The sequence below is a fragment of the Bordetella genomosp. 7 genome, from assembly GCF_002261415.1.
Lineage (GTDB): Bacteria > Pseudomonadota > Gammaproteobacteria > Burkholderiales > Burkholderiaceae_B > Bordetella_A.
Genome location: NZ_NEVI01000017.1, coordinates 500,517 through 552,734, shown reverse-complemented (window position 1 = coordinate 552,734; position 52,218 = coordinate 500,517). Strand labels below are relative to the sequence as shown.

49 protein-coding genes and 1 pseudogene (1 of these 50 cut by a window edge) are annotated in these 52,218 nt (G+C 66.2%); 24 read left to right on the top strand and 26 right to left on the bottom strand.

Translation table 11 applies throughout. From position 1 onward, the window contains the following. Positions 1–139: pseudogene (locus CAL18_RS14375) on the bottom strand (electron transfer flavoprotein subunit beta/FixA family protein); the annotation flags it as partial. 70 nt (positions 140–209) lie between these two features. Beyond that, entirely contained in the window at positions 210–1,361 is a 1,152-nt protein-coding gene (locus CAL18_RS14370; RefSeq protein WP_026638730.1) for an acyl-CoA dehydrogenase family protein, read from the bottom strand. Positions 1,362–1,597: 236 nt separating this feature from the next. Between CAL18_RS14370 and CAL18_RS14365 the strand changes: the two genes are divergently transcribed. The 5 genes from CAL18_RS14365 to CAL18_RS14345 all read left to right on the top strand — a co-directional run bounded on the left by CAL18_RS14365 (position 1,598) and on the right by CAL18_RS14345 (position 6,187). Further along, on the top strand, positions 1,598–2,479 hold the full coding sequence (locus tag CAL18_RS14365; RefSeq protein ID WP_094818106.1) for a MaoC family dehydratase: 882 nt from the start codon (positions 1,598–1,600) through the stop codon (positions 2,477–2,479). A 24-nt stretch (positions 2,480–2,503) separates the two neighbouring features. Further along, positions 2,504–3,253 carry an SDR family NAD(P)-dependent oxidoreductase gene (locus CAL18_RS14360; protein ID WP_026638728.1) on the top strand — a complete coding sequence of 250 codons (750 nt, stop codon included), beginning with the start codon at positions 2,504–2,506 and terminating at the stop codon, positions 3,251–3,253. Between the two features lie 69 nt (positions 3,254–3,322). Continuing rightward, positions 3,323–4,528, top strand: a complete 1,206-nt coding sequence (locus tag CAL18_RS14355; protein WP_026638727.1) for an acetyl-CoA C-acetyltransferase — start codon at positions 3,323–3,325, stop codon at positions 4,526–4,528. A 40-nt stretch (positions 4,529–4,568) separates the two neighbouring features. Then, on the top strand, positions 4,569–5,399 hold the full coding sequence (locus CAL18_RS14350; protein WP_051423669.1) for an IclR family transcriptional regulator: 831 nt from the start codon (positions 4,569–4,571) through the stop codon (positions 5,397–5,399). Then, the gene (locus CAL18_RS14345; RefSeq protein WP_026638726.1) at positions 5,396–6,187 is read left to right on the top strand and encodes an IclR family transcriptional regulator; all 792 of its coding nucleotides are present in this window, start codon (positions 5,396–5,398) and stop codon (positions 6,185–6,187) included. Before CAL18_RS14350 ends, CAL18_RS14345 begins: the two co-directional genes overlap by 4 nt. On the opposite strand, the gene CAL18_RS14340 is transcribed toward CAL18_RS14345, so the two are convergent. The 11 genes from CAL18_RS14340 to CAL18_RS14290 form a co-directional block, all read right to left on the bottom strand. Further along, a complete protein-coding gene (locus CAL18_RS14340; RefSeq protein WP_094797146.1) occupies positions 6,188–7,462 on the bottom strand; it encodes an acetyl-CoA hydrolase/transferase family protein in 1,275 nt (424 codons plus the stop codon). A 102-nt stretch (positions 7,463–7,564) separates the two neighbouring features. After that, positions 7,565–8,620, bottom strand: a complete 1,056-nt coding sequence (locus tag CAL18_RS14335; protein WP_094797145.1) for a cytochrome d ubiquinol oxidase subunit II — start codon at positions 8,618–8,620, stop codon at positions 7,565–7,567. Further along, entirely contained in the window at positions 8,613–9,977 is a 1,365-nt protein-coding gene (locus CAL18_RS14330) for a cytochrome ubiquinol oxidase subunit I (RefSeq protein WP_094797144.1), read from the bottom strand. The genes CAL18_RS14335 and CAL18_RS14330 overlap by 8 nt, the downstream gene beginning before the upstream one ends. A gap of 224 nt (positions 9,978–10,201) precedes the next feature. After that, on the bottom strand, positions 10,202–11,101 hold the full coding sequence (locus CAL18_RS14325; protein ID WP_026638722.1) for an SDR family NAD(P)-dependent oxidoreductase: 900 nt from the start codon (positions 11,099–11,101) through the stop codon (positions 10,202–10,204). Between the two features lie 28 nt (positions 11,102–11,129). Continuing rightward, complete coding sequence (locus CAL18_RS14320) at positions 11,130–12,071, bottom strand: 3-keto-5-aminohexanoate cleavage protein (protein ID WP_026638721.1); 942 nt, start codon at positions 12,069–12,071, stop codon at positions 11,130–11,132. A 43-nt stretch (positions 12,072–12,114) separates the two neighbouring features. Then, positions 12,115–12,834 carry an ABC transporter ATP-binding protein gene (locus tag CAL18_RS14315; protein ID WP_026638720.1) on the bottom strand — a complete coding sequence of 240 codons (720 nt, stop codon included), beginning with the start codon at positions 12,832–12,834 and terminating at the stop codon, positions 12,115–12,117. Next, the gene (locus CAL18_RS14310; RefSeq protein ID WP_094818105.1) at positions 12,831–13,586 is read right to left on the bottom strand and encodes an ABC transporter ATP-binding protein; all 756 of its coding nucleotides are present in this window, start codon (positions 13,584–13,586) and stop codon (positions 12,831–12,833) included. Before CAL18_RS14310 ends, CAL18_RS14315 begins: the two co-directional genes overlap by 4 nt. Then, on the bottom strand, positions 13,583–14,869 hold the full coding sequence (locus tag CAL18_RS14305) for a branched-chain amino acid ABC transporter permease (RefSeq protein WP_094818104.1): 1,287 nt from the start codon (positions 14,867–14,869) through the stop codon (positions 13,583–13,585). Before CAL18_RS14305 ends, CAL18_RS14310 begins: the two co-directional genes overlap by 4 nt. A gap of 34 nt (positions 14,870–14,903) precedes the next feature. Further along, complete coding sequence (locus CAL18_RS14300) at positions 14,904–15,845, bottom strand: branched-chain amino acid ABC transporter permease (RefSeq protein WP_026638717.1); 942 nt, start codon at positions 15,843–15,845, stop codon at positions 14,904–14,906. A gap of 10 nt (positions 15,846–15,855) precedes the next feature. Continuing rightward, entirely contained in the window at positions 15,856–17,097 is a 1,242-nt protein-coding gene (locus CAL18_RS14295; RefSeq protein ID WP_094818103.1) for a branched-chain amino acid ABC transporter substrate-binding protein, read from the bottom strand. A gap of 57 nt (positions 17,098–17,154) precedes the next feature. After that, a complete protein-coding gene (locus CAL18_RS14290) occupies positions 17,155–17,952 on the bottom strand; it encodes an SDR family oxidoreductase (RefSeq protein WP_432759142.1) in 798 nt (265 codons plus the stop codon). 148 nt (positions 17,953–18,100) lie between these two features. Here CAL18_RS14290 and CAL18_RS14285 point away from each other — a divergent pair, with 148 nt between their 5' ends. The 16 genes from CAL18_RS14285 to CAL18_RS14210 all read left to right on the top strand — a co-directional run bounded on the left by CAL18_RS14285 (position 18,101) and on the right by CAL18_RS14210 (position 37,592). After that, positions 18,101–20,134 (top strand): helix-turn-helix domain-containing protein, encoded by a 2,034-nt coding sequence (locus CAL18_RS14285; RefSeq protein ID WP_094818101.1) that lies wholly within the window; start codon positions 18,101–18,103, stop codon positions 20,132–20,134. Next, positions 20,131–21,141 carry a ligase-associated DNA damage response exonuclease gene (locus CAL18_RS14280; protein WP_094818100.1) on the top strand — a complete coding sequence of 337 codons (1,011 nt, stop codon included), beginning with the start codon at positions 20,131–20,133 and terminating at the stop codon, positions 21,139–21,141. The genes CAL18_RS14285 and CAL18_RS14280 overlap by 4 nt, the downstream gene beginning before the upstream one ends. Positions 21,142–21,162: 21 nt before the next feature. Further along, the gene (locus tag CAL18_RS14275; protein ID WP_094818099.1) at positions 21,163–22,767 is read left to right on the top strand and encodes an ATP-dependent DNA ligase; all 1,605 of its coding nucleotides are present in this window, start codon (positions 21,163–21,165) and stop codon (positions 22,765–22,767) included. Then, positions 22,764–25,226: a ligase-associated DNA damage response DEXH box helicase gene (locus CAL18_RS14270; protein ID WP_094818098.1), complete on the top strand. Its 2,463-nt coding sequence runs from the start codon at positions 22,764–22,766 to the stop codon at positions 25,224–25,226. The genes CAL18_RS14275 and CAL18_RS14270 overlap by 4 nt, the downstream gene beginning before the upstream one ends. Next, positions 25,207–25,899 (top strand): ligase-associated DNA damage response endonuclease PdeM, encoded by a 693-nt coding sequence (pdeM, locus tag CAL18_RS14265; protein ID WP_094818097.1) that lies wholly within the window; start codon positions 25,207–25,209, stop codon positions 25,897–25,899. Before CAL18_RS14270 ends, pdeM begins: the two co-directional genes overlap by 20 nt. Positions 25,900–26,006: 107 nt before the next feature. Then, positions 26,007–27,158, top strand: coding sequence for an NAD(P)/FAD-dependent oxidoreductase (locus tag CAL18_RS14260; RefSeq protein WP_094818096.1), 1,152 nt, complete (start codon positions 26,007–26,009; stop codon positions 27,156–27,158). Between the two features lie 30 nt (positions 27,159–27,188). Continuing rightward, positions 27,189–27,554, top strand: a complete 366-nt coding sequence (locus tag CAL18_RS14255; protein WP_026638710.1) for a RidA family protein — start codon at positions 27,189–27,191, stop codon at positions 27,552–27,554. An 18-nt stretch (positions 27,555–27,572) separates the two neighbouring features. Further along, positions 27,573–29,027 carry a M81 family metallopeptidase gene (locus tag CAL18_RS14250; protein ID WP_026638709.1) on the top strand — a complete coding sequence of 485 codons (1,455 nt, stop codon included), beginning with the start codon at positions 27,573–27,575 and terminating at the stop codon, positions 29,025–29,027. A gap of 39 nt (positions 29,028–29,066) precedes the next feature. Further along, positions 29,067–30,650: an ABC transporter substrate-binding protein gene (locus CAL18_RS14245; RefSeq protein WP_026638708.1), complete on the top strand. Its 1,584-nt coding sequence runs from the start codon at positions 29,067–29,069 to the stop codon at positions 30,648–30,650. A gap of 39 nt (positions 30,651–30,689) precedes the next feature. After that, the gene (locus tag CAL18_RS14240; protein ID WP_026638707.1) at positions 30,690–31,625 is read left to right on the top strand and encodes an ABC transporter permease; all 936 of its coding nucleotides are present in this window, start codon (positions 30,690–30,692) and stop codon (positions 31,623–31,625) included. A gap of 5 nt (positions 31,626–31,630) precedes the next feature. Continuing rightward, a complete protein-coding gene (locus tag CAL18_RS14235) occupies positions 31,631–32,497 on the top strand; it encodes an ABC transporter permease (protein WP_026638706.1) in 867 nt (288 codons plus the stop codon). A 12-nt stretch (positions 32,498–32,509) separates the two neighbouring features. After that, positions 32,510–33,487 carry an ABC transporter ATP-binding protein gene (locus tag CAL18_RS14230; protein WP_026638705.1) on the top strand — a complete coding sequence of 326 codons (978 nt, stop codon included), beginning with the start codon at positions 32,510–32,512 and terminating at the stop codon, positions 33,485–33,487. A gap of 32 nt (positions 33,488–33,519) precedes the next feature. Continuing rightward, positions 33,520–34,509 carry an ABC transporter ATP-binding protein gene (locus tag CAL18_RS14225; RefSeq protein ID WP_094797132.1) on the top strand — a complete coding sequence of 330 codons (990 nt, stop codon included), beginning with the start codon at positions 33,520–33,522 and terminating at the stop codon, positions 34,507–34,509. Between the two features lie 23 nt (positions 34,510–34,532). Further along, positions 34,533–35,984 carry an N-acyl-D-amino-acid deacylase family protein gene (locus tag CAL18_RS14220; protein WP_026638703.1) on the top strand — a complete coding sequence of 484 codons (1,452 nt, stop codon included), beginning with the start codon at positions 34,533–34,535 and terminating at the stop codon, positions 35,982–35,984. Between the two features lie 20 nt (positions 35,985–36,004). After that, complete coding sequence (locus CAL18_RS14215; RefSeq protein ID WP_094797130.1) at positions 36,005–36,925, top strand: N-carbamoyl-D-amino-acid hydrolase; 921 nt, start codon at positions 36,005–36,007, stop codon at positions 36,923–36,925. Positions 36,926–36,992: 67 nt separating this feature from the next. After that, on the top strand, positions 36,993–37,592 hold the full coding sequence (locus CAL18_RS14210) for a helix-turn-helix domain-containing protein (protein WP_026638701.1): 600 nt from the start codon (positions 36,993–36,995) through the stop codon (positions 37,590–37,592). A 1-nt stretch (position 37,593) separates the two neighbouring features. On the opposite strand, the gene CAL18_RS14205 is transcribed toward CAL18_RS14210, so the two are convergent. The 13 genes from CAL18_RS14205 to CAL18_RS14145 all read right to left on the bottom strand — a co-directional run bounded on the left by CAL18_RS14205 (position 37,594) and on the right by CAL18_RS14145 (position 49,338). Next, positions 37,594–38,373 (bottom strand): alpha/beta fold hydrolase, encoded by a 780-nt coding sequence (locus CAL18_RS14205; RefSeq protein ID WP_026638700.1) that lies wholly within the window; start codon positions 38,371–38,373, stop codon positions 37,594–37,596. 82 nt (positions 38,374–38,455) lie between these two features. After that, positions 38,456–38,899: an SRPBCC family protein gene (locus CAL18_RS14200; RefSeq protein WP_026638699.1), complete on the bottom strand. Its 444-nt coding sequence runs from the start codon at positions 38,897–38,899 to the stop codon at positions 38,456–38,458. A 157-nt stretch (positions 38,900–39,056) separates the two neighbouring features. Further along, positions 39,057–39,869 carry an ABC transporter permease gene (locus CAL18_RS14195; RefSeq protein ID WP_051423662.1) on the bottom strand — a complete coding sequence of 271 codons (813 nt, stop codon included), beginning with the start codon at positions 39,867–39,869 and terminating at the stop codon, positions 39,057–39,059. Next, positions 39,862–40,620, bottom strand: coding sequence for an ABC transporter ATP-binding protein (locus CAL18_RS14190; protein ID WP_026638697.1), 759 nt, complete (start codon positions 40,618–40,620; stop codon positions 39,862–39,864). The genes CAL18_RS14195 and CAL18_RS14190 overlap by 8 nt, the downstream gene beginning before the upstream one ends. Further along, positions 40,617–41,912: an acyl-CoA thioester hydrolase/BAAT C-terminal domain-containing protein gene (locus CAL18_RS14185; RefSeq protein WP_094797128.1), complete on the bottom strand. Its 1,296-nt coding sequence runs from the start codon at positions 41,910–41,912 to the stop codon at positions 40,617–40,619. Before CAL18_RS14185 ends, CAL18_RS14190 begins: the two co-directional genes overlap by 4 nt. Next, on the bottom strand, positions 41,909–42,988 hold the full coding sequence (locus CAL18_RS14180) for an ABC transporter substrate-binding protein (protein WP_038852042.1): 1,080 nt from the start codon (positions 42,986–42,988) through the stop codon (positions 41,909–41,911). The genes CAL18_RS14185 and CAL18_RS14180 overlap by 4 nt, the downstream gene beginning before the upstream one ends. Positions 42,989–43,015: 27 nt before the next feature. Next, on the bottom strand, positions 43,016–44,524 hold the full coding sequence (locus CAL18_RS14175) for a class I adenylate-forming enzyme family protein (RefSeq protein ID WP_038852040.1): 1,509 nt from the start codon (positions 44,522–44,524) through the stop codon (positions 43,016–43,018). A gap of 14 nt (positions 44,525–44,538) precedes the next feature. After that, positions 44,539–44,964 (bottom strand): PaaI family thioesterase, encoded by a 426-nt coding sequence (locus tag CAL18_RS14170; protein ID WP_026638693.1) that lies wholly within the window; start codon positions 44,962–44,964, stop codon positions 44,539–44,541. Positions 44,965–44,978: 14 nt separating this feature from the next. Then, on the bottom strand, positions 44,979–45,983 hold the full coding sequence (locus CAL18_RS14165; RefSeq protein ID WP_197022074.1) for a zinc-binding dehydrogenase: 1,005 nt from the start codon (positions 45,981–45,983) through the stop codon (positions 44,979–44,981). A gap of 46 nt (positions 45,984–46,029) precedes the next feature. Beyond that, positions 46,030–47,025 (bottom strand): ABC transporter substrate-binding protein, encoded by a 996-nt coding sequence (locus CAL18_RS14160; RefSeq protein ID WP_197022073.1) that lies wholly within the window; start codon positions 47,023–47,025, stop codon positions 46,030–46,032. Between the two features lie 17 nt (positions 47,026–47,042). Continuing rightward, a complete protein-coding gene (locus CAL18_RS14155; protein WP_026638690.1) occupies positions 47,043–47,858 on the bottom strand; it encodes an ABC transporter permease in 816 nt (271 codons plus the stop codon). Further along, positions 47,855–48,604, bottom strand: coding sequence for an ABC transporter ATP-binding protein (locus tag CAL18_RS14150; RefSeq protein WP_026638689.1), 750 nt, complete (start codon positions 48,602–48,604; stop codon positions 47,855–47,857). Before CAL18_RS14150 ends, CAL18_RS14155 begins: the two co-directional genes overlap by 4 nt. Beyond that, positions 48,601–49,338: a GntR family transcriptional regulator gene (locus tag CAL18_RS14145; protein ID WP_026638688.1), complete on the bottom strand. Its 738-nt coding sequence runs from the start codon at positions 49,336–49,338 to the stop codon at positions 48,601–48,603. The genes CAL18_RS14150 and CAL18_RS14145 overlap by 4 nt, the downstream gene beginning before the upstream one ends. A gap of 223 nt (positions 49,339–49,561) precedes the next feature. Here CAL18_RS14145 and CAL18_RS14140 point away from each other — a divergent pair, with 223 nt between their 5' ends. The 3 genes from CAL18_RS14140 to kdgD all read left to right on the top strand — a co-directional run. Next, positions 49,562–51,106, top strand: a complete 1,545-nt coding sequence (locus tag CAL18_RS14140) for an argininosuccinate lyase (protein ID WP_026638687.1) — start codon at positions 49,562–49,564, stop codon at positions 51,104–51,106. A 113-nt stretch (positions 51,107–51,219) separates the two neighbouring features. After that, a complete protein-coding gene (locus CAL18_RS14135; RefSeq protein ID WP_026638686.1) occupies positions 51,220–51,969 on the top strand; it encodes a FadR/GntR family transcriptional regulator in 750 nt (249 codons plus the stop codon). A 63-nt stretch (positions 51,970–52,032) separates the two neighbouring features. Further along, positions 52,033–52,218 carry the 5' portion of a 5-dehydro-4-deoxyglucarate dehydratase gene (gene kdgD, locus CAL18_RS14130; RefSeq protein ID WP_026638685.1) on the top strand. The gene runs 720 nt beyond the window's last position, so only the first 186 of its 906 coding nucleotides appear in the window; its start codon is at positions 52,033–52,035; its stop codon lies off the right edge, out of view.

The window sequence follows — 52,218 nt, the reverse complement described above, 5'->3', positions numbered from 1 at the left end:
CGGCCTCTTCGACGGCGATCTCGTCGAACGGGTTCATGGACATCTTCACGTTCGCGATATCCACGCCCGTTTGATCCGATTTGACGCGCACCTTGACGTTGTAATCAACGACGCGCTTGACTGGTACGAGTATCTTCATGGTTGGAGTTCCTCGCCGATAGGCGACTGTTACTGACGGACGGCGATGCAATGCAATTGCCCGCCGCGCCTTATTGCAATTCCTTGAGCATGTTGCGGGCAATGACCAGTTGCTGGATCTGGGTGGTGCCTTCGTAGATGCGGAACAGGCGTACGTCGCGATAGAAGCGTTCGATGCCGTATTCGCTCATGTAGCCCGCGCCGCCGAAAATCTGCACGGCCCGGTCGGCCACGCGGCCGCACATTTCGGACGCAAACAGCTTGGCGCACGAGGCTTCGGTGCTGACGGGCAGCCCGGCGTCGCGGCGGCGTGCGGCGTCGATGACCATGCTGCGCGCGGCGTAGATTTCGGCCTTGCTGTCGGCCAGCATGGCCTGCACCAGCTGGAATTCGCCGATGGCCTTGCCGAACTGCTGGCGTTCGGCCGCATAGCGCAACGCGTCGGCAAGCATGCGCTCGGCCACGGCCACGCAGATCGACGCAATGTGGATGCGGCCCTTGTCCAGCACCTTCATGGCAGTCTTGAAGCCCTGGCCCTCGACGCCGCCGATCAGGTTTGCGGCCGGCACGCGGCAGTTCTCGAAAATGACGTCGCAGGTATGCGCGCCTTTCTGGCCCATTTTTTTATCGCGCTTGCCCAGGGTGATGCCCGGGGTGTCGGCGTCGACGATGAAGGCCGAAATGCCCGCCGCGCCTTTCTTGCCCGGGTCGGTGCGGGCCATCAGCGTAAAGATGCCGGCCTGGGGCGCATTGGTGATGAAGCGCTTGGTGCCATTGACCACGTAATGGTCGCCATCGCGGATGGCCGTCGTGCGCAGCGACGCGGCGTCCGAGCCGGAACCGGGTTCGGTAAGGGCGAACGAGGCGATGATTTCGCCGGTGGCCAGGCGCGGCAGGTACTTTTGCTTCTGTTCGTCGGTGCCGTCGAACAGGATGCCTTGCGAACCGATGCCCACCGTGGTGCCCAGCAGCGACCGGAACGCGGGCGACGCGCGCCCGAGTTCCAGCATGGCCAGCACTTCTTCTTCCATGGTGAGCTGCAGCCCGCCGAATTCTTCGGGGATGGTCAGCCCGAAAAGCCCCATGGCTTTCATGTCCCGGACGATGTCGTCTGGGATTTCGTCGGTTTCGGCTACCAGTTCCTCGTTGGGAATGAGGCGTTCGCGTACGAAACGGGCGATGTTGTCTAGCAGGATGTTCAGGGTTTCCTGGTCTCGGATCATGGCGGGGTACTCAAAAAAGACGTCACATGCTGCGGCCAGGCGGGCCCGGGCGTCAAGCGGCCATTCGAGTTGTTCCGTACAATGGAAATTAATAAACCGGATATGGGGACAGCATAGCACTTGACCAGCAGCGAAGGGCAGAATTACGCATTTCCAAAGTACGGAACTATGCTTGCGATGCAATTGACCCGCAGCAAGTACATGGCGAATCATCCGTAAAACTCCTGCGGATCCCCATGACCACAAACCTGAACCCCGAACGATTGCTCGCGCGGCATTTCGCAGCCATCGAACACGCATACCAGGCGCGCGACACCCAGCTGTACGCGCTGGGCCTGGGCTTTGGCGCCGACCCGCTCGATGAGCGGCAACTGCGCTACGTCTATGAAGGCCTGGACGGCAACTCGCTGCGCTCTGTTCCCACCATGGCCAATGTTCTGGCGTATCCGGGGTTCTGGGCGCGCGAGCCCGACACCGGCATCGACTGGAAGCGCCTGGTTCATGCTGAGCAAGAGATCGCTCTGCATGCGGAGATTCCGGCCAGCGGATGCGTCGTCGCCCAGAACCGCGTCACCGCGTTGTGGGACAAGGGCCCGGGCAAGGGGGCGCTGTTGCAACAGCGCAGGGAAATCCGCGATGCCGCCTCGTCGACCTTGCTGGCGACCGTCACGCAGTTGAGCCTGCTGCGCGGCGATGGCGGTTTCGGCCCCGGCGGCAGCGACGGCGCGCCGCCGCCGCCCCACCCGATACCCGAGCGGGCGCCCGATGCGGTGTGCGACCTGCCGACGCTGCCGCAAGCCGCGCTGATCTACCGGCTCAGCGGCGACCTGAACCCCTTGCACGCCGATCCGCAGGTGGCGCGCACCGCAGGGTTCGAGCGGCCCATCCTGCATGGCATGGCCACCATGGGCATGGCCGCGCACGCGGTGATGCGCGCGGTGCTCGATTACGAAGGCGAGCGGATCGCCAGCATGCGCGTGCGGTTCACTGCCGTCGTGCTGCCGGGGGATACGCTGCGCACCGAAATATGGAAAGACGGCAACGTGTTGTCGTTGCGCACCACTGCGCTTGAGCGGCAAGCGGTGGTGTTGAACAACTGCCGTGTAGAAATCATTTAAGTCAATCGATAACGGAATACCGACATGGATCTGGGAATTAACGGAAAGGTGGCAATTGTGACCGGCTCGGCGCGAGGGCTGGGGGCGGCGACGGCGCGCAAGCTGGCGCACGAAGGCGCCAGCGTAGTCATTACCGACATCGTGGCGGACTCGGCGCAGGCCGTGGCGGCCTCGCTGCGCGACGAAGGCCTGAAGGCTCATTGCGTGGTGGGCGACATCACCAAGGCGGACGACGTGCAGCGCCTGGTGGACGAGACGGTCGCCACCTTCGGCGGCGTGCATATCCTGGTGAACAACGCAGGCTTTCCGCGCGACAAGTATCTGGTCAAGATGACGGAAGACGACTGGGACCAGGTGATGAACGTGATGCTCAAGGGCGCGTTCCTGGCCAGCCGCGCGGTGATGCCCAAGATGATCGAACAAGGGTGGGGCCGTATCGTCAATATCAGTTCGCGCGCCCACTTCGGCAACCCCACGCAGGCCAACTATTCGGCTGCCAAGGCCGGCCTGATCGGCATGGCCAAGGCGCTTGCCGTGGAAGAGGGGCGCTATGGCATTACGGTGAACTGCGTGGCCCCCGGTTTCATGGACACCGAGATGGTGCAGGCGCTGCCCACGTACGAAACTATCAAAGAGCGCGCCATCCAGAGCCAGCCCGTCAAGCGCGCCGGGCATCCGGATGACGTCGCCAATGCCGTTGCCTTCCTGGCCAGCGAGAGCGCGTCGTTCATCAGCGGCGAAGTCCTGCATGTGACCGGCGGCCGCTATGGTTGATCCGCGCACGCGCGCGGCGATGGGCCTTATACACCACACGGACGGCAATGGCCGTCAGGAGACGAAAGAATGAAACGAGCTGCCATTGTTGCTCCGATGCGGACGCCGGTAGGGAAATTCGGGGGCGCGCTCAAGAGCGTGCCAGTCGAAGAGCTGGGCGCCATTGCCACGCGCGCCGTGCTTGAACGTTCGGGCCTGGACCCGGCGCGCATCGACGACATCGTTTTTGCGCAGAGCTACATGAACGGCGAAACCCCGTGCACGGGCCGCTGGGTGGGCCTGCAGGCCGGCCTGCCCATCGAGGTGCCGGGCATGCAGCTGGACCGCCGCTGCGGCGGGGGCCTGCAAGCCATCGCCACCGCCGCCATGATGGTGCAGACGGGCGCGGCCGATGTCGTGGTGGCCGGCGGCGTCGAGAGCATGAGCAACGTCGAACACTACACGACCGGCGTGCGCTGGGGCACGCGCTCGGGCTCGCCCATGTTGCACGACCGCCTGGATCGCGGCCGCGAGCGCTCGCAGCCCGAGGCGCGTTTCGGGCGGATCAGCGGCATGATCGAAACGGCCGAGAACCTGGCGCGCGATTACGGGATCACCCGCGAACAATCCGACGCGTTTGCAGTGCGCAGCCATCAGCGCGCAGCGGCAGCGTGGGAAAAAGGTTTGTTCGAACGCGAAATCGTCCCGGTGCGAGTGCCGCAGCGCAAGGGCGATGCGCTGGTGGTCGATCGCGACGAAGGGGTGCGGGGCGATTCGACTATCGAAGGCTTCGCCGGTTTCAAGCCGATCATGCGCGACGGTGTCGTTACCGCGGCCAATGCCTGCCAGCAGAACGACGCGTCCGCGGCGTGCCTGGTCGTGGCCGAAGACAAGCTGCATGAGCTGGGCCTGGAACCCATGGCGTGGCTGGTGGGCTGGGCCGCAGCGGGATGCGAACCGTCGCGCATGGGTATCGGACCCGTGCCGGCCGTGCAGAAGCTGCTGGCCCGCACCGGCCTGCAGTTCGACCAGCTCGACCTCATCGAACTGAACGAAGCGTTCGCCTGCCAGGCGCTGGCCTGCGTGCAGGGTTGGGGCAGCTCGATGGACGAGCTGCAAGACCGCCTGAACGTCAACGGCTCGGGTATTTCGCTGGGCCATCCGGTGGGCGCCACCGGCGTGCGCATCATGACCACGCTGTTGCACGAAATGCAGCGGCGCAACGCCCGGTACGGGCTGGAGACCATGTGCATCGGCGGCGGGCAGGGCATTGCCGCGATCTTCGAGCGTGCATGACACCCATCCGCACACCGATCGTGCGATGTACAGCGCGCCCATGCCGTCGCTAGCGCGCGAGCCGGCATCGCCTGAAACGGCCGCGTCCCGGCGCAAGCGGGCTGCGGCGGGCTCGCCCGCCGTCGTGGAGCCGTTTGCCCGGGCGCTGGCCGTGCTGGCGGCCTTTTTGCCCGGCGAGCGTTGGCTGGGCACGCGCGAGCTCGCGCAGCGCTGCAGCCTGCCGGCCTCTACGGTTACCCGCATGGCCCAGACGCTTGTGGCGCTGGGCTACCTGTTCCACGACCCCAGCGCGCGCAAATACCGGCTTGCGCCGTCGGCATTGACCCTGGGCTACGGCGCCATGGTCAATTCCGACCTGCAGCGCGTGGCGTATGCAAGCATGCAGGGGTTCGCCGACCGCCACAAGGTGCATGTAAACCTGAGCTCGCGCGACCGGCTCGACATGATCGTGCTGGAAAGCTGCCGCAGCGCGCAATCTACGCTGGCGCTGGATCTGCATGCAGGCGTGCGCCTGGGCATCGCTTCTTCGCCGATGGGCTGGGCCCTGCTGGCGGCGTTGCCCGAACTTGAACGTTATTACTTGCTTGAGAACGTCGAGCGCCGTGCGTTGCGGCACTGGCCGCAGATGCGGCGCCGTACCAGCGAAGGCCTGGCCCAGGTTCATCGCGTGGGCTATTGCTCGTCGCTGGGCGAATGGGATAGCGAGATCGGCATCGTGGCCGCGCCGCTGCTCGTAGAAGGGCATGCGCCCATGGTGTTGGCGTGCGTTGGCGCCAGCCAGCAGATGACGCGGGCGCGTGTAGAGCGCGAAATCGGGCCCCAGCTGCTGGCCATGGTGGCCGGCATCCAGCAACAGGTGGTGCCCCAATGACTGCGCGTAGCGACGCGACGGCCGGCGCGGTACTGACCGTGCAGCGCGGCATGCAGGTGTTGCGCGCCTTCAGGTCCGAACGCACTCCGTTGTCCAACACGGAACTGGTGCGTCGCACGGGCCTGCCCAAGGCCACGGTGTCGCGCCTGACCACGACACTGCTGCACCTTGGGTTCCTGCGGCGCGTGCCCGGCGGGCGCGAGTTCGAGCTGGGCGCGGCCCCCGTGGGCATCGGCCATGCCTACCTGGCGGGCAGCGAGCTGTTGCACAGGGTCGGCCCGCTGATGCAAGAGCTTGCCGACCAGCTTCATGTGGCCGTGGCGCTGGGCATACGCGACCATCTCGACATGCTCTACGTGGGGTACCGGGCCAGCTATCGCATGGGCACGTTGCGCCAGGGTGTGGGGTCGGTGGTGCCCTTGGGCAGCACGGCCATCGGCCGGGCCTATCTGTACGGCCTGCCGCCGGACGAGCGCGCCAGCCTGCTGGAACAGTTGCGCGAACACGAGGACGAGCCTGCCGGCGGGCCCGCGCGCGGCATCCAGCATAGTTTCACTGAACTGCGCAAGACGGGCGTGTGCTCGGTGATGGCCGGCTACAAGCGCGATTCTTACGGTATTGCCACGCCATTGGTGGCGGGGCGCAAGCGCATCGTGATGAGCTTGAGCTGCAGCCGGGCGCAATTGCAGTCGGACCTGGCCACCGAAAGCAAACTGATCGCGCCGGCGTTGTGCCAGGCCGCCGACCGCCTGCAGGACCTGCTGGCGGACTTCGACGGCGAGTTGTGATCAGCGTTTTTTCCAGCCTTGCGCAGGCATGGCGCTGAAGGCGTTTTCCAGCGCGTCGCGTTGGCCGGGATGCGCGATGCCGATCATTTTGTCGACGCGCTGGCTGAGCGTCAGCCCCCGGAGATCGGCCACGCCGTGTTCGGTGACGATGACGCACGAGCAGCTGCGCGGCACCGTGGCCGGGCCCGACAATGCGGCGACAATGCGGCTTTGTTCGCGGGCCATGGAAGGCAGGGCGACGATGGGAGTGCCATCCTGGCTGGCCTGCGCGCCGCGCAGGAAATCGTTCACGCCGCCGATGGCGCCGATATAGCCGCCGCCGGCCATTTCCGTGTTGATCTGCCCGGTGAGATCGACTTCGATGGCGGAATTGATGGCGGTGAAGCGATTCAGGCCGGCCAGCAGGCGAGCATCGTGCGTGTATTCGGTGCCCCGCAATTCGAGCTGTGCATTGCGGTGCGCAAAGCGCCGCAGGCGCGGGCCGCCCATCAATACGCCGCCCACGGTCAGCCCGGCGTCGATGCCTTTGCGGGCGTTGGTCAGCGCGCCGGATTCGGCCAGCGTGACGATGCCTTCACCCAGGCTGCCGGAATGCAGGCCCAGGTCGCGGTGATTGCCCAGCGCCGCCAGCACGGCGTCCGGGATCGAGCCGATGCCAGTCTGCAGCGTGGCGCCGTCAGGCACGACCGACGCAACGTTGCGCCCGATAGCCGTTTCTATCGGCCCGGGCGCGGCGGCGTCCGCGCCGGGGTCATCGCTGTCGGTGTCGATAAGCAGGGCAAAGTCGCTTTCGAGCAGATACGGCCCGCCGTAGGTCCAGGGGGTAGAGGGGCTGACCTCGGCAATGATGGCGCGCGCTGCGCGCAGCGGAGCCAGAACATATTCACGCGCCATGCCCAGGCTGTAGCGTCCCTGTTCGTCGGGCGGCGACACGCGCAAGAACACCACGTCGGCGCGCAACGGGCCGGCGCCGAGCAGCTGCGGCAAAGATGAATAGCTTTCGGGAAGAATATCCAGCACGCCCGCCTTGGCCAGAGCGCGATTGGTGCCGCTGGCGCAGTACGAGACGTAGTCGAAGTCAGCGGCGTATTCCGGGCGCAGGATGTCTTGCAGGCCCTGGCCAATGCCCAGGAACAGCCGTGTCCTGCCGATCTGGCTGCGTTGCTCGGCCAGCAGGCGCAGCAAGGTGCGTGGCAGCGCGTCTGCCTGACCGAAGGTAATGGTATCGCCGGCCCGGATGTATTTCGCCAGATCGACTGCTGCAGCCTGAGTCATGCGTGGGGTTCCGTGTGATGAGATGTGCTAGATAGCGCGCGGGGGCCGATGCGTCAATGCCGCGCAGAAGGGCGTTCCGTACTTCGGCCCCGCGGCGCCCGCTCAGGGCGCAAGCGGGCCGTCGTAGCTGAGCGTCTTGTCTGTCTTGCCCCAGAACACCCGGTAGGCATACGCGTTGTACGCGATGATGACGGGCAGCACCACGCAGGCGCCGGCAAGTACCAGCTTCAGCGAGCCGGGCGCGGCAGCGCCTTGCCACAGAGTGATGCGTCCCATCAGCAGCCACGGAAACAAGCTGGCGGCCAGGCCGAGGAAAGCCAGCGTGAAGATCGCGGCGGTCAGGGCGAACGGCAGCCAGCAGAGCTTGTCGCGCGGTCGGGGCAGCGTGCGCAGCACGGCGGCCAGCGCAATCAGGCACACCGCCGTGGCAATGGGCAACGGGGCAAGGTACAGGCCTGTGACGCTGGTCCAGCGTTGCCAGATCTGCGGATCCATCTGCGGCGTGACAACCGATACGGCGACGATGCCGGCAGCCAGGCCCCACCAGGCCCGCCTTGCCCAGCGCACGGCCTGGCGCTGCAGCGCGCCTTCGGTTTTCATGATGAGCCATGCGGCCCCCAGCTGCGCGTAGCCCGCCACTACACATGCGCCCACGAACGCCGAGAACAACCGGTATTGCAGCCCGTGGTTATGGCCGGTGACCACCCCGCCCAGGATATACCCTTGCGCCCAGGCGGCCACGATGGAGCCGATCCAGAACAGGCGCGTCCAGAGGGTGCGGCGTGCAGGCGGCGTCTTGGCGCGGAAATCGAAGGCCACGCCGCGCAGGATCAGGCCGAACAGCATCAGCGTGACGGGGAAATACAGTTCGCGCAAAATGCCCCCGTACGCGAACGGGAAAGCCACCAGCAGGATGCCGATGCCCAGCACCAGCCAGGTTTCGTTGGCGTCCCAGAAGGTGCCTATGGACGCCAGCATGGTGGTGCGGGTGGAGTCATCGACGCCGCTGTTGAGCAAGATGCCCACGCCCAGATCGAAGCCGTCGAGCAAGACGTAGGCGAGTATCGCAAAACCCATCAGCCCCATGAACACCAGCGGCAGCCAGAATGCCGGATCGCCCGCGGCCAGGCCGCCCGAATACGTTGCCAGACTATCCATCGAGTTCTCCCATGGCCGCTGGCGCCGGGCGGGCCGGCTGCGAGGGCTCGATGCCCTTGTTGGCCTGATAGACCAGCGTGCCTATATAAGACACCAGCAAGAAGGTGTAGAGCAGCAGGAAGCCCGACAGCGACAGTGCGAAGGCCGCGGCGGGCTGGTCGGCCACGACTTCCGCGCTGCGGATGTGCCCATACACTACCCAGGGCTGCCGGCCGATTTCGGCGGTGTACCAGCCGGCCACCGTGGCCACCCAGCCAGAGAATGTCATCGCGGCCAGCCCCTGCAAGGCCCAGCGCGGCAGTGCGTCGGGGTTCCAGCGCCGCTTGCGCAACAGCCACAGACCGCCCCACGAAGACAGCACCATCAGCACGCCCACGCCGGCCATGATGCGAAAGCTGAAGAACACCGGCGCCACCGGTGGATGCGCGTCGGGAAAATCATTCAGCCCCTGGACTTCGCCATCGAGGCTATGGGTGATGAGCAGGCTCGCGCCGTACGGAATGGTGATCGCCCACTTGTTGCTGCGCGTGGCCTCGTCGGGCCAGCCGATCAGCACCGTGCCGGCGCCTTTCTGGGTTTCCCACAGCCCTTCGATGGCGGCGATCTTGGCGGGCTGCGTCTGCGCGGCCAGGCGTCCGGCCGTGTCGCCCACCAGCATCTGCACCGGGATGACGGCCGCCGCCAGCACCAGCCCCGTCATGAAGGCCTTGCGCTCGCCGGGGCGCAGTGGCCGGCGCAGCGCCTGCCAGGCCGACACGCCCAGCACCACGAAGGCGGCGGTGACCACCGAGGCCAGCAACATGTGAGAAAACCGCAGCGGCAAAGACGCGTTGAACAGGATCTGCAGCCAGTCGGTGGGATAGAACTTGCCGTCTATCATCTCGGCGCCCGCGGGCGTCTGCATCCAGGAGTTCGCCACCAGGATCCAGAAGGCCGACAGGGTAACGCCGAACGCCACGAGGCTCATCGCCAGGGTGTGCACCCATTCGGGCACGCGGCCGCGGCCGAACAGCATGATGCCCAGGAACCCGGCCTCGAGGAAGAACGCCGTCATGACCTCGTAGCCCATCAACGGCCCCACCACATTGCCGGCTCTTTCCATGAAACCGGGGAAGGTCGTGCCGAACTGGAAGCTCATGGTCAGGCCGGACACGACGCCCAGGCCGAACGACAGGGCGAAGACCCTGATCCAGAATCGGTAGGCGTCCAGCCAGGCGACATCGCCGGTAGACCGCCACCGCAGTTTGAAATACAGCAGTATCCACGCCAGCGCGATATTGATGGCGGGAAACAGGATGTGGAAAGTCAGGTTGGCGGCGAATTGGATACGGGCCAGCACAAGCGGCGATAGATCCATGCGTTTATTCCCTTGTTGTTCTTGCAGCCGCCCCGGGCGGTTGTGAAGCGCCCGCGGGCCCATGCGCAGGCACGCGGCGTGCGCGCCAGGCGGACAGGCGTGGGAGCCGGAAAGCAGGGGGTATTTAATGTTAATTGGCCGTCGGCTGTCCAGTAATGGCGCCCGGCCGGTGATCTTGCGAGCGGCCGTGGCAGGGCGCCACGGCGCGCGTCCCGCTGCGGCGCTCAGGGCAGCGCCATCTGGAAGCCGGCCTTGGCCAGTTCGAACTGGCATTGCTGGAAGCCCGTGGCGGGTACGACTTCGTCGCGCCGGTCCAGGATTTCGTCCAGGCGCTGATGGATCTGCTCGGCGGCGTCGGGCGCTTGCCCAATGAAAATGCCCTGTGTCATGGTGATGTGGGCGCTTTCCACGCTGCCCGCGCCGGCGAGCAGGATGCGGCGCGTGGGCGCGTCTTCGCGGACGAGGCACACCAGGGCCGGGCTGACGGCTTCTGGCGACAGCCGTTCCAGCGCCTCGGGGGCGAGAATACCTTCGGTCATGGCGGTGGCGGCCGTGGGCGCCAGGCAATTGACCCGGATATCGTACTTGGCGCCTTCCAGGGCAAGCGTCTGCATCAGCCCTACCAGCGCCATCTTTGCCGCGGCGTAGTTGGACTGGCCGAAATTGCCGTACAGGCCCGACGACGACGTCGTGAGCACGATGCGTCCGTAGCGCTGTTCCCGCATGGTGTCCCAGACTGCCTTGGTCCCGTGCACACTGCCCATCAGGTGCACGTCCAGCACGGCGCGGAAGTCGTCCAGTGTCAATTTCGAAAAGCTCTTGTCGCGCAGGATGCCGGCGTTATTGACCAGGATGTCGATGCGTTGCCACCGCTCGAGCGCACGTGCGGCCAGTGCCTGCATGGCGGCGTAGTCGGTGACGTCGCCGCCCACGGCAATGGCTTGCCCGCCGTTGCGGACGATCTGGTCGGCCACCCGGCTGGCGGGCGAGCCTGCGTCAGCCCCGGCGATATCGTTGACCACCACGCGCGCACCATGCCCGGCCAGTTCCAGGGCGTGTGCGCGCCCCAGGCCGTTGCCCGCGCCTGTGACGATGGCCACGCGGTCTTGCAAGCACTGCTTCATATGGGCTCCTGTTTTTTCGGTTAGCGCGTCAGAACGCCACGGCGTCGCTGCCTTTCAGGCCCAGCATGGCGCGGGCCTCGGCAGGTGTGGCGGCCTCGAGCGAAAGCTCGGTAAGAATACGGCGGATTTTCGATACTTGCTGGGCGCATGATTGCGCCAGCGTCCCCCTGGCCAGGTACAGGCTGTCTTCGAGGCCCACCCGCACGTGCCCCCCGAGGATTGCGCCCAGCGTCACCAGCGGCATCTGGTGGCGGCCGGCACCCAGCACCGAAAAGCGGTATCCGCCGCGGCCAAACAGGCGATCGGCGGTGGTTTTCATCGCCACGAGGTTCTCCGGGTCGGGCCCGATGCCGCCCAGGATGCCGAATATGCATTGGATGAACAGCGGACCCCGCACCAACCCTTCATCTACAAAATGAGCCAAGTTGTACAGGTGCCCCATGTCGTAGCATTCGAACTCGAACCGCGTGCCGCCATCGTCGCCCAGCACCTTGAGGATATGCCGGATGTCGCGGAAGGTGTTACGGAAGATCAGGTCTTCCATTCCTTCGACGTACGGTTTTTCCCAGTCGTATTGCCAATGCGCGATGCGGCGCGCGGCAGTGTGGATGGAGAAGTTCATCGAGCCCATGTTCAGCGAACACATTTCCGGCAGCGCGCGCAAGGGGTAGGCCAGGCGCTCCTGGAGGGTCATGCGGGTGCTGCCGCCGGTCGTAATGTTGATCACGGCGTCCGTGGCATCGCGGATGCGTGGCACGAACTCGTCGAATACCGCAGGATCGGCGGTGGGCCGTCCATCGGCGGGATCGCGCGCGTGCAGATGCAGGATGGCCGCGCCAGCCTGTGCGGCCTCGATTGCCTGCGTGGCGATCTGGTCGGGCGTCAGGGGCAGATGCGCGGACATGCTGGGCGTATGTACGGAGCCGGTGACGGCGCATGAGATGATGACTTTGTCTGAGCTGTTGTTCATGTCTGGATAGTGTCGACGCGGGCAGGAGGCGGGCGATTGCCGATCAGACGGCCAGCCATTGCGAGACCAGCGTGGGGTTGTCTGCCAATTCACGGGGGCTGCCCTCGAAAACGATGCGCCCGTGACCCATGACGCATACGCGCGTGGACACGCGCAATGCGATCGTGAGTTTCTGTTCCACCAGGACGACCGAAACGCCTTTGCGGTGCATGTCGCGGATACATTCACCGACTTGGGCCACCACGCGCGGGGCCAGGCCCTCGGTGGGTTCGTCGATCAGCATGACCAGCGGATTGCCCAGCAGGGACCGGCAGATCGTCAGCATTTGCTGTTCGCCGCCGGACAGGCTGCCGGCCTTGGTGTTGCGCCGTTCTTTCAGGCGCGGGAAATAGTCGTACATTTGTTCGGCGGCCCAGCGGGGCGCGCCGGATACGGCCGGTTGTTCGCCCATGCGCAGGTTTTCCTCGACCGTGAGGTTGGCGAAAACCTCGCGCTCCTCTGGCACGTAGGCGATGCCCGCTCGGCAGATGGTGTAAGGGCGGGCGCCGGCCAGGTCGCGGCCGCGCAGCCTTACGCGGCCTGAGCTCGGTGGCACCAGGCCCATAATGGCTTTCAGGGTGGTGGAGCGTCCCGCGCCGTTGCGGCCCACCAGGCTGACGACTTCGTTGGACCGCACATGCAGATCCACTCCGTGCAGGACATGGCTCTTGCCATAGTGGGCGTGCAGGTTTTCGATGCAGAGCAGGTCGGCGGCGCGGCTCATGCGTGTGTCTCGTCGCCCAGGTAGGCCTCGCGTACGCCGGCATGGGCGCGAATTTCGTCCGGGCTTCCGGTGGCGATGACTTGGCCGTAAACCAGCACGCTGATGCGGTCGGCGAGCGAAAACACGACGTCCATGTCGTGCTCGACGATCATCAGCGTGCGGCCGCCCGCGATCTCGCGTATCAATTGGGCGGTGTATTGGGTTTCGTCATGAGACATGCCCGCCATGGGTTCATCTAGCAGTATCAGCCGGGGATTCGACGCCAGTGTCATGGCGATTTCGAGCGAGCGCTGTTCCGAATACGCCATTTCTCCGGCCAGTGTGTGCGCCCGGGGAGCCAGGCGCACCAGTTCAAGCAGCTTCTCGGTATCTTCGCGGATGCGGGCGTCCCGGTCGATGAACTTCCAGAAGGCATACTGCAGGCCATGGGCGCGCATGACCGCCAGCCGCACGTTCTCGAATGTGCTCAGGCGCGGAAACAGATTGGTGATCTGGAATGATCGCGCCAGGCCCCGCCGGTTGATGGCCTGCGGCGACAGGCCTTCGATGTCGCTGCCTTCGAAGCGTATCGCCCCCGAGCTGGGCGCAAGCTGGCCCGACACGAGGTGAAACAGGGTCGATTTTCCCGCGCCGTTCGGACCTATCAGGGCATGGCGTTCGCCGTCGCGGACCTGCAGGTCCACGCCCCGGATAATGTCGGTGGCGCCGAACGATTTGTACAAGCGTTCTATGGCAAGAATAGGTGTCGTCATGCGGCCTCCTGCGTATGGCCCGCTGTCGGATGCGCGGGGAGACTGGCGGTGTTGCGCCCGGCGAGCCTGGCCAGCCGGCGGCGGCACAGTACGAAAAGCATCGCCCCGGCGCCCAGCGCGGCAAGCGGCAGGGCCCATGTCGAGGCGGCGCCCGGCAGCCACATGTGCTCGAACAGGGTCACTGCCGGCCACGCCTGCGCGGAATCCATGGGGATTCGCGCCCGATACTCTTGCGAGAACAGGCGCTGCAGCAGCTCTATGGTGAACACAAGCCCCGCGCCTGCCAACGCCACGCAGCCAAGCGCCTGAGCGCAAGCCGGGGCCAGCTGTGCGAGGCGGTGCTGTTCGCGCAGGCGCCGCGTTGTGGCGGCCAGGCCGGCCAGTCCGCCGGGCATGTACATCATGACGAGCACGAACAAAATGCCCTGGTACAGCAGCCACGACCGCGTCAGGTCGGAGACGGCATACCCGAAGAACGTCATCAGCGCCGCGCCCAGTGCGGGGCCGAGAAAGACCTGCACGCCGCCGATGTAGGTGTTGAGCACGGCGGCGGCCGACAGCGACGCGTCGAACACCACATAGTTGGCGGATTCGTTGGACAGGACCTGCAGGCCCCCCGCCATGCCGGAGAACATGGCAGACACCGCGAAAGCGGAAGTGCCCAGGCCGTGTACGTTGTAGCCCAGGAACCTGAGGCGGTGGCTGTTCTCGCGCAGGCCCACGGTCAACCTGCCCAGCGGCGTGCGTGTGTACAGGTACAGCAACGCCATGCCGGCAAGTACCCAGGCCAGGGTCAGGTAGTAAACCTGGATGGTCGAGCCGAAGTCGAACCCCCAGGCGGGCATGCGCATCGTGGAAATGCCGGCCTCGCCTCCGAACACGCCCTTGAGGTGCGGCGCAAGTGAATGGACGAGTTCTGCGATGGCCAGCGTGATCATCGCGAAATAGGTTCCGGTGCGCTGCGTGGCAAACCAGCCCGCTACGGCGCCGAACAACAGGCCAGCCAGCGCTCCCGCCAGCGGCATCAGCGGCGTAGGCAGCAAGCCCGCGCCGTCCAACGCATTCATGGCGTGCACGGTGGCGAACGCGCCCACGCCGAAGTAGGCTGCGTGGCCGAACGACAGCATGCCGGCCTGGCCGCAAAGCAGGTTGTATGCGCTGGCGAACAGCGCGGCGATGAGCATCTGGATGGCCGCGTTGAGCAGCCCCTGGGTGAGCAGCAGCGGCAGGGCCGCCAGCAAGGCGGCGCCAGCCAGGCAGTAAGCGAGGGAGGTTCTGTTCATGGTGTCAGTGGCTCAGCGTGTCGGGCGGCGCCCGTCATCCTTTTTCGCCCATGAGGCCGCCGGGCCGCACCAGCAACACCAGGAGCATCAGCGCGAACGGCAACGTGGCGGCCAGGCTGGAAAGGTTGAGCGTCATCAGCCCGCCCATGTCGCGCGCCCAGTCACCGGCGCCGAACCAGACCAGTGCGTCGGCAAGGCTGCGGTCGACCGCTACCGCAAGCGAGGTGATGACGCCGATCAACAGGGAAGCGAGCATTGCCCCCACCAGCGAACCCAGCCCGCCTACGACCACCACTACGAACACGATTACGCCAAGTTCGAGCGCCATGTTGGGGTTGGTGGTGTAGAAGGCGCCGGCCACGGCGCCAGCCAGTCCGGCCAGCGCGGCGCCGGTGCCGAACACGCCCATGAAGACCAGCGGTACGTTATGCCCCAGCGCCTCGGCCATGTTGGGGCGGTGGATCGCCGAGCGCACCACGATGCCGACACGGGTGCGTGTGAGCAGCAGGTAGATGAGCACGAACATCGCGATGGCGATTCCGCCCATCAGCAGGCGGTACGCGGGGTACTGCGTTACGCCGATGCTGAATGCCGCGAAGTCGAGCGAGGCGGGTACGCGGTAGTCGACGGGGTAGTTGCCGTAGAACAGCTTGACGGTCTCGGCGATGATGAACGACAGCCCGAAAGTCAGCAGCAGCTCGTGGGCGTGGCCGTGGCGGTGCACCCGTCGCAAGAAGTAGCGCTCGACTACGATGCCTATCAGCCCCACCAGCAGCGGCGCGGCGGCAACCGCAGGCCAGAAACCCATGGCTCCCTGCAAGGTGTAGGCGAAGTAGGCACCCAGCATATAGAACGACGCGTGCGCGAAGTTCAGCACACCCATCATGCCGAAGATCAGCGTCAGCCCTGCGGACACCATGAACAAAAGCAGCCCGTAGATAACGCCGTTCAACAGGGAATAGATTATTTGTTCCATGGCGCCGGGCCTAGCTGGGACGCTTCATCTGGCAGCTGGGTTGGGCCGGCGTGGAGGCTGCGTCGGCATCGATCAATAGCACCGGCGTGAAGCCCAGCCCGGTGCCGTCGACCTTGTTGCGCGCGTCGGGCGACACCGTGGAGACCACCATCGGCAGCTGCGCCTGGTGATCGGAGGCGCGCATGCTCATTTGTCCCATGGGGGTCGGGATTCGGGCGGTTTCCAGGGCGAGCGCCAGGTCATCGACATCCAGCTTGCCGTCCTTGGCTGGCGTACGCTTCAGGGCGTCGGCCACCATCTTCATGCCGAACACCGTTTGTGGCTCGATGAACACCGGCATATGGCCGGTCTTGGCCTGGTAGTCCTTGACGAAGGCCTCGGCGTCGGGCCCGCCAGCCTGAGCGTTGAACGTATGCACGACGAAGTGGCCCACCGCAGTGTCGCCGGCGTTGGCCAGGTTGCCCGGCTGGTCCAGGTAGACGGTGCCAAAGCGCGCCTTCAGGCCCGCGGACCGCGACGCCTTCATCAGCAGCAGCAGATCGTTGGACCAGTTGCCGGTAATGACGGTGTCGGCGCCCGAGGCGGTGATCTTCGCCACGTAGGGCGCGAAGTCCTGGATGCGGTTGACGTCATGCAGCGTTTTTTCCACCACTTGGTAGCCGCCGTTGTCCTGGTTGTCGATAATGGCCTGCTGCATATCCTGGCCCCAGGAATAGTTCTGGTTGATGGCGTACACCTTGTCTCCCAGTGCGTCAGCCTTTTTCATGCCGGCCACCAGGGCCTTGGTGCGCACCTGGGCATTGCCGGCAAAACGGAAGTGATAGAAATTGCACTTCGTGCCGGTGAGCTCCAACGCCTCGGCCCCCATGTTGATGTAGACCATCTCCTTGCCGGGATTGCGCAGATTGTGCTTGCGTATGTCCTCGGTGATCTGGCCGCCAATGGCCGACGACGCGCCCTGCACCACAATCTGCACGCCATCGGCGGCGGCAGCGCGAAGCTTGTCGGCCGCGCCGGCCGGGCCACCCTGGTTGTCGTACTCGAGCAGCTGCACCGGTTCGCCGTTCCAGCCGCCAGCGGCATTGATCTCGTCGACTACATAGCGCACGGCCGTCCGATAAGCCTGACCCGACGAGGCCTGAGGCCCCGACAGGGTTTCGACGAGGCCGATCTTGACGGGGGCCGCGCCCGCGGGCAGGGCGCAGCAGCACGCCAGCGCGGCGGCAATGGCCGATCGTTCGAGTGGGTGCATGGTTTGTCTCCTGTTGTTTGTGGTTCGACATTGCCGGCGGGTCGGGGCCCGGGCGGGTTACAGATATTCCATGTTGCCGTCTACGCTGATGGCCTGGCCGGTGATATTGCGCGCCGCGGGCGAACAAAGAAACAGGGCGGTGGCCGAGATGTCGTCCGCCGTCACCATGCGGCGCAGCGAGATCTTGCGCAGATACTCCTCGCGCATCGCCTTCTCGGAACGGCCACTGGCGGCCGCGCGCGCGGCGATGACGCCGCGCATGCGCTCGCCTTCGACCGTGCCGGGCAGGATGGCGTTGGCGCGTACCCCATGGGGCCCCAGTTCGATGGCCAGCGACTTCATCATGCCCACGACCGCCCACTTGGTGGACGCGTAAGGTGTGCGCAGCGGGTAGCCCAGCCGGCCCGCGACGGAGCTCATGGCGATCATGCAGGGGCTGTGCGGTGAAGCTTTCAAAAGCGGCACCGCCCGGCGCGCGAAGTAAAAGTGGCTGTTCAAGTTGACGGCCACCGTGCGCTCCCAGTCGGCGTGCCCCAGAGCCTCGATGGGCCCGGTGGGCCCCGCGATGCCGACGTTGTTGACCAGTACGTCCAGGCCGCCCAGCGTATTGGCGATGTCGTCGAACACGGCCTCTACATCCCTGGCGAGGGCGGCGTCGGCCAGGGTGGTGGTTACGCCGGGCAACTCGGCGCCCAGGCGGTCCAGGCTGGCGCCGTCGATATCGCAAAGGTGGATGCGGGCGCCGGCTTCATGGAAGGCGCGCGCCATGGAGGCGCCAATGCCTGTCGCGCCGGCGGAGATCAGAACGCGCAGGCCGGTGGGCGGGCGCAGAGTGTCGAGTAGGCTGTGATGCACGCGCATATCCTGTTGACGATATGCGATGAGTGTCGTCGAGGCGCAGCGGTGTGACCATGTGTAATTCACACATAGGAAAGGGGGCGTTGATATGATGTTCCCATGCATGCGGGCTCGCCGGAGCCGCCAACGTTTTCTGGATCTGCCTATGCCCAAGACATCTTCCGCATGCGGCGCGCGCGCCGGTTCTGCGTCCGGTGCGCCAGCGCCGGGTTTGCATGCCGTGGCCGCCGAGCTTGTCGCGCTGCTGCATCGCGATGCGCCCGCGGACGAGTTCACCGCCCGGCTGGCCTTGCTGGATGCGCTGCCGGACGGGCTGCCGCACAAGACCGGGCTGGTCGAGCTGGGGCGCATGGCGCTGGCGGTGCGCGGCCGCCTGGAACAGCACGAACAGCGCGAGCGCGGGATGATGGCCGTGATCAAGTCGGCGCAAGACTTGGCCAGCCGGCTCGACGTGCCGGAACTGCTCAAGGCCATCGTGACCCGCGCCCGCGACCTACTGCGCGCGCATTTGTGCTGGTTGACGATCTACGACGCGCAAGAGCGCGAATTCAAAGTGGTGGTGTCCGAAGGGGCCATCGGAGAACGCACGGGGCGCATGACGGCGCAGCGCGAGCGCGGTGTTGCGGGCATCGTGATGACGACACGCCTGCCGTTCTCTACCGCCGATTACCTGCACGACAATCGGTTTATCCACGATCCCGAGCTGGATGATATTTTTCGCAATGAAGGCGTGTCCGCGCTGGTGGGCGCGCCACTGATCTGGGAAGACAACGTCATCGGGCTGTTGTTTGTTGCGGATCGCTATCACCGTACGCACACCGCGCTGAACATATCCATTCTGTGCACGCTGGCTACGCACGCCGCAGTGGCGATCAACAACGCCAAGGCATTCGCCGATGCCCAATCGGCGCTGGACAAGGCCGACCGCGCGCGCGCTGAACTCGAACAGCATGCACGCGACGTGCAAAGCGCCGTCGAGGCGCATGAGCGCCTGACGTTGCTGCTGGCCAAGGGGGCATCGCTGGGCGAGTTATGCCACGCCATTGCGCAATTGCTGCAAGCTGACATCCTGGTGCTGGACGAAGGCCACCATGTACTGGCACGAGCGCAGGCGCCCGGCTGCGCGGGCGAGGCCGCGATGGCATACGAACCCTATGGTCCGCACAGCGCGGCGCTGACGCAAGCGCTCAACGAAAGCCGCAGGGCGGGCCGCTCTACGCCGGCCTATGAGAGCCAGGGGGAATACTGCCGGGCCATCGCGGTGATGGGCGGCGGCGGCATGCTGGGATCGGTGCTGCTGTTCCGGCGTGAGCCGCTGCGCGACATCTCGATACGCACCTTCGAGCGAAGTTCCAGTGTGGTGGGCATTGTGCTGCTGTCCCAGGAGCGCCAGGAAGCCAGCAAGAGCCGCGATGTATCCGCGTTGCTGCAATCGATTCTGTCGCCGCGCCAGGGCGAGCCGGCCCTGACGCGTGACCGCGCCGAGCGCCACGGGCTGGATGTCGATGGCCCTTTGGTGCTGATGCTGGTCGAGGCCGCCGAGAACGATCCTGCTTATGTGGCGCGCCGCGTGCGCACCGCGTACGCATGGCCGGGACTGGTGCTCGACGCCGTGGACGGCGTGGTGGCCTTCGTGTGCGGCGCCGACCACGCGGCACACTTGAGGGACTCGTTCAACGCATTTGCGCGACGGGAACTGGGCAGCGCCTATCGGGGCGTGATCTCGCGTCCACTGCACAGCACGGCAGAGATGCCGTCGCTCTATACCTCGCTCCGGCGCGCGCTGTCGGTCGTGGGGCGCCTCGGAATGAATGGCCGCATTGCGGGCCAGAACGAAATGGCGCTGTACTCGGTGCTGTTCGAAACGCAGGACAGTGCCAGTGTGGGCGTTTTTCTGGAGGCCTCCATCGGCGCCCTGCTGGAATACGACCGGCGGCGCGGCACGGAACTTGCGTCTACGCTGCTGGCGTACTTCGATCACAATCAGAACGCGACGGTTACCGCCGCGCGCCTGGGTATCCATGTGAACACCATGCGGCAGCGGCTGGCCAGCGCCGAAGATCTGATTGGCAATGTGGCCGACACCGGCCGGGCCCTGGAGATCCACATGGCGCTGCGTCTGTGGAGCCTGGGTGTAGGGGGGCAGTCGCCGCCCGACGCCGCGCGGAGACCGACATGACCGACATCGTGCAGCTGCGTCCGGAGGGCTTGTACTGCCCGGCCGGGCAGTTTTATATCGATCCCTGGCGGCCGGTGGCCACGGCGGTGCTGACGCATGGCCATGGCGATCATGCCCGCGTGGGCATGGGCTGCTACCACACGACGGCCGACGGCCTGCCCATCCTGCAATGGCGGCTGGGCGAGCAGGCCTACCGGGTGCATGCGTATGGCGAGCCGTTCGAATTGGGAAGCGCGCGCGTGTCGCTGCATCCGGCCGGCCACGTTCTGGGGTCGGCTCAGGTTCGCATCGAGGCCGAAGGCGAGGTCTGGGTGGTGTCCGGTGACTACAAGCGTCAGCACGATCCGACGTGCCGGCCCTTCGAGGTCGTGCCCTGCGACACGTTCATCACTGAGTCCACTTTCGGACTTCCCATATATCGCTGGCCCGAGGCGGCCGATGTGGCGCGCGACATCGTGCAATGGCGAGATCATTGCGCGGCGCGTGGCGAGACGGCCGTGCTGTACTGCTATGCCCTGGGCAAGGCCCAGCGGCTGCTGGCCGAACTGAAACCTTGGCTGGATCGTCCGGTGTTTCTGCACGGCGCGATCGCGGCGGGTGTCGATGTCTACAGGCGCGCGGGGATAGAAATGGCCGACACCCTGCCGGTGATAGACAGCGACAGCCCCGCGCGCGGCGCAGCAGCGGGCAGCCGGTTCGCCGGCGAGCTGGTGCTGGCGCCGCCCTCGGCCGCGGGCAGCGCGTGGCTGCGCCGATTTCGCAAGGCGCAGCACGGCTACGCATCGGGATGGATGCGGTTGCGCGGGAACCGGCGCCGCCGCAACATGGACCGAGGCTTTGTCGTGTCAGACCACGCCGACTGGCCCGCGCTGCTGCAGACCATACGCCAGACCGGCGCGCGGCGCGTCATCGCCACGCACGGCGATACCGAGGCGCTTGTGCGCACGCTGCGCGTAGCGGGCATCGCCAGTGAAACCCTGGCCACGCAATATGGCGAAGATGATTAGTCCACGCGGGCGGATTCCGGCATGAAGCGATTCGCGGCCTTATTCCAGGAACTCGACCGAAGCACCGCGGTTCTGGACCGGCGCGCGGCATTGGTGGCGTACTTTCGCGATGCGCCTCCTCGCGACGCCGCATGGGCGCTCTATCTGCTGGCCGGCGGCAAGATCAGCAGCGCGCGCCGCACGATTGCGCGCACGGGCGAGCTGCGCGCATGGGTGGCCGACGTGTCCGATACACCCGCCTGGCTGGTCGATGCCAGCTACGCCCAGGTCGGCGACCTGGCCGAGACGCTGGCATTGCTGATGCCCGATCCCGCCCGGCCCGTGCCAGAACGTGGCCTGGCGGACTGGATAGAAGAGGTGCTGCTGCCTGTGGCCAACCAGGACGAGTCCCGGCGCCGCGCGGTCGTCGTGGATGCATGGCAGGGGCTGCCCTTTGACGAGCGGCTGGTGTTCAACAAGCTGCTGACGGGCGCGTTGCGCGTGGGGGTGTCGCAGCGCATGGTGCAGCAGGCGCTGGCCGAGCTGTCGGGTGTGCCCATCGCGCGTATCGCCCAGCGTATGCTCGGCGCCTGGACGCCCAGCCCGGCGTTCTTGCGCGATCTGCTCTGCGCGGAAGAACTGCCGGGCGACCGGCAGCAGCCGTATCCGTTTTTTCTTGCGTCGCCGCTGGAAGGCGACCCGGGCGGCCTGGGCCCGGTCGCCGACTGGCTGGTCGAATGGAAATGGGACGGCATACGCGTGCAACTGATCCGGCGTCATGGCGAGGTGGCGCTGTGGTCGCGCGGCGAAGAGCGCCTGGACGGGCGTTTCCCTGAAGTCGAGGCCGCGGCGCAGGCCCTGGACATCGATTGCGTGCTGGACGGCGAATTGCTGGCGTGGCAAGAGGGCGATGACTTGCCCATGCCGTTCGCTGCCCTGCAGACGCGCATCCAGCGGCTCAAGCCCGGCCCGCGCTGGCTGGCCGAGGCGCCGGTGCGCATGCTGGCGTACGACCTGCTGGAACTGGACGGAGCCGACCTGCGCGATCTGCCCATGGTTGAACGGCGGCGCCGCCTGCAGGCCCTGCTGCAGCGCCATCCGGACCCGCGCCTGTGCCTGTCGCCGCTGGTGCAGGCGCCGGATTGGCAGACGGCCGCCAACCTGCGCGAGGAATCCCGCCAGCGGGGGGTGGAGGGCTTCATGCTCAAGCGCGCCGACTCGCCGTACCAGAGCGGCCGCAGGCGCGGCGACTGGTGGAAATGGAAGGTGGACCCGCTGACCATCGACGCCGTGCTGATGTATGCCCAGGCCGGCCACGGACGGCGCAGCACGCTGTACACCGACTACACCTTCGGCCTGTGGCAGGACGGCGCGCTCACGCCCGTGGCCAAGGCCTATTCTGGCCTGGACGATAAAGAAATACTGGAACTGGACCGCTGGCTGCGCGCCCATACTGTCGAGCGCTTCGGGCCGGTGCGTTCGGTCGAGCCGGTACAGGTGTTCGAGCTGGGATTCGAAGGGGTGGCGGTGTCCCGGCGCCACAAGTCGGGCGTGGCCTTGCGGTTTCCGCGCATCCTGCGGTGGCGGCGCGATAAGCCGGCCGAGCAGGCGGACCAGTTGGAAACCTTGCGGGCGCTGGCCAGATGAGCGGCGGGCCGCGCGGCTGGGACGCGCCCCTGGCGGCCTGGCTCAAGGCGCGAGGCTGGAAGCCGGCGCCGTTCCAGCGCGAAACGTGGCGCCGCTACCTGGCGGGCGAATCGGGCCTGCTGCATACCCCTACCGGCAGCGGCAAGACATTGGCCGCTTTTGGAGGCCCCCTGCTGCAGGGCTTGCAAGATGGTGGTCCGCAGTCCGCCAGGCAGGCCGGTCCCCGGATACTGTGGGTGACGCCGCTGCGTGCGCTGGCGGTGGACACGGCGCGCGCACTGGGGGAAGTCGCCGGGCAACTGGGCCTGGGCTGGACGGTGGCCTTGCGCACCGGCGATGCCTCGGCGCGCGACAAGCGGCTGGCACGCCAAGGCAAGGCCGATGTGCTGGTCATCACGCCGGAGTCTCTTGCGCTGCTGTTGTCGTATGCGGATACCGCCCCTGGCTTTGCCCGCCTGCAATGCGTGGTGGTGGACGAATGGCACGAACTGTTGGGCAACAAGCGCGGCGTGCTGCTGCAGCTGTGCCTGGCGCGGCTGCGCCGCCTGTCGCCCCAGGCGCGCATCTGGGGGCTGTCGGCCACCCTGGGCAATCTGGATGAAGCGCGGGCGGTGCTGCTGCCGCATCTGCCGCACAGTGCACTGGTGGCCGGCGCGCGGCCGCGGCGGATCCGCATATCGACCTTGCTGCCCGAAAGCGGCCGCGCCTTGCCCTGGGCGGGCCACCTGGGCCTGTCGCAGCTGGTTCATGTGTACAGGCGGCTGTTCCGGGTGCGCGCGACGTTGCTGTTCACCAATACCCGTGCGCAAGCCGAATTGTGGCATCGCGCGCTGGAATCGATATGGCCCGAAGACCCGGCCACGCTGGCGTTGCATCACGGATCGCTGGACCCGCGGCTGCGCGCCGCAGCGGAGCAGGGGCTGCGCGCGGGCACGGTGCGGTGCGTGGTGGCCACATCGAGCCTGGACCTGGGGGTGGATTTTCCGGCGGTGGACCAGGTCATGCAGATAGGCAGCCCCAAGGGGGTCGCCCGCCTGTTGCAGCGGGCCGGCCGCGCGCGCCACCGCCCGGGCGAATCCGGCCACGTCATCTGCGTCCCGGCGCAGGCGCTGGAACTGGTGGAATATGCGGCGGCGCGCCAGGCGATTGAAGGCGGGCGCATTGAATCCCGCCCGCCGCCACGCGGCAGCCTGGACGTGCTGGCCCAGCACGCCGTCACCCTGGCCCTGGGCGGCGGTTTCGATGCAGATGAGCTGTATCGCGAAGTGGCCGGCACGCATGCCTACGCCGCGCTGGACCGCGCGACCTGGCAGGCCGTATTGGATTTCATCGTGCAGGGCGGCCTGGCGCTGGGCAATTACCCGGAGTTTCGCCGTGTGGAACGCGATGACGATGGCCGATACCGCGTGCACGACAGGCGCATTGCTTTTCGGCATCGCCTGTCCATAGGCACGATTACGTCTGATGGCGCGGTGGCGGTCAAGTATCTGCGCGGCGGCGCGCTGGGTTCGGTAGAAGAGTCGTTTCTTGCGCGGCTGCGGCCGGGCGACCACTTCCAGTTCGCCGGCCGCACCCTGCAGCTGGCGCGGCTGGAAGGCATGACGGCTTACGTGCGCAAGGCGCGTGGCGGCAACGGGCCGGTGGCCACCTGGCTGGGCGGGCGCATGCCGTTGTCTACGCAGTTGGCGCAGCAGGTCGAAGCGCTGTATGCCGACCCGGGTCCGCATCGCGAAATGCGCGCCGCAGAGCCGCTGCTGCGCATTCAGCGCAGTGCCAGCGCGCTGCCGGCGCCGGGACGCCTGGTGGCCGAACAAATCGCCACGCGGCGCGGCATGCATGTGTTCGTCTATCCGTTCGCGGGGCGCGCCGTGCACGAAGGGCTCGCCGCCATGATGGCGTTGAGATGGGGCAGGCTGCAGCCCAACACCATTTCGTACACCGTAAACGACTACGGCCTGATGTTGACTCTGGCCGAGCCCGCCGCTCTGGACGACGCTCTGCTGAGGCAGCTGCTTGGCCCCCAAAACATGGAGGCCGATCTGCGCGACGGCGTCAACCTGGGCGAACTGGCGCGCCGGCAGTTCCGCGAGATTGCCCGCGTCGCGGGGCTACTGACCCCATCCCTGCCGGGGCGCGCCGCGCGATCGTTGCGCCAGGTACAGGCGTCCAGCGGGTTGTTGTACGACGTGCTGCGGCGCTACGACCCGGACCACCTGTTGCTGGCGCAAGCCGAGCGCGAGGTTTTCGAGCTGCAGCTGGAAGCGCCCCGGCTGAAGGCGGCCCTGCACGATTGCGCCGCACGGACTTTGGCGCTGTGCAAGCCCCGCGCATTGACGCCGCTGTCCTTTCCGCTCTGGACCGAAAGCCTGCGCGGCCAGCTCAGCACCGAAACCTGGCAGGCGCGCGTCAAGCGCGCCGCCGCGCAACTGGAGAAGCGCTATGCCGCTGTCGTGGGATGACGCCTTGCGGCTGGAGCTGGCGGGGGAAACGATGCTGCTGCTGGGCGAGCGTGCCTTGTTCTGGCCTGCCCGGCAGCGGCTGGTCATTGCCGACCTGCATCTGGGCAAGAGCCACGTATTCAGGCAGGCGGGCATTGCCGTGCCGCGCGGCGCCACCCATGACGACCTGCGCCGCCTGGACGACCTGATTGCGCTGACGGATGCCCGCGCGCTGTGGATCGTGGGCGATGTGTTGCACGGGCCGGCGGGCCAGGCCGCATGGCGCGACGCCTGGCTGCACTGGCGGCAGCGCTATGCGGCGCTGGAGGTCGCCGCGCTGACCGGCAATCACGACCGCGCGCTGGCGCAGGCCGCGATGCGCGTATATCAGTTGGGACATGAACACGTCGACGGGCCATTTCTGTTTCGCCATCTGCCGGCGCCGGACGCCGCCGGACGCCATGTGATCGCGGGCCACTTGCATCCCCAGGCCAGGGTGCCCGGCGTGCCGCGCCGCTGGCCCGCCTTCTGGCTGCGGCCGGGCATGACAGTGCTGCCCGCGTTCTCGGCGTTCACCGGGGGGGGCGTGGTGGAAGCGGCGGCCGGCGAAGGCCTGGTGGCGTGCGTGGAAGGCGCCGCGCTGGCCCTGAACGGAAGGCCGGGCGCGCACAGACAGCCTGGCACGCGCGGGTAAACCCTCAGTAAAACAATCTTGACCATTCGCGGCGTTGCGACGACTATTCCCTTTTTCGAGAATTCTCATATTCGAAAATAGAATTGCTGCGCAAAGGATGATGTTTCATGGCTGTCGCGAAGGTTTATGACTATCTGATCATTGGCGCCGGCATGGCGGGCGCCTCGCTGGCCTATCGGCTGCGGGATCGCGGAGCCGTGATGGTGGTGGAAAGAGAGAGCCAGGCGGGCTACCACTCGTCGGGCCGTTCGGCCGCCATGTTCATGGAAACCTATGGCACCCCGGCCATCCGCGCGCTGACGCGCGCCAGCCGCCGCTTTTTCGAATCGCCTCCCGACGGCTTCAGCGATCACCCCCTGCTGGGCGATCGTGGCGTTGTCTATATCGCGCACGAGGGGCAGCAGGGCCTGCTGGCCGAGACGATGGCGCAATTGCAGGCCACCGGCGCCACGATACGGGCCATGACGGCGGATGACGTCGTCGGCCGCGTGCCCTGCGTGCGGCGCGAAGGATTGATCGGCGCCATCGAGGAGCCCGACGCCAAGGACATCGACGTGCATGCGTTGCTGCAGGGGTTCTTGCGCGGCGCCAGGCAGGCGGGCGTGGAGTTCGCCTACAACGCCACGGTGCAGCGGGCTGCTCGCCAGGACGACGCCTGGCTGGTCGAGCTTTCCAACGGCGCCACGGTCGCCGCGCGCAACGTGGTCGATGCCGCGGGCGCTTGGGGCGAACAGGTGGCCGGCGTGTTCGGCGTGGCGCCGCTGGGCCTGCAGCCCAAGCGCCGCAGCGCCTTCACCTTCAAGCCCGACGCGGCCGACGGCCAGTGGGCTGATTCCGATCGGTGGCCGGCCGTGGTGGGCGTGGACGAGTCGTTCTACTTCAAGCCGGATGCGGGGCAGTTTCTCGGGTCGCCGGCCAACGCAGACCCCGTGGAGCCGCACGACGTGGTGGCCGAAGAGCTGGACGTCGCCATCGGCATCGACCGGATCTGCACCGCGACCACGTTGACTATCCGCCGTCCGAGCCACACCTGGGCCGGCCTGCGCTCGTTCCTGCCCGATGGCGATTTCGCCGTGGGCTGGGACCCGGATGTCAGCGGCTTTTTCTGGCTGGTCGGGCAGGGCGGCTATGGCATCCAGACCGCGCCGGGCGCGTCGCTGCTGGCCGCGAACCTGATCCTGGGCGAGCCGCTGGATCCGTCGCTGCAGGCCGAAAACATCGACGTGTCCATTGTTTCGCCGGGCCGCTTTCGCGCCTGATTCCCTTTCATACCATTTCGAGTGACCGACATGAGCATTCAACGATACGAATCCCCCCTGGGCCTGCCATTCTCGCGGATGATCCGCGCCGGAGGATTTGTGTTCTTCTCGGGCCAGATCCCGATGGATCGCGATGGCCAGGTTGTGCGTGGCGACATCAAGGCGCAGACCGCCGCCGTCATGGAGCGACTGGCCGACAGCCTGGCCGAGGTGGGCCTGGGATTCGACGATGTGATCAAGGCCACCGTCTGGCTGTCCGACCTGGCCTTGTTCGCCGATTTCAACGACGCCTACCGGTCGTATTTCAAGTCGGGCCTGCCGGTGCGGTCCACGGTGCAAGCCAAGCTGGCAATGGGCGTGGACCTGGAAATCGAAATCCAGGCCCTGGACCGCTGACGCTACAGGAGCACGGCCATGAGGATCTTCACGGCATCGCTGTCGACCGAGACCAATACGTTTTCGCCCATCCCGACCGGCATCGATTCGTTCAAGGCGCGCGGATACCACCCGGCGGGTCAGCATCCGGACACGATGCTGCAGTTCTCCGGGCCGCTGTGGGCCGCGCGCCAGCGGGCCAGGGCCCACGGCTGGACGGTTATCGAAGGAACCGTGGCCGGCGCGGTGCCGGCAGGGCTGACCACGCGTTATGCGTACGAGACGCTGCGCGACGAGATACTGCAGGACCTCAGGAACGCGGGCCAGGTGGATATGGTGGTGCTGGGCCTGCATGGCGCCATGGTGGCCGATGGCTACGACGACTGCGAGGGCGACCTGATTTCCCGGGTGCGCGAGATCGTCGGGCCCGCAGTGGTCATCGGCGCCGAGCTCGACCCGCATTGCCACATGACCCCGCTGATGTACGAGACCGCCGATGTGCTGGTGTGCTTCAAGGAATACCCGCATACCGATATTCTGGAGCGCGCCTACGACCTGGTGGATCTATGCGCGGCCAAGGTGCGCGGAGAGGCCAGCCCCACGCTGGCGGTGTATGACTGCGAGATGATCTCTATCATGCACACGAGCCGCGAGCCCATGCGCAGTTTCGTCGACCGCCTGCTGCGCATGGAGCAGGAGCCCGGCATTCTGTCGATTTCCATCGCGCACGGGTTTCCCTGGGGCGACGTGCCCGGCATGGGATCCAAGGTGCTGGTGTACACGGACGGCGATGCCGCCCGCGCCACGCAGCTGGCCCGGGAACTGGGCGAAGAAATCATCGGTTTTCGCGATGCGCTGCAGACGCCCAACCCCACGACGGCCGAGGCCATCCGCCTGGTGGCCGAGAACGGGCGATATCCCGCCGTGCTGGCGGATTCGGCCGACAACGCGGGTGGCGGGGCGGGCAGTGATTCGACTTTTGTGCTGGCCGATTTCCTGGCGCACCAGGTGCGCGACGCCGTGATCGGCCCGATCTGGGACCCTGTTGCCGTGAGCCTGTGCATGAACGCCGGCGAGGGCGCCGCGCTTGCATTGCGCGTGGGCGGCAAAGTGTCGCCAGCGTCCGGCCAGCCTGTGGATGTGCACTGTGTGGTGAAGGCTTTGAAGCGCAATGCCTACATGACCGGGCTGTCGAACACGCCTTCGCTGATCGGCGACGTGGCGGTGGTCGAGGCCGAAGGCATCACGATGGTGTTGAACACGGTGCGCAACCAGGCCGTCGGCCGCGACCTGTTTACACAGTTCGGCATCGACCTGGCGCAGTGCAAGTACATCGTGGTGAAGTCGTCGCAGCACTTCTATGCCGATTTTTCCAAGGTCGCGGCGCAGGTCATCTACCTGCGCACACCGGGTTCCGTGTCGTCGGACCTGCACGCACTGCCCTACCGGAAAATCACTTACCCCAAATGGCCGCTGGTCACGCCCGCTGCCTGATGCCGCGCAGCAATACTTGAACGTCTCTGGAGAGCAAGAATGATGAAAAACTTCGCCTGCCTGAAAACGCTGGCCGTCAGCCTGGGCGCCGCCGGCCTGTTGCTGGCCAGCGGCGCGGCGTGGTCGGCCACCACGGTGCGCCTGGCCCCTACCGCAGACTTGAAAACGCTGGATCCGCTGTTCAACACGGCCTACATTACGCGCAACCATGGCTACATGGTGTTCGACACGCTGTTCGCCCAGGACAGCAAGGGCGAGATCCGCCCGCAGATGGTGGATACCTGGACGGAGTCCGAAGACGGCAAGCAGTGGTCGTTCACGCTGCGCGAGAACCTGAAGTTCAATGACGGCACTCCCGTCACGGCTGCCGATTGCGTGGCGTCGATCGAGCGGTGGGCCAAGAAAGACACCCTGGGCCGCCTGATGATGAAAGCGGGCGCCAAGCTCAAGGTCGTGGACGACAGGACGTTCGAGATTGCGCTGGAAAATCCGTTCGGCCTGGTGCTGGCGGCGCTGTCCAAGCCGTCGGGCATGCCGCTGTTCATCATGCCCAAGCGGCTGGCAGACAGCGATCCCAGCATTCCCGTCACCGAAATGGTGGGGTCGGGCCCCTTCCTGTTCAAGAAAGACGAATGGGTTCCGGGCAACAAAGTGGTGTACGTGAAGAACCCGGACTACGTGCCGCGCGCCGAACCCGCCGACGGCCTGGCCGGCGGCAAGGTCGTGAAGGTAGATCGCGTCGAGTGGGTGTATATCCCCGACGCCAACACGGCCGCCGCCGCGCTGCAGAACGGCGAAATCGACATGATCGAGAGCGTGACGCCGGACTTCCTGCCGGTGCTCGAAGGCAATGCCGAGGTCAACCTGATTCCGGCTCTGGCGTCCCAGGGCATGGTGGTGCCCAACTCCCTGCATCCGCCTTTCAATAACGCCAAGGCGCGCCAGGCCATGTACCACGTCATCGATCAGGCCGAATTCGTTTCGGCGGTCGGCTACGGCGGCAAGTACCGCACCGAATACTGCCCGTCCATGTACACGTGCAGCTCGCCCTATGCCACCGACGTGGGCGCCGCGTCCTACAAGAAGCCCGACTTCGAAAAGGCCAGGCAGCTGCTCAAGGAAGCGGGCTACCAGAACGAAAAGGTCGTGATCCTGTATCCGACCGACAACGTGAACAGCCCGGCCAACCTGGTGCTGGCGCAGGCGCTGCAGAAGGCCGGCTTCAACGTCGACCTGCAGGCCATGGACTGGGCGTCGGTTGCCGCGCGCCGGCTGAAGAAAGACGCGCCGGAAAACGGCGGTTGGAACATCTTCATCACGCATGGCGGCTATTTCGACGCCAATACACCGGTCACCAACCCCTGGCTGTCGGCGCCGTGCGGCAATGGCCTGCCGGGCTGGCCGTGCGATGAAGAACTCGACAAGCTGCGCGCCCAGTGGATCGCCGAAAGCGATCCCGCCAAGAGCAAGGAGCTTGCCGCCAGGATCCAGGCGCGCGCCTACGAGACGGTGCCGTATGTGATCTGGGGCGAGTTCAAGCCGGTGATCGCCACGCGCGGGCTGGCCAACACCGATCTGATGAAGATCGGCATCCCCGTCATGTGGAACGTCGAGAAAAAGTAGGCGCGCCCGCCCACGGGAAACGGCCCAAGGAGTGATGAATTGCGGTACTTGATACGTAGGCTGGTCGCAACCATCCCGGTGATGGCGGTGGTGGCGGTGTTTGTTTTCCTGCTGGCCCACATGTCGCCGGGAGACCCGGCGGCCGTGCTGGCGGGAGACAACGCCACCGTCGAAGACGTGGAAAAGATCCGCGCCGCCATGGGGCTGGACAAGCCGCTCATCGAGCAATTCCTGACGTGGGGCGGCAACGTCCTGCGAGGCGACCTGGGCGTTTCCACGTCGACCAGAATGCCGGTGTTGACGCTTATCCAGCAACGCATGGGGCCGACGCTGTCCATCGCGCTCTTTACCATCGTGCTGGCGGTGTTCCTGGCCGTGCCGCTGGGCATCATTGCCGCCTGGAAGGCCGGTTCCCTGACAGACCGGCTGATCATGCTGGGGTCGGTGGTGGCCTTTTCGATACCGGTGTTCCTGATCGGCTACGGGCTGGCCTATGTGTTCTCGGTGAAGATGGGCGCCCTGCCGGTGCAGGGCTACAAGCCCATGTCCGATGGACTGGGCGCGTACGCCAGGCATCTGGTGCTGCCCTGTGTGTCGCTTGGCCTGGTGTACATGGCGCTGCTGACCCGCATGACGCGCGCCACCATGCTGGAGGCGCTGGGCGAAGACTACATCCGCACTGCGCGCGCCAAGGGGCTGGGCTCGCGCCTGGTTATCTGGCACGCGCTGAAGAACGCCGCAAACCCCATCGTCACGACGATAGGCGTGGGCGTTGCCATGCTGATCGGCGGCGTGGTCGTCACCGAAACCGTGTTCGCCATCCCGGGACTGGGTCGGCTGACGGTAGATGCCGTATTGCGCCATGACTACCCGGTGATACAGGGTGTGCTGCTGATTTCGTCGGCAGTCTACGTGCTCATCAACCTGTTGGTAGACATGAGCTATCGCATTTTCGACCCCCGTATGGACAGCTGATCGCCATGCAAGCCCTTGCTTCCCATTCCGTCGGCAGCCGCAGGCGCATCGCCTTTGCGTTGCGCCAGCAGCCGGCCATGTATATCGGCATCGCGGTGCTGGCCGCGCTGGCGTTGATCGCCATCTTTGCGCCGGCCATCGCGCCGTACAACCCCCTGGACATCAACCCGCTGGCGCGCATGAAGCCGCCGTCCGCGGCCCATATATTCGGCACCGACGCTCTCGGGCGAGACATCTTTTCCCGCGTGATGTGGGGCGCGCGCGTGTCGCTGGTGGTGGGTATCGCCGTGGCCGTGCTCAGCGTGGCGCTGGGGGTGGCGATAGGCATGCTGGCGGGCTATTTTTCCAGGCTCGACATGGTGATCATGCGGGTGATGGACGGGCTGATGGCCATCCCGAACATTCTGCTTGCCATTGCCCTGATGGCCGTTTTCAGGGGCGGCCTGCTGACCGTGATCGCCGCCATCGTCATCCCCGAGGTGCCGCGCGTGGTGCGCCTGGTGCGCGCGCTGGTTCTGTCGATACGCAACCAGCCCTACGTCGAGGCGGCGCACGCGCTGGGCACGCGCACGCACAAGATCCTGGCGATGCATATTCTGCCCAACCTGTTTGCACCGCTCATGGTGCAGGCGACCTTCATCGCCGCGTCGGCGATCATCACCGAGGCCGTGCTCAGCTTCCTGGGCGTGGGCATACCGCCGCAGACGCCAAGCTGGGGCAACATCATGGCCGATGGCCGCAATTTCCTGTCGATCGCGTTCCACATCATCCTGTTCCCGGGCCTGTTCCTGGCGATGACAGTGCTGGCCGTCAACATGCTGGGCGACGGGCTGCGCGACATGCTGGACCCCAAGCTGGCCAAGAAGATCTGAGGCACGGACGTCATGAGCGATAAGGAAATTCTGCGTGTCGAGCACCTGAGCGTGCACTTCGAAGGGCTGGCGCGCACGGTGGTGGCTGTAAATGATCTGTCGTTCCATGTGCGCAGCGGCGAGACGCTGGGCATCGTGGGCGAGTCGGGCTGCGGCAAGAGCGTCACGTCGCTGGCCATTATGCGGCTGCTCGCGAAGTCGGCGCGGGTGGTCAGCGGCGCCGTGCATTTCGAGCAGCAGAACCTGCTTGCCTTGAGCGAGCGCCAGATGCGCGGCGTGCGCGGCAACCAGCTGTCGATGATCTTCCAGGAACCGATGACGTCGTTGAACCCGGTGTTCACGGTGGGACGGCAGATCGCCGAATCTATCGTGCGCCACCAGGGCCGGACGTACAAGCAGGCATTGTCGGAGGCCCAGGGGCTGCTGGAGCTCGTGCAGGTATCCGACCCGCAGAAGCGCCTGGCGAACTATCCGTATGAGCTGTCGGGCGGAATGCGCCAGCGCGTCATGATTGCCATCGCCCTGGCATGCAAGCCGCGCCTGCTTATCGCTGACGAGCCCACGACGGCGCTGGACGTGACGATACAGGCGCAGATACTGCAGATACTGAAAGACATCCAGCAGCAGCTGGGCACGGCCATCGTGCTGATCACGCACGACCTGGGCGTGGTGGCCGAGGCCTGTGACCGCGTCATGGTGATGTATGCCGGATCCAAGGTAGAAGAGGGCTCGGTGTCGGATGTGCTGTACCGGCCGCGCCACCCCTACACCCAGGCCCTGATACGCGCGCTGCCCGCTTTCGTGGACACGGATGGCAGCCAGCCGCGCCTGGCCGAACTGCCCGGCATTGTGCCCACCATTACTCCCCAGGCGCGCGGCTGCGCGTTTTCATCGCGCTGCCCCCAGGCGGTGGATAGTTGCCAGTCTGTCGCGCCAGTGCCCCTGCAGGACGGCAGCGCGCACACGTATTGGTGCCGCGTGGCGGCCTAGCCGCGCCCATGAACATCTGAGCGAACAGCAAAATGGCTTACGAAGATATGCGCGCCGCGCCGGATGGCGATGTCCAGATGGAGGTCGTCGGGCTCAGCAAGCGCTTTACCGTCAGGAGCCGCGGCAAGAACGCGGTATTGAATGCCGTGAGCGACGTGTCGTTTACGGTGCGCAAAGGCGAGACCTTCAGCATTGTTGGCGAATCGGGCTGCGGAAAATCCACCCTGGGCCGCTGCATTGCCCGCCTGCTCGAACCATCCGGCGGCCAGGTGCTGTTCGAAGGCCGGGATATCGGCGGACTGGCGCACGGCGAACTGCGCCAGCTGCGCAGGAAGATCCAGTTTATTTTCCAGGATCCGTATTCATCGATGAACCCGCGCATGCGGGTGCGCGCTATCCTGGCCGAGCCCCTGCGCAACTTTTCCGTGCCCTCGGCGAGCATCGAGCAACGGCTGCAAGAGCTGCTGCGCCTGGTGAGCCTGAAGCCCGATTCGCTGGACAAGTACCCGCACCAGTTCTCCGGAGGGCAGCGGCAGCGGCTGGTGATCGCGCGGGCCCTGGCGCTGGAGCCCGAGTTTGTGGTGTGCGACGAGCCCGTCTCGGCGCTGGACGTGTCGGTGCAGGCCCAGGTGATCAACCTTCTGGTCGACCTGCAGAAGTCGCTGCGTCTGACCTATCTGTTTATTTCGCACGACCTGAGCGTGGTGCGGCACCTGAGCCACTCGGTGGCCGTGATGTACCTGGGGCGTGTGGTGGAAACCGGCACGCGCGACGAGATCTTCAACACGCCGCGGCACCCGTATACACGCGCCTTGATGGCGGCGGTGCCGCGCTTTTCGCAAGCCAGTCAGGGCCAGGCCAAGGCCATGCGGCTGTCGGGCGAGATTCCCAGCCCGCTGTCGCCGCCGTCGGGCTGCGCTTTTCGGACGCGCTGCCCCAACGCGCAGGCGGTTTGCGCCGAGACGCAGCCGGCAGCCCGGCGTTTCAGCGACAGCCACGTCGTGGCGTGTCATTTTGCCTAGTCAATTTTCCGCGGGAGCAGGGTATGACGCATCCTACCAATGAAACGTATGACCTCGTCCTGGCGGGCGGCCTGGTGGTCGACGGCACGAATTCCAAGCCTTTCGTCGCCGACATCGGCGTGCGAGGCGACCGGATCGCCGCCGTCGGCGACCTTAGCCGGGCCGTCGCCGCGCATCGGGCCGATGTGTCGGGAATGGCCGTATCGCCCGGATTCATCGATTCGCACACCCATGACGACAACCTGCTGCTGCGCAAGCCCGCCATGGAGCCCAAGATCTCGCAAGGGGTCACCACGGTCGTGACCGGCAACTGCGGCATCAGCCTGGCGCCGCTGCTGCACGACAGCCCGCCTGCGCCGCTGGACTTGCTGGACCTGGGCGGCAGTTATGCGTTCTCGACCTTCGCCGATTATCTGGGGGCGCTGCGTGACTCGCCGCCCGCGGTGAACTGCGCGTGCATGCTGGGCCATTCGACCCTGCGCGCCGCCATCATGCCGGACCTGCATCGCAATGCCATGCCGCAAGAGATCGACCGCATGCAGCGCCTGGCGCTCGAAGGCATGCAGGCGGGCGCGATCGGAATTTCCACGGGCACCTTCTACCCGCCGGCGGCGAATGCCACTACGGAAGAAATCATCGAAGTGTGCCGCCCGCTTTCTGCCCACAACGGCATCTACGCCACGCACATGCGCGACGAAGGCGACCATATCGTCGATGCCCTGAATGAGACGTTCCGCATCGGCAAGACGCTGGACGTACCCGTAGTGATATCGCATCACAAGTTGATGGGCAGACAGAACTTCGGGCGGTCCGCCGAGACGCTGGCCATTATTTCCGAGGCAATGAAGAACCAGGAAATCTCGCTGGACGCGTACCCGTACATCGCCGGCTCGACCATGCTGAAGAAAGACCGCGCGCTGCTGTCGGCACGGACCATCATTACGTGGTGCAAGCCGTTTCCGCAGTACACCGGCAAAGACCTGGACGACATCGCCAGGGAACGCGGCAAGGATCGCTGGGACGTGGTGGACGAGTTGATGCCGGCGGGCGCCATTTACTTCATGATGGACGAAGACGACGTGCAGCGCATCATGGCGTTTCCCGACACCATGATCGGTTCGGACGGGCTGCCGCACGATACGCATCCGCATCCGCGCCTGTGGGGGACATTCCCCCGGGTGCTGGGCCATTACAGCCGCGACCTGGGCTTGTTTCCCATCGAGACCGCCGTATGGAAGATGACGGGCCTGACCGCCAGCCGGTTCGGCCTGAAAGACCGCGGCGTGATCCAGCAGGATGCCTATGCCGACCTGGTGGTGTTCGACCCGGCCACCGTGGCCGACGCCGCGACGTTCGAGACGCCGATGGAGCGCTCGCGCGGCATCCACCATGTGTACGTCAACGGCGCCAAGGTGTGGGACGCCGATGGCCTTTTCACCGGCAACTTCCCAGGCCGCGTGCTGTCGCGCGGCTGACTGGCTCGAGGAACCTACAGATGAAGATGCATATCGCCGTGGCCCAGATGGGCCCCATCCAGCGCGCGGACACGCGCGCGCAGACGGTTGCGCGCCTGTGCGACCTGCTCAAGGACGCCGCCGGCCGCGGCGCCAGGTGGGTGACTTTCCCCGAGCTGGCGTTGACCACGTTTTTTCCGCGCTGGGAGATGGACGATCCGCAAGAGATACGCGGGTTCTTCGAAACCGAGATGCCGGGCAAGGAAACGCGGCCGCTGTTCGACCTGGCGCGCACGCTGGGTGTCGGGTTCTACCTGGGCTACGCCGAACTCGATGGCGATCGCCAGTTCAACACCAGCATTCTGGTGGACGGCAACGGCGCCATCATCGGCAAGTATCGCAAGATCCACATTCCGGGCGATGCGCAGTCGCAGGACGGCTATCCCATACAGCACCTGGAGAAGAAGTACTTCGAGGTGGGCGACCTGGGCTTTCCGGTATTCGACGCGGGCGACATGCGTATCGGCATGTGCATCTGCAACGATCGCCGCTGGCCCGAGACTTACCGGGTCATGGGCCTGCAGGCCGTGGACCTGGTCATGGTGGGTTACAACACGCCCACCGGATACGGGCGCCTGGGCGAGCCACGGCACCTGCCGGGCCATCACAACCATCTTTCGCTGCAGGCCTCTGCCTACCAGAACACCTGCTGGATCGCCGCCGCGGCCAAGGCCGGCGTAGAAGAAGGCATCCATATGATCGGCGGCTCGTGCATCGTGGCGCCCACCGGCGAAATCGCCGTCCAGGCGCTTTCCGAAGACGATGAAGTCATCAACTATGTATGCGATATGACGCTGGCCGACGGCTACCGGAGTAACATATTTTATTTCGAGCGGCATCGGCGGCCGGAGCACTATCGTGCCATCGTCGAAAGAGTCGGCGCCAGCCGGCAGCCGTTGTAAACCATACGGAGTGCGGATGGGGTCGGGCATGGGGGCGGGCACGCATAAAAGCTACTCAAAAGAGGCCATGGGCGCCCGGCTGCGATCCATCCGCAAAGAAAAAGGGTTTACGTTGAAGCAGCTGTCCCACTCGTCGGGGGTGGCGTTGTCTACCTTGTCGAAGGCGGAATTGGGACAGACGGCGCTGAGCTACGAAAAGTTCGTGGCCATCGCCCTGGCGCTCGATGTCGATATGTCGCTGTTGCTGCAGCCCGGGGGCGAGCAGGCCCCCAACCGGCTCAACGGCACCGTGATCAAGGCCAGCTCGCAGGAGCAGCGCGACTACCAGACGGCCACCTACCGGCATCAGTTCTTCTTCAGCGAAATTTCGGGCAAGGACATGACGCCCATCGTGGCGACAGTGTTCTCGCGCAGCCTGGATGAGTTTTCGGAGTACATCCGGCATCCAGGCCAGGAGTTCGCCTATGTGCTGTCGGGCGCCATCCGCCTGGTGTTCGAGAACGGCCAGGAAATCCGCCTCAAGCGCAATGAGGCCGCGTATTTCGACAGTTCGGTGGGCCACGTCTATCTGTCTACCAGCAAGGCCCCGGCGCGTGTGCTGGCCGTATGTACGGATGTGCCCGAGCGCGGCGTGGACGTGGCCCAGGCCGCGCGGCGCCGAGGCTGAACTACTTCAGCCAGCCCGCGATGTGCGCGATGACGGTGTCGGGCATTTCGCGGTGCGGGACGTGGCCGCAATCCTGCAGTATGACCGCCTGTGCGCCAGCCAGTGCCTGCATGCGCTGCGGGTGCGCGAGCGACCCGTATTCGTCATTGTCGCCATGCAACGCCAGCACGGGGCAACGCACTGCGCGCAGACAGTCATCGAGCCGCCAGTCGGCAAAGCCGGGCGACAGCCAGGTATCGGTCCAGGCGCTGAGTACCCATGGCGCTTTCTCGCCATGGTATTTCTTCAGGCGATCGACCTGGCCGGGCTGTGCGAAGTCGCTGCGCGCTTGCCGGATGCCGGCCAGCGTATGTTCTTCGGTGAACATCTGCGCCGATTCGGTGATGAGCGCGCGGCAGCGCGCCGCATGTTCCACGGCGCTTGCCAGGGCCATGCCGCCGCCGACGCTGTGGCCCAGGGCCACGAATTCCTCGAGCCGCAAGGCCTCGCGCACGGCGGCAAAACCGTGGCGCGCTTCCTGTTCGACGAAATCCATGTCGAGCGTGCCTGGGTTCGGGTCGGACTTGCCAAAGCCCAGGCGGTCGTAGGCCACCACGGGCCGCCCGGTGGCGTGCGCCAGCCGCCCGGGAAAGTCGCGCCACAGCTCCACGCAGCCCAGCGAATCGTGGAACAACACGATGGCCGGCGGTGGCGAGGCGGGCGTGGCGGGCTGCCAGCGGCGGACATAAAGCCGGCCGGGGCCGGCGTCGACGTGGTATTCCTCGGTGATGACGGTGGGCATGCGTTTTTCCAACTGCAACCTTGGCTGGTGATGGACGTAATGCCGATCATAACCAGCCGGGCGCGCATGCCGGGCCTCGGCCTTATTCGGCAATATCGGGCTCCACGAGTCTTGCCAGCTGCCGCAGCGATTCCTGCCACCCCAGGTAGCACATTTCGGTGGGGATTTCCTCGGGGATGCCTTCCTGCGTGATGCTCAGTTCAGTGCCGCAGGAAACGGCCCGGAGCGACACGGTGACGTGCATCGTGCCCGGCAGGCCTTCGTCGAATTTGTCGGTGTAGCGGATTGTCTCGTGGGGCACGAGTTCCAGATATTCGCCACCGAACGAATGGCCTTGCCCGGTGCCGAAATTGCGAAACGACATCTTGTGGCCGCCGCCTACCCGGGCGTCCAGGTGATGGACCTGACAGGTATAGCCATAGGGCGGCAACCATTTGGCCAGGGCGTCTGCTTCAAGGAAAGCACGGTAGACGCGCTCCGGGGCGGCGCGCAGGATACGGTGGAGTTGTACGGTTCCGGCAGGCATGACAGGCACCTTCTGAAAGAGTGGATGTACCGACACGACGTGCAGGCGGCGCCGCTTTCGACATTATTCTGTCAGGGATAACCCGTATATATACCGGCCTCGGGCGCAGAGCGTTTCGAGGGCGCCGGCGCGCCCGCGGGGGCGCGGCACGCGCGTGTCAGGCGCGGTCGCGGGCCCGAGCTTCGCCTTCCCAGAACACCACGCGCCGGTGCAGGCGGCGCATCAGCAGCGAGCCGCAGAGCCCCAGCGCCGCCAGCAGGAATACGCCGGCGAACATCGTGGACAGGCTCATGCTGACCGACGCCGAGGCGATCATGTAACCCAGGCCCTGCTGGGCAGACAGGAACTCTCCCACCACCGCGCCGATGAGCGCGAGCGATACGCCGATCTGCAGGCCCGAGAAAATGTCGCCGGCGGCGGCGGGAATCTTCACGTGCAGCAGCAGGTAAAGCCGGCTGGCCGAGTAGGCGCGGCAGGCATCCAGCAATTCGAGGTCGGTGCGCTTGATCCCGTTGATTGTGTTGACGAACAGCGGGAAAAAGCACACCAGCGCCACGAGGACGACCTTCGAGCTCATGCCGAATCCGAACCACACGAGGATGATGGGGCCCAGCGCCACCTTGGGCATGGCCTGCAACCCCAGGAAGATGGGGTAGCAGAAGCGTTCGAAGGTGCGCGACTCGGCAAGCAGCGCGCCGAACACGATGGCCAGGCCGCAGCCCACCGCGTAGCCGTACAGCGCTTCGGCCAGCGTGGCGCCGATATGCGGCCACAGTGCGCCGCTGGCGAAACCCTGCGCCAGCGCGTCGAACACGGCGCCCGGGGTGGGAAGCAGATAGTCGGGAATGGCAAACAGGCGTATGGCCATGTCCCAGGCCAGTACCAGAACGGTCAGGCTGATCAGGGGATAGGCGGCAGCGGGCAGGCGCGGCCGGCGCCCCCGGGCAGGACGGGTGATGGGATCAGACATGCAGGAAATGCTGCCGCAGGTGCTGGCAGGCCTCGTTGAAATCGGCTTGGCCGAGAGTGTCGGGTGTGCGCGGGCGCGCCAGTCCGGGACGGAAATCTTCGACGATGCGCCCGGGGCGCGGCGACAGCACGATGATGCGGTCGGCAAGGAACACGGCTTCGGGAATGCTGTGCGTGATAAACAGCACCGATTTGCGCGACTGGCTCCAGATGCGCTGCAGTTCCAGCGTGAGCAATTCGCGGGTCAGGGCGTCCAGGGCTGCAAAGGGTTCATCCATCAACAGCACGTCGGGGTCGGACAGCAACATGCGGGCGATGCCCACGCGCTGCTGCATGCCGCCCGACAGTTCGTACGGATAGTTGTCGGCGAACCCGTCCAGGCCGACCAGCTTCAGCAGCTCGCGCATGCGCGCCGCCGCGGGCGCGGCCGGCAGGCCCAGGGTGCGCGCGGGCAGCAGCACGTTCTGCGCCACGGTTTTCCAGGGCAGCAGGTTGGGCTTCTGAAACACCACTCCGGTGCGCCGGCTGGGGCCGGTGACGGGCTGGCCTCCCAGCTTGACTTCGCCCGCGCTGGGGCCGAGCAGGCCCGAGGCGAGCTTTACCAGCGTCGACTTGCCGCAGCCCGACGGCCCCAGCACGGCGACGAACTCGCCCGCCCGTACGTCCAGGTCGATGGGGCCCAGCGCGTCGATATCGCCCCGGCGGGTGGGGTAGACCAGCTGCACGCCGTCCAGGTGCAGGTCCAGGCTCATGCAGATGCCTCGCGAAGAAAGCGCAGTACTGCCGTCCAGGCGCTGCGGTTGGCGTGCGCGTTGGCCCGGGCGGTGCCTCCGCCGCTGAGCACCAGCCCCGCCACGGGATGCGGCTTGGCGATCAGCGTGGCCGGGTGGTGCGGCACCCCGATGGCGTGGCCTGCGCCTTCGCAGCGCACGTGTTCCACGGCCCATTGATGGCCGTGCGCGTGCAGCGTGGCGGCGATCTGTTGCGAGTACTCGGCCGATGGCCAGAACCCGTCGTCGGTGCCCGACACCAGCATGACCGGGCCTGCAATCTGCTCGACCGGAACGCGAGCGGCCGCGACACTGGGTGCGTGCGTCATGGCGGTGCGGAAGGCGGGTTCCTGGCGCACCGGGGCGCCGTCAGGAGGCGCCTGCAGGAAGGCGGTCCAGTCAGCGTTGGGGTTGTCCTGCCAGACGTTGCGCAGTGGTTCGCCCTGCCAGGTCCATACCGGGGCGTCGGGCGCCTGGCCCGGCCGGCCGGCGCGCAAACTGCCGTGCACGACCGAACTCGGCACGTAGGCGATCACCGCGCTCACCAGGCGGGGAAAGCGCGAGCCCAGCAGCAGCGACAATTCGCCGCCGCGCGATTGGCCCGTGACCGCGACAAAGCCGCGCCGCGGCGCATGGGTGCGGTGCAGCCATTGCAACGCCTGCTCGAAATATTCGAGCGGGGTCTCGGAGATATAGTCGGGACGGCCGGGCGCCTTGAAATAGCCCAGCGCCAGCGCCAGGTAGCCGTGCGCGGCGTAGAGCGCCGCGCGCTGGCGCGGGATGCCGCCGCCCGAGCCATTCATGACGACGATGGCAGGATGAGGCCCGGGTGTGGCGGGCGTGAACAGCGTGCCGGAGATCTCGCCGCGCAGCTCGCTGCGCGAGACGCCTGCGCTTTCGTAGCGTTGTACAAAGCTGGCCTCCAGGCGTTGCGGGCCTGCGACGACCTCGACCACGATCTGCAGTGCGGCCGTTTCTTCACTGAGTTCGGCAGCGGTGGGCGCGGCTTCGCGGCGCATGGCCCAGACCACGGCCATGGCGTCGGCCACGTCCCAGTCGCCGCGCAGCGGGGCGCGGGCATCCAGGTCCAGCACGCCGTCGGCCCCGACCTCGAAATCGGCAGTGCTGCGCCAGCGGCTGCCATCGGGATGCTGCAGCGTGGCGGTGACATGCGCGGTGCCCGCGGGCAGGCCGCTGGCCACGATGCGCCGCGGCATGTCGATCAGGGCATCGGCGGGCGTGATCTGCAAACTGGCGGAGCCGGCCTGGATCATTGCTGCTCCTTGGCCTGTGCGCGCACGGCCTGGGCATCGAAGTCGTTGATCTGTGCGATCAGGTCATTCGAGAAGATGGCCTCGACCGGAACCTCTGCAGACGGATACTCGCCGGCGGCGTGCATGGCCTCGATACCGGCGCGGATGGCGGCGATGTCGTACTGGCCCGGCACGCGCGCCGTGCCGTCGGGCTTGTGCAGTACGCGCGCGAGGCGGCGCGCCAGCAGCGTGCTGTTCTTTTCCAGTTCGGCGGCCTCGTTCTGGGCCGGGCGGGTTTCGGGGTGCGCGCGCCAATAGGCCTGGACGCAGAAGCGCGGGTTGGCCTCGCAGGCGATCTGCCCCTTGGTGTAGGCCCGGGCGAAACGAACCAGCAGGTCGGGCTGGTCGCGGTACGTGTCCTGGTGCGCGATGAAGCCGTTGCCGGCCGTTTCGCTGAAGACTGCGGGATAGCCGATGCGGCGGATCTTGGTGCCCGACATTTCCAGCATGTCGTGCCAGCTGCTGTTGAAATTCAGTGCATCGACCTGGCCCGTGCGCAGCGCCTGGAAGCCCGCCGCCAGGGCGCCGACCGCCACGTATTCCACGTTCTGGCCCGGCTGCAGGCCGGCGGTGCGCAGCGCGGCGCGGCCGCCCGGAATGGTGCCCCAGGTCAGCGCGCCGACGCCGACAGTCTTGCCTTCGAGGTCGGCCAGCGACTGGATGGGGCCGTCGGCCAGCACCGCGAACTCCATGGTGTTGGTGGGCACGCCGTTGTAGAAATAGCGCAGCGGCAACGGGTTCTTGCTGTTGAAGTAGCTGGAGATCACCGGTTCCGACGTGGGGTAGCCCAGCGTGACCCGCTTGTTGGCCACCTGCGGCAACAGGGCGCCCGCGCCCTGGAATACGATGGTCCGGACGTTGAGGTCTTCCTGCTTGAAGAAGCCCAGCGCCTCGGCTGCCGCATAGGGCGCGGCGTCGTGCACGGCGGGTGGGATGGCCAGTGCCACGGTGACATCGTCAGCGCCATGCGCGCCGCCGGCAGCCAGGCCCAGCGCCGCGCAGCAGGCGGCGCGCAATAGATGGCGGATGTTTTTCATGCGATTTTCCTGTGATTGCCGCGGGCGTCAGGCCGCGCGGCGGATATAGTCGGCAGCCATGCGCGCCAGCGCCGATCGGTCGATTTTGTTGGTGCTGGCCAGCGGAAACGCAGGGACGAACCACACGTGCCGCGGATGCTGGTAAGCCGGGGCATGGGCCAGGGCAAACTGCTTGATCGCGGCTTCGTCGGCGGCGGCGCCGGCCCGCAGCACGATGAAGGCGACCGGCTTGGTGCCCTTGATATCGTCGTCTATGGGCACCACGCAGGCCTGCTGCACTGCCGGGTGCCGTTCGAGCATGCGCTCGACTTCGGCGGGATAGATGTTCTCGCCGCCGGACACGAACATGTCGTCGCGCCGGCCCATGAAGGTATAGAACCCGTCGGCGTCACGATGAAAGACGTCGCCGGTACGGTAATACCCGTCGTCCGTGAATGGCGTGCCGAGGTCGGGCCGCTGGTGATAGCCCAGCATCAGGCCGGGGCTCTTCAGTTCGAGCACACCGGTGTTGTCGCCGTCTTCGGGGCCCTGGCTCAGCCGCACCCGCACTGCGGGATGCGGATAGCCTACCGATGCGGGCGGAGTGGGCAGGCCGTCCGGATGCGGCCCGAACACGACGGGGCCGCCCTCGGTTGTGCCGTAGGCGTTGATGATGCGCGCATTGGGCAGCATCTCGCGGATCTGCTGCCACAGGCTCGCGCTGACGGGCGCCGAGCCCATGCGTATGGCCCGCACCGACGACAGGTCGGTGGCAGCCAGGAGTTCATGTTCGCGCAGCATCATCGCGATCATCGGCGGCACGGCGGTCAGCCAGGTGACGCGATAGCGTTCAATGGCGCGTATGTAGGCCTGTGCCTGGAACTGCGGCAACAGCACCGCGCTGGCCCCGCAGGCGAGCACGAGCAGAGACAGCGCCAGCGCGTTCATGTGATAGAGCGGCGCCGCGATCAATGTGCGCTCGTCATCGAGCGGCGTGGCGGACTGGCGCATGCGCACAGTCCAGTATTGCCCCGCGTGCGCCAGGCGCACGCCTTTGGGGCGGCCGGTCGATCCGGACGTATACAGCATCAGCGCCAGATCGTCCGCTGCCGGGGCGACAGGCGCCACGCCGTCGTCGGGCTGACCGGTCCAGCTGGCGCCATCGATCGGCAACGCCTCGATATCTGCGGGAATGCCGCCCGCTCGCGCGGCGTCGTGTAGCACCAGCCGGGATCCGCTGTCGCGCAGGATATAGGCGATGGTCTCGGGCGGAAACTTGAAATTCACCGGCACGGGCACCAGGCCGGCGCGCTGGATGCCCAGCAACGCCGCCAGGTAGTGCGCCGAGTTCGCCGCGACGATGGCAATGCGGTCGCCCGGCGCGTAGCCGCGCGCGCGCATCGCCGTGGCCACGCGGCAGGCCGCCGCTCGCAACTGCGCGTAGGTCCAGGTCCGGGCGGATTCGCCGGCGTCGAGGTCGACCAGCGCTATCCGATCCGGCGCCGCCAGTGCGGTAGCGTCGAGCACGGTGCCGAGGTTGTCTGCGGACGTGGCCATGATTGCTCCGGTGATCAGGCGCGCGGCGTGGAATAGACGCCGCGGCCGCTGGCCACCAGCTTGCCTTCACCGTCGTACACGTGGGCTTCCGCCGTGGATACCTGCGAGCCGAACTTGATGACTTTTCCGCGCACGCGCAGGTCGCCCGGCATGGCCGCCCGGTGGTAGTCGACGCGCAGGTCGATGGTGGGCACGCCGCGTCCGGTCTGCGAAACCAGCGCCCAGTCGGCCGCCAGGTCCACCAGCGCGGCCAGGATGCCGCCGTGCGTGTAGCGCTTGTCGGGGTTGACCACCCATTCTTCGCGCCAGCGGGCGGTCAGTTCGATTTCGCCGGTGCCCACCGAGTTCACTTCCAGGCCCAGCCATTGGTGGTAGGGCCCGCGCAGCAGCCGCTCCTGGATAGCTTCGGGGGTGGGCAGGGCAGTGTTGTTGTCGCTCATGATTGGTATCCGGTTCAGGGGTTGACGATGACTTTGCCCAGCACTTCGCGGTCGCGGATCAGCGCCAGGCCGTCGGCGGCCTGCTCCAGCGGCACGCGGCGATCGATCAGCGGCTTGATGCGGTTCTGGGCGATCAGGTCGAGCAGGGCCTTGAGGTTGTCGTCGTAGAAGCTGTTGGAGCCCTTGATGTTGAGCTCGAAGCTCCACACGTAGCGCAGGTCTTCGGCGGGAGCGTGGCCGGCGGTGGCGCCGCACACCAGCAGGGTGCCGCCGCGCTTGATGCACTTGAGCGAGGGCACCCAGGTATCGCCGCCCGTGAAGTTGATGACCACGTCCACCCCGCCTTCATAGTTGCGGCGCTGGGGCTTGCCGTACTGGCCGATGGCCCACTTCGAGAAGTCGGTTTCGCGATAGTTGACGAGATGGTCCGCGCCCAGCGCCTGCAGGGCCTGGAGCTTGGAATCGCTGCCGGCGCACGCGATGACCTCGGCGCCGAGCAGTTTGGCCAGCACCACGCAGGCCGTGCCCACGCCGCCGCTGGCACCCAGGATCAGGACCTTGTCGCCGGCCTTCACGGTGTTGTGCGTGACCAGCATGCGGTGGGCCGTGCCGTAGGCGACGGGCAATGCGGCGGCGTCGTCGTAGTCCACGCCGTCGGGCAGGGCGATCAACTGGTCCTGGGACACCAGGCAGTACTCGGCCATGCCCCCGTCGAGCATTTCGCCCATCAGGCCGCGCGATTTGTTCAGCGGATTGACCAGTACGCGGTCGCCCGCTTTCCAGCCGTCCACTTCGGGGCCCACTTCGGCGATCTCGCCGGCCATGTCCAGCCCGATGACTACAGGCAGCGGCACCTTGATGCCGGGCATGCCCTGTACCGTGAAGACGTCGTGGTAGTTGAACGACGAGGCCTTGACGCGGATCACCACGTGGCCGGGAGTGACGGCGGGCACCGGTTTGTCGGTGACAACGGCGAGGCGGTCCAGGCCGCCATGCTCGGTCAGCACCAGGGCTTTCATGGTCTTGCTCATCTTCGATGTTCCTTTGGATGGATAGGGTTCAGGTTCAATGCAGGGATTTGGACTGTTCGTAGGGGCCGGTCACGAACAGCGAGGCGTCCAGCTCGCCTTTGATCAGGCCGCTGGAAGCAAAGACTTCGTGCTGGCGTTTCAGAGTGGCGATGTCGGCGGGCTCGAAGGCCACGCGATACATGTTGGTCCACTGTTCGGCGTAGGCGCGCGCGTCGGCGGCCGGCAGGTTGGCGGATTTCTGCAGGATGGCGGCCACTTCACCGGGATGCGCGCCGCCCCATTGCACCGCGTCCCGCAGCGCCGCGATCACGCGGGCGACCACTTCGGGTTGCTCGGCGATGAAGTCGCTGCGCACGGCGCCAATGCCGATGTAGGGCACGGAGTCCGATTGAGTCAGCCGCTGCCATTCCTGGGCGAACGACCCCAGCCTGCGCACCTTCAGCTCGTCCAGTTGAGCAAGAGTGACCGAACGCAGGGCCGCCGCGTCGACCTGGCGCTGCGCCAGGAACTGCACCAGGCGCGATTCGTTGCCGCCCACCAGCGAAAAATCATTGAGGCCGATGCCATGGTTGCCGGCCAGGATGGCACCGGCGATTGCCGCCACAGAACTGCCCGCGGGCGACATGCCGACTTTCTTGCCGCGGAACTGGTCGATGGTCTTGATATCGGAATCTTCGGGAACGACGAACTGCACGTCGGCGGGCTGTGTGGCGGCGTATACCTTGATGGGCACCCCTTCGGCCACGCTGCTGAACACCCCAGCGGCAGGCGCGCCGAACGCCAGGTCGATGGAGTTCGAAGCCAGGGCCCGCAGCGGCGCGTTGACGTCGGGGAAACGTACGAACTCGATATCGAGATTGCGCTGCCGGAAGAAGTCGGTGGCTTCCAGCACCGAGCCGTAGCCCAGGCTGACGCCGCTGCTCCAGTAGCCGATGCGCACCTTGTCGGCGGCGTGGGCGGCCGGCGCGGCGGCGGTAATGGCAAGCGCGGCCAGGCCGGTGGCGGCCCGCATTAATGTACGCAGGAACATATGTGACTCCGTGAAGATCAGTTGGGTTTCCAGCGGAACAAATGTCGTTCCAGGGGTTTGAGGATGCCGCCTTCCAGCACGAGCATCAGCACCACCAGCAGCAGCGTCCAAGCGAACACCTGGTCGGTCTGGACCAGGTCGGCGGCCTGGCGCAGGCGGTATCCGATGCCGTCCGAGGCGCCAAGCGTTTCGGCCACCAGGCTGACTCGCCAGCCAAAGCCGAAGGCCAGGCGGGCGCCCGAGAAGAAATAGGGCAGTATCGACGGCAGGTGGATGCGCAGCAGGATGCGCGCGCGCGACAGCCGCAGTGAACGAGCCAGGTCGATGAGCTGCTTGTCGACATTGCGCGCGCCCTGCCAGACATTGGTCAGGATCAGCGGCATGGCCGTCATGAACACCACGAAGATGGTGGTGGCGTCCGAGATGCCGAACCAGATAATGGCGAATATCGCCCATATCGCCGAAGACACCGTGTTCAGCACGGCAAGCACGGGCTCGAAAACTTCGGCCAGCACGCGGCTCGCGCCCAGCGCCAGCCCCAGCGGCGTGCCGACCGCCGCCGCCAGCACAAAGCCCATCACCACGCGGTACATGGTCATGCCGACGTCGTGCCCGAAGCGCTCTGCGCTCATCAGGCCCAGCAGCGCCTGCCAGACTTTGTCGGGGCCGGGCAGGATGAACGCCGGCGTGCGGCTGGCCGCGGCGTACCAGCATGCCAGGAAAACCGCCAGGAGCAGCGCGCGCCACAGCAGCAGGCGAGGCCAGCCCTTCAGTCGAGGCGTGCGGCCGGGGCGCGCCACCGGCGCAGGCAAGGTCGTGGGGCGGCCGCTCATGTCTGTACCTTGAGGCGAAGTTGTCGCACGGTTTCCGCCACGCCCGGGTCAGTGGCATGGCGCGGACGCGGCAGCGCCGGCGCCATCACCTCGCGGATGCGGCCGGGCCGCGGCGCCAGCAACACGATGCGGTCGGCCAGCACCACGGCTTCTTCCACGTCGTGCGTCACGAACAGGATGGTGGTGTGCTGGGCCGCCTGGATACGCAGCAGTTCATCGTGCATTTGCGTGCGAGTCTGCGGATCGAGCTTGGAGAACGGTTCGTCCATCAGCAGAAGGTCGGGCCGCATCACCAGCGTGCGGGCCAGCGCCGCCCGGCTGCGCATGCCCCCGGACAGCTCGTGCGGCCAGGCCTGCGCAAAGCCGTCCAGGCCGACCAGCGCCAGGGTATCCAGCGCGCGCTGGCGACGCTGCCGCAGCGGCAGCCGCGATGCTTCCAGGCCAAACGCCACGTTGTCGCGCACGTTCAGCCACGGCAGCAGCCGGTCTTCCTGGAACATGTAGCCCAGCGACGCCGACGGCGGCAGCCCTATGCCGCCTTGCTGCAGGGATTCGAGCCCGGCCACCAGGTTCAGCAGCGTGCTCTTGCCGCATCCCGATGCGCCCAGCAGGGCAACGATTTCGCCCGGCCTGATGGAAAAAGACACATCGCGCAGCACTTCCAGGCTGCCGAAGTGATGAGAGACGTGATCTACCCGCAGGGCGGCCGTCGCCGCGCCGGGCGCGATGGTGAGGCCGGCCGTCATCGCCAGCTCCCGGGGTTCTGGACCGGAATGGCCGCGCCCGTCTCGGCCAGGCTGGCATACAGCTTGTCCAGCGTCATGGCCTGGAAGGTCTCGATATGGCGACGCGCAATGGTTTCGACGCGACGGGCATCGCCTTCGGCAAAGGCGTCGATCATGGCGTTGTGGTCGTGCTTGATTTCCGGCTTGGTCTTCTGCACGCCGAAGCCCAGCGCCACCAGGCGCGACATCTCGTCCAGCAGGCCGGCCAGCATGCGATGCAGCCGCTCGTTGCCGCAGGCCTTGGCGATTTCCAGGTGAAAGGCCTTGTTGGCGTCCATGAAAACGTCGATCTGGTCGTTCAGGTGCAGAACCGGATGGGGGACGCGGCAGGCGGCCTCCAGCGTGCGCAACGTATCGAGATCTACGCGCCCCACGGCCAGGCGCGCGGCCAGCGGCTCGATCTGCGCACGCAGCTGGAACACTTCTTCTACGTCGCGCAGCGTAATGGGGGTGATCTGATAGCCCTTGCGCGGCCGCGAACGCACAAAGCCCTCGTGCGCCAGGCGGGTGAGCGCGATGCGGCAGCTGGATTTGCGGATGTCGTAGGCCGCCATGAGCTCGGGCTCGGTGACGATCACTCCCGGCGGCAGGCGGCATGCGATGACATCGCTGCGCAGCCGCCGGTAGGCGTCGTCGCCATGGCTGAGCGTGACGCAGGCAGCGGCGTTCGCGGGAGAGTTGTCGGTGTCGTTCATTGGCTTGGTCTGCGGGCGGCCCGGTTTCGAGCAGTGTGAGCAGCCCAGAGAAGGCGGCAGTTCTGTCTACAAACCATTCTAGGCAGCGTGATCCGCGTCGCTAACGAAAACTTTGTGCTATGCATATGCTTGCTGTGAGCAGCTCACTGGGCAGCTCACAGGCGATTCTGTCTGCCGGCGGCTGCGCCGCTACACTGTTTATCCGACCTATAACGAGACTGCCATGAGACACACTTTGACTACCTTGGGTCTGGCGCTGGCCCTGTCGTTCACCGGAGCCGCCGCACACGCGCAATCGTCGCAAACCGCAGACGCGCCGCCCGCCAGCCAGGCGCCTCGCGATGCGTTTTTCTGGTTGGGCGAGATCAACAAGGCCACTGTGGTCATCAACAGCGATGAAGGCCTGCTCGACCCGGCCCTGGCGCCCCGCCTGGCCGCCGGCGTCGCGCAGGTCATCGCCGACGGCAACCAGCCCGGCGGCAAGCGGCCATCAACGGTCATTACCTTCGAACCGCTGTTGATCAAAGCCGCCGGCCCCGATATCACGCTGCTGCACGCGGGCCGGTCCAGCCAGGACATGCACGCCACCTATCGCAGCGCCATTCTGCGCGACAAGCTGCTGGCGCTTGCCGACCAGCTCAACCGCACATCCACCACGCTGGTGAACCTGGCGGAAAAGCACGCCGAGACGGTGGTGCCCAACTACACCAACGGCGTGGCCGCGCAGCCCAACAGCTATGGCCACTATCTGCTGGGGCACGCGGCCGCGCTGGACCGAGACGCGCAGCGCATCCGCGAGGCCTATGCCCGCGTGGACCGCTCGCCCATGGGTACTACGGTGCTCAACGGCACCAGCTGGCCGTTGAACCGCGAGCGCATGGCCGAATACCTGGGGTTCGCCGCACTGGTGGACAACGCCTACGATGCGTCGCAGATTTCATCGATGGACCAGCCGGTGGAAGCCGCGTCCATCGTCACCGGCATTGCCCTGCATGCCGGCAACTTTATCGAGGACGTGATGACGCAGTATGCGCAGTCGCGGCCGTGGATCTTGCTGCAAGAGGGTGGCGGCAATACTTACGTGTCCAGCGCCATGCCGCAGAAGCGCAACCCGGGGCTGCTGAACAACACGCGCAGTGCCGCGTCCACCGCGCTGACGCTGGCCATGGGGCCGGTGCTGCAGACGCACAACATTACGCCAGGCATGGCCGACCCCAAGAGCGTGCGACAGAACTCGGCCATGATGGACAGCGCCATACAGGTGCTGCAGCAGTGGGACCGCGTGCTCAACGCCCTGGTGGTCAGCCCCGAGCGTGCGCTGGAAGAACTCAACAGCGACTGGACGGCTTCGCAGGAACTGGCGGACGTGCTGATGCGCAAGTACAAGCTGCCGTTCAGGGTGGGGCACCATTTTGCTTCCGAGGTGGTGTCGTATGCCAAGGCCAACAACATCAAGCCGCTGGATTTTCCCTATGACGTGGCGCAGCGCATCTATGCCGAGGCGGTGCACGACAGCGGCTACCCTGCCGAGCTGCCCATGAGCCAGGCCGAGTTCCGCGCCACGCTGGATCCGGTGGCGCTGGTGAAAAACCGCGCCACCCTGGGCGGCCCCCAGCCGGCCGAGATGCAACGCATGATCAAGCTGGCCCGCGAGCGCGTGGCGGCAAGCGATGCGTGGGTAAAAGAGCGGCGCGCCCACATCGACAATGCGCTGGCCGAACTGGACCAGCAGTTCAACGAACTGGCGGCGCGCGGGCAGGCCAGATAGCGGGTGCGGCGCGCTGCGCCGGGCGCCGACGGGTGCGGCGCCGCAGCGCCTTATTCGTATGATGGTGGCGCCGCAGTAGTATGATCGCCTGCATGTCGCCGCAGGAGAATCGCATGGCAGCCGCCGCCCCCGCATCCACCCCCCGGAAAACGCTTTCTTCCCGGGTGGCCGACGAATTACGCGCCCGCATCGAAGGGGGCATGTACGCGCCGGGCGACAAGCTGCCCACCGAACAGGTGCTGGTAGAGAAATTCGGATGCAGCCGTACGGTGATCCGCGAAGCGGTGGCCACGCTCAGGGCCGACGGGATGCTGGAATCGCGCCAGGGCGCGGGCGTATTCGTGCTGGGGCCCCGGCAGTCGGGCGAGACGCTCATGCTGTTCTCGCACGCCACCGACAAGATATCGGACATCATCGAGGAGCTGGAACTGCGCATCGGCATCGAAGTCGAGGCCGCGGGCCTGGCGGCCGCGCGCAGCTCGCCCGCCCAGGAGGCGGCCATCCAGGCCGAGCTGGACCATTTTGCGCAGCTGATGGCAGAGGGCAAGTCCACCGATGATGCCGATTTCCGTTTCCACATGGCGATTGCCGCGGCCACCAACAATACGCGCTTCAAGACTTTCCTGGAACATATCGGCCGCCGCATGATTCCGCGCGTGAAGTTCCGGTCGGTGATGGGCGGGGTGGACCCGCTGCCCAACCGCGACCACACCATCCTGGCCGAGCATGCCGCCATCGCCGAGGCCATCTTCGAAAGCGATGTCGATCGCGCCCGCGACGCCATGCGCCGGCATCTGCTGATAGGCATCCAGCGCTACCGGGCGTTGACGCGCCGCCCCGCCCAAACACCGGACAGCGATTGACAGCCCGCGAAAAGTCATCATATGATTCGTCCGAAATACATATGATGACTTTTCGAGGCAAGCATGTCCCCCCAAGAAATCAAGGCTCGTATCGCGTCCGGTTTGCTGTCTTTTCCGGTGACGCACTTCAATGATGACTTCAGCCTGAACCTGCCCAGCTACCAGAAACACGTGGCGTGGCTGTCGGGCTTTGACGCGGCCGCGCTGTTCGCGGCGGGCGGCACCGGCGAGATGTTCTCGCTTACGCCA

What these genes read in the sequence shown, in the direction of transcription:
- CAL18_RS14195 (WP_051423662.1), bottom strand. Translation starts at nt 39,869, where the DNA reads ATGTCTGATCCCATCACCCGTCCTGCCCGGGGGCGCCGGCCGCGCCTG.
- CAL18_RS14345 (WP_026638726.1), top strand. Translation starts at nt 5,396, where the DNA reads ATGACTGCGCGTAGCGACGCGACGGCCGGCGCGGTACTGACCGTGCAG.
- CAL18_RS14335 (WP_094797145.1), bottom strand. Translation starts at nt 8,620, where the DNA reads ATGGATAGTCTGGCAACGTATTCGGGCGGCCTGGCCGCGGGCGATCCG.
- CAL18_RS14355 (WP_026638727.1), top strand. Translation starts at nt 3,323, where the DNA reads ATGAAACGAGCTGCCATTGTTGCTCCGATGCGGACGCCGGTAGGGAAA.
- CAL18_RS14370 (WP_026638730.1), bottom strand. Translation starts at nt 1,361, where the DNA reads ATGATCCGAGACCAGGAAACCCTGAACATCCTGCTAGACAACATCGCC.
- CAL18_RS14220 (WP_026638703.1), top strand. Translation starts at nt 34,533, where the DNA reads ATGACGCATCCTACCAATGAAACGTATGACCTCGTCCTGGCGGGCGGC.
- CAL18_RS14360 (WP_026638728.1), top strand. Translation starts at nt 2,504, where the DNA reads ATGGATCTGGGAATTAACGGAAAGGTGGCAATTGTGACCGGCTCGGCG.
- CAL18_RS14270 (WP_094818098.1), top strand. Translation starts at nt 22,764, where the DNA reads ATGAGCGGCGGGCCGCGCGGCTGGGACGCGCCCCTGGCGGCCTGGCTC.
- CAL18_RS14225 (WP_094797132.1), top strand. Translation starts at nt 33,520, where the DNA reads ATGGCTTACGAAGATATGCGCGCCGCGCCGGATGGCGATGTCCAGATG.
- CAL18_RS14325 (WP_026638722.1), bottom strand. Translation starts at nt 11,101, where the DNA reads ATGAAGCAGTGCTTGCAAGACCGCGTGGCCATCGTCACAGGCGCGGGC.
- CAL18_RS14150 (WP_026638689.1), bottom strand. Translation starts at nt 48,604, where the DNA reads ATGACGGCCGGCCTCACCATCGCGCCCGGCGCGGCGACGGCCGCCCTG.
- CAL18_RS14215 (WP_094797130.1), top strand. Translation starts at nt 36,005, where the DNA reads ATGAAGATGCATATCGCCGTGGCCCAGATGGGCCCCATCCAGCGCGCG.
- CAL18_RS14160 (WP_197022073.1), bottom strand. Translation starts at nt 47,025, where the DNA reads ATGTTCCTGCGTACATTAATGCGGGCCGCCACCGGCCTGGCCGCGCTT.
- CAL18_RS14280 (WP_094818100.1), top strand. Translation starts at nt 20,131, where the DNA reads ATGACCGACATCGTGCAGCTGCGTCCGGAGGGCTTGTACTGCCCGGCC.
- CAL18_RS14185 (WP_094797128.1), bottom strand. Translation starts at nt 41,912, where the DNA reads ATGATCCAGGCCGGCTCCGCCAGTTTGCAGATCACGCCCGCCGATGCC.
- CAL18_RS14245 (WP_026638708.1), top strand. Translation starts at nt 29,067, where the DNA reads ATGATGAAAAACTTCGCCTGCCTGAAAACGCTGGCCGTCAGCCTGGGC.
- CAL18_RS14170 (WP_026638693.1), bottom strand. Translation starts at nt 44,964, where the DNA reads ATGAGCGACAACAACACTGCCCTGCCCACCCCCGAAGCTATCCAGGAG.
- CAL18_RS14135 (WP_026638686.1), top strand. Translation starts at nt 51,220, where the DNA reads ATGGCAGCCGCCGCCCCCGCATCCACCCCCCGGAAAACGCTTTCTTCC.
- CAL18_RS14165 (WP_197022074.1), bottom strand. Translation starts at nt 45,983, where the DNA reads ATGAAAGCCCTGGTGCTGACCGAGCATGGCGGCCTGGACCGCCTCGCC.
- CAL18_RS14200 (WP_026638699.1), bottom strand. Translation starts at nt 38,899, where the DNA reads ATGCCTGCCGGAACCGTACAACTCCACCGTATCCTGCGCGCCGCCCCG.
- CAL18_RS14180 (WP_038852042.1), bottom strand. Translation starts at nt 42,988, where the DNA reads ATGAAAAACATCCGCCATCTATTGCGCGCCGCCTGCTGCGCGGCGCTG.
- CAL18_RS14315 (WP_026638720.1), bottom strand. Translation starts at nt 12,834, where the DNA reads ATGAGCCGCGCCGCCGACCTGCTCTGCATCGAAAACCTGCACGCCCAC.
- CAL18_RS14145 (WP_026638688.1), bottom strand. Translation starts at nt 49,338, where the DNA reads ATGAACGACACCGACAACTCTCCCGCGAACGCCGCTGCCTGCGTCACG.
- CAL18_RS14250 (WP_026638709.1), top strand. Translation starts at nt 27,573, where the DNA reads ATGAGGATCTTCACGGCATCGCTGTCGACCGAGACCAATACGTTTTCG.
- CAL18_RS14310 (WP_094818105.1), bottom strand. Translation starts at nt 13,586, where the DNA reads ATGACGACACCTATTCTTGCCATAGAACGCTTGTACAAATCGTTCGGC.
- CAL18_RS14320 (WP_026638721.1), bottom strand. Translation starts at nt 12,071, where the DNA reads ATGAACAACAGCTCAGACAAAGTCATCATCTCATGCGCCGTCACCGGC.
- CAL18_RS14155 (WP_026638690.1), bottom strand. Translation starts at nt 47,858, where the DNA reads ATGAGCGGCCGCCCCACGACCTTGCCTGCGCCGGTGGCGCGCCCCGGC.
- CAL18_RS14350 (WP_051423669.1), top strand. Translation starts at nt 4,569, where the DNA reads ATGCCGTCGCTAGCGCGCGAGCCGGCATCGCCTGAAACGGCCGCGTCC.
- CAL18_RS14205 (WP_026638700.1), bottom strand. Translation starts at nt 38,373, where the DNA reads ATGCCCACCGTCATCACCGAGGAATACCACGTCGACGCCGGCCCCGGC.
- pdeM (WP_094818097.1), top strand. Translation starts at nt 25,207, where the DNA reads ATGCCGCTGTCGTGGGATGACGCCTTGCGGCTGGAGCTGGCGGGGGAA.
- CAL18_RS14235 (WP_026638706.1), top strand. Translation starts at nt 31,631, where the DNA reads ATGCAAGCCCTTGCTTCCCATTCCGTCGGCAGCCGCAGGCGCATCGCC.
- CAL18_RS14330 (WP_094797144.1), bottom strand. Translation starts at nt 9,977, where the DNA reads ATGGATCTATCGCCGCTTGTGCTGGCCCGTATCCAATTCGCCGCCAAC.
- CAL18_RS14260 (WP_094818096.1), top strand. Translation starts at nt 26,007, where the DNA reads ATGGCTGTCGCGAAGGTTTATGACTATCTGATCATTGGCGCCGGCATG.
- CAL18_RS14300 (WP_026638717.1), bottom strand. Translation starts at nt 15,845, where the DNA reads ATGGAACAAATAATCTATTCCCTGTTGAACGGCGTTATCTACGGGCTG.
- CAL18_RS14175 (WP_038852040.1), bottom strand. Translation starts at nt 44,524, where the DNA reads ATGGCCACGTCCGCAGACAACCTCGGCACCGTGCTCGACGCTACCGCA.
- CAL18_RS14190 (WP_026638697.1), bottom strand. Translation starts at nt 40,620, where the DNA reads ATGAGCCTGGACCTGCACCTGGACGGCGTGCAGCTGGTCTACCCCACC.
- CAL18_RS14305 (WP_094818104.1), bottom strand. Translation starts at nt 14,869, where the DNA reads ATGAACAGAACCTCCCTCGCTTACTGCCTGGCTGGCGCCGCCTTGCTG.
- CAL18_RS14285 (WP_094818101.1), top strand. Translation starts at nt 18,101, where the DNA reads ATGCCCAAGACATCTTCCGCATGCGGCGCGCGCGCCGGTTCTGCGTCC.
- CAL18_RS14230 (WP_026638705.1), top strand. Translation starts at nt 32,510, where the DNA reads ATGAGCGATAAGGAAATTCTGCGTGTCGAGCACCTGAGCGTGCACTTC.
- CAL18_RS14295 (WP_094818103.1), bottom strand. Translation starts at nt 17,097, where the DNA reads ATGCACCCACTCGAACGATCGGCCATTGCCGCCGCGCTGGCGTGCTGC.
- CAL18_RS14255 (WP_026638710.1), top strand. Translation starts at nt 27,189, where the DNA reads ATGAGCATTCAACGATACGAATCCCCCCTGGGCCTGCCATTCTCGCGG.
- CAL18_RS14140 (WP_026638687.1), top strand. Translation starts at nt 49,562, where the DNA reads ATGAGACACACTTTGACTACCTTGGGTCTGGCGCTGGCCCTGTCGTTC.
- CAL18_RS14340 (WP_094797146.1), bottom strand. Translation starts at nt 7,462, where the DNA reads ATGACTCAGGCTGCAGCAGTCGATCTGGCGAAATACATCCGGGCCGGC.
- CAL18_RS14275 (WP_094818099.1), top strand. Translation starts at nt 21,163, where the DNA reads ATGAAGCGATTCGCGGCCTTATTCCAGGAACTCGACCGAAGCACCGCG.
- CAL18_RS14365 (WP_094818106.1), top strand. Translation starts at nt 1,598, where the DNA reads ATGACCACAAACCTGAACCCCGAACGATTGCTCGCGCGGCATTTCGCA.
- CAL18_RS14210 (WP_026638701.1), top strand. Translation starts at nt 36,993, where the DNA reads ATGGGCGCCCGGCTGCGATCCATCCGCAAAGAAAAAGGGTTTACGTTG.